The sequence below is a fragment of the Natronospira bacteriovora genome, from assembly GCF_030848495.1.
Taxonomy (GTDB): Bacteria; Pseudomonadota; Gammaproteobacteria; order Natronospirales; family Natronospiraceae; genus Natronospira; species Natronospira bacteriovora.
The window spans coordinates 115344-173014 of record NZ_JAVDDT010000004.1 but is presented as its reverse complement, the minus strand read 5'-3'; the positions used below and the strand labels follow the sequence as shown (position 1 = coordinate 173014).

Annotated in this window: 44 protein-coding genes and 1 tRNA gene (2 of these 45 cut by a window edge); 17 read left to right on the top strand and 28 right to left on the bottom strand. The window is 63.8% G+C overall.

All coding sequences use genetic code 11. The annotated features are described in order from the left end of the window. A protein-coding gene (locus tag RBH19_RS07995) for a UvrD-helicase domain-containing protein (protein WP_306728306.1) crosses the window boundary here: on the top strand, positions 1-584 show its 3' end. It extends 1450 nt beyond the left edge of the window; only the last 584 of its 2034 coding nucleotides appear in the window; its start codon lies off the left edge, out of view; the stop codon is at positions 582-584. Between the two features lie 202 nt (positions 585-786). On the opposite strand, the gene RBH19_RS07990 is transcribed toward RBH19_RS07995, so the two are convergent. Continuing rightward, positions 787-1320, bottom strand: a complete 534-nt coding sequence (locus tag RBH19_RS07990) for a c-type cytochrome (protein WP_306728305.1) — start codon at positions 1318-1320, stop codon at positions 787-789. Between the two features lie 229 nt (positions 1321-1549). Here RBH19_RS07990 and RBH19_RS07985 point away from each other — a divergent pair. Next, positions 1550-1626, top strand: a tRNA-Arg gene (locus RBH19_RS07985). A gap of 676 nt (positions 1627-2302) precedes the next feature. Next, positions 2303-2452, top strand: coding sequence for a hypothetical protein (locus tag RBH19_RS07980; RefSeq protein WP_306728304.1), 150 nt, complete (start codon positions 2303-2305; stop codon positions 2450-2452). A 2-nt stretch (positions 2453-2454) separates the two neighbouring features. On the opposite strand, the gene RBH19_RS07975 is transcribed toward RBH19_RS07980, so the two are convergent. Both RBH19_RS07975 and RBH19_RS07970 read right to left on the bottom strand, forming a co-directional pair. Beyond that, positions 2455-3072, bottom strand: a complete 618-nt coding sequence (locus RBH19_RS07975) for a thiol:disulfide interchange protein DsbA/DsbL (protein ID WP_306728303.1) — start codon at positions 3070-3072, stop codon at positions 2455-2457. 231 nt (positions 3073-3303) lie between these two features. After that, positions 3304-3921: a c-type cytochrome gene (locus RBH19_RS07970; protein WP_306728302.1), complete on the bottom strand. Its 618-nt coding sequence runs from the start codon at positions 3919-3921 to the stop codon at positions 3304-3306. A gap of 131 nt (positions 3922-4052) precedes the next feature. Between RBH19_RS07970 and yihA the strand changes: the two genes are divergently transcribed. Further along, positions 4053-4670 carry a ribosome biogenesis GTP-binding protein YihA/YsxC gene (gene yihA, locus RBH19_RS07965; protein ID WP_306728301.1) on the top strand — a complete coding sequence of 206 codons (618 nt, stop codon included), beginning with the start codon at positions 4053-4055 and terminating at the stop codon, positions 4668-4670. 3 nt (positions 4671-4673) lie between these two features. On the opposite strand, the gene RBH19_RS07960 is transcribed toward yihA, so the two are convergent. Next, the gene (locus tag RBH19_RS07960; RefSeq protein WP_306728300.1) at positions 4674-5366 is read right to left on the bottom strand and encodes a hypothetical protein; all 693 of its coding nucleotides are present in this window, start codon (positions 5364-5366) and stop codon (positions 4674-4676) included. A gap of 194 nt (positions 5367-5560) precedes the next feature. On the opposite strand from RBH19_RS07960, the gene lptM reads away from it, so the two are divergent. Both lptM and polA read left to right on the top strand, forming a co-directional pair. Then, a complete protein-coding gene (gene lptM / locus RBH19_RS07955) occupies positions 5561-5713 on the top strand; it encodes an LPS translocon maturation chaperone LptM (RefSeq protein WP_306728299.1) in 153 nt (50 codons plus the stop codon). Then, on the top strand, positions 5710-8415 hold the full coding sequence (gene polA, locus RBH19_RS07950) for a DNA polymerase I (protein ID WP_306728298.1): 2706 nt from the start codon (positions 5710-5712) through the stop codon (positions 8413-8415). The genes lptM and polA overlap by 4 nt, the downstream gene beginning before the upstream one ends. A gap of 1004 nt (positions 8416-9419) precedes the next feature. Here polA and ntrC read toward each other — a convergent pair. From ntrC to glnA, 3 genes are all read right to left on the bottom strand, one after another. Next, a complete protein-coding gene (gene ntrC, locus RBH19_RS07945) occupies positions 9420-10796 on the bottom strand; it encodes a nitrogen regulation protein NR(I) (RefSeq protein ID WP_306728297.1) in 1377 nt (458 codons plus the stop codon). Next, the gene (gene glnL, locus RBH19_RS07940; RefSeq protein ID WP_306728296.1) at positions 10793-11878 is read right to left on the bottom strand and encodes a nitrogen regulation protein NR(II); all 1086 of its coding nucleotides are present in this window, start codon (positions 11876-11878) and stop codon (positions 10793-10795) included. The genes ntrC and glnL overlap by 4 nt, the downstream gene beginning before the upstream one ends. Before the next feature lie 398 nt (positions 11879-12276). Then, positions 12277-13692 (bottom strand): glutamate--ammonia ligase, encoded by a 1416-nt coding sequence (gene glnA / locus RBH19_RS07935; protein WP_306728295.1) that lies wholly within the window; start codon positions 13690-13692, stop codon positions 12277-12279. A gap of 392 nt (positions 13693-14084) precedes the next feature. Between glnA and glyQ the strand changes: the two genes are divergently transcribed. The 4 genes from glyQ (at position 14085) to RBH19_RS07915 (ending at position 18581) form a co-directional block, all read left to right on the top strand. Next, positions 14085-15014, top strand: coding sequence for a glycine--tRNA ligase subunit alpha (gene glyQ, locus RBH19_RS07930; RefSeq protein ID WP_306728294.1), 930 nt, complete (start codon positions 14085-14087; stop codon positions 15012-15014). Then, positions 15007-17124: a glycine--tRNA ligase subunit beta gene (glyS, locus tag RBH19_RS07925; protein ID WP_306728293.1), complete on the top strand. Its 2118-nt coding sequence runs from the start codon at positions 15007-15009 to the stop codon at positions 17122-17124. Before glyQ ends, glyS begins: the two co-directional genes overlap by 8 nt. A gap of 105 nt (positions 17125-17229) precedes the next feature. Further along, positions 17230-17802, top strand: coding sequence for a D-glycero-beta-D-manno-heptose 1,7-bisphosphate 7-phosphatase (gene gmhB / locus RBH19_RS07920; RefSeq protein WP_306728292.1), 573 nt, complete (start codon positions 17230-17232; stop codon positions 17800-17802). Then, positions 17799-18581, top strand: coding sequence for a lysophospholipid acyltransferase family protein (locus RBH19_RS07915; RefSeq protein WP_306728291.1), 783 nt, complete (start codon positions 17799-17801; stop codon positions 18579-18581). Before gmhB ends, RBH19_RS07915 begins: the two co-directional genes overlap by 4 nt. Here the strand turns inward: RBH19_RS07915 and tsaA are convergent. Beyond that, complete coding sequence (tsaA, locus tag RBH19_RS07910; RefSeq protein ID WP_306728290.1) at positions 18578-19276, bottom strand: tRNA (N6-threonylcarbamoyladenosine(37)-N6)-methyltransferase TrmO; 699 nt, start codon at positions 19274-19276, stop codon at positions 18578-18580. The two genes, RBH19_RS07915 and tsaA, sit on opposite strands and share 4 nt — an antisense overlap. A 101-nt stretch (positions 19277-19377) precedes the next feature. Here tsaA and hemH point away from each other — a divergent pair, with 101 nt between their 5' ends. Together hemH and RBH19_RS07900 are read left to right on the top strand one after the other, a co-directional pair. Next, positions 19378-20487, top strand: a complete 1110-nt coding sequence (hemH, locus tag RBH19_RS07905) for a ferrochelatase (protein ID WP_306728289.1) — start codon at positions 19378-19380, stop codon at positions 20485-20487. Next, a complete protein-coding gene (locus RBH19_RS07900; RefSeq protein WP_306728288.1) occupies positions 20487-21170 on the top strand; it encodes a hypothetical protein in 684 nt (227 codons plus the stop codon). The genes hemH and RBH19_RS07900 overlap by 1 nt, the downstream gene beginning before the upstream one ends. Positions 21171-21197: 27 nt before the next feature. Here RBH19_RS07900 and RBH19_RS07895 read toward each other — a convergent pair whose 3' ends face one another. From RBH19_RS07895 to RBH19_RS07875, 5 genes are read right to left on the bottom strand one after another with little or no spacing between them, the layout of a single operon-like run. Continuing rightward, a complete protein-coding gene (locus tag RBH19_RS07895; protein WP_306728287.1) occupies positions 21198-23549 on the bottom strand; it encodes a putative bifunctional diguanylate cyclase/phosphodiesterase in 2352 nt (783 codons plus the stop codon). 29 nt (positions 23550-23578) lie between these two features. Further along, positions 23579-23950, bottom strand: coding sequence for an energy transducer TonB (locus RBH19_RS07890; RefSeq protein WP_306728286.1), 372 nt, complete (start codon positions 23948-23950; stop codon positions 23579-23581). Positions 23951-23986: 36 nt separating this feature from the next. Beyond that, a complete protein-coding gene (locus tag RBH19_RS07885) occupies positions 23987-25390 on the bottom strand; it encodes an NAD(P)(+) transhydrogenase (Re/Si-specific) subunit beta (protein ID WP_445353970.1) in 1404 nt (467 codons plus the stop codon). After that, positions 25387-25686 (bottom strand): NAD(P) transhydrogenase subunit alpha part 2, encoded by a 300-nt coding sequence (locus RBH19_RS07880; RefSeq protein ID WP_374728964.1) that lies wholly within the window; start codon positions 25684-25686, stop codon positions 25387-25389. The genes RBH19_RS07885 and RBH19_RS07880 overlap by 4 nt, the downstream gene beginning before the upstream one ends. Next, positions 25683-26807 carry a Re/Si-specific NAD(P)(+) transhydrogenase subunit alpha gene (locus tag RBH19_RS07875; protein ID WP_306728285.1) on the bottom strand — a complete coding sequence of 375 codons (1125 nt, stop codon included), beginning with the start codon at positions 26805-26807 and terminating at the stop codon, positions 25683-25685. Before RBH19_RS07875 ends, RBH19_RS07880 begins: the two co-directional genes overlap by 4 nt. Positions 26808-27030: 223 nt before the next feature. Here RBH19_RS07875 and RBH19_RS07870 point away from each other — a divergent pair, with 223 nt between their 5' ends. Both RBH19_RS07870 and RBH19_RS07865 read left to right on the top strand, forming a co-directional pair. Next, positions 27031-27639 (top strand): HNH endonuclease, encoded by a 609-nt coding sequence (locus RBH19_RS07870; protein ID WP_306728284.1) that lies wholly within the window; start codon positions 27031-27033, stop codon positions 27637-27639. A 30-nt stretch (positions 27640-27669) separates the two neighbouring features. Then, positions 27670-28560, top strand: coding sequence for a 5'-3' exonuclease (locus RBH19_RS07865; protein WP_306728283.1), 891 nt, complete (start codon positions 27670-27672; stop codon positions 28558-28560). A gap of 197 nt (positions 28561-28757) precedes the next feature. On the opposite strand, the gene RBH19_RS07860 is transcribed toward RBH19_RS07865, so the two are convergent. From RBH19_RS07860 to RBH19_RS07840, 5 genes are all read right to left on the bottom strand, one after another. After that, a complete protein-coding gene (locus tag RBH19_RS07860; protein WP_306728282.1) occupies positions 28758-30914 on the bottom strand; it encodes a M3 family metallopeptidase in 2157 nt (718 codons plus the stop codon). Positions 30915-31000: 86 nt separating this feature from the next. Further along, complete coding sequence (locus RBH19_RS07855; protein ID WP_306728281.1) at positions 31001-31981, bottom strand: hypothetical protein; 981 nt, start codon at positions 31979-31981, stop codon at positions 31001-31003. A 79-nt stretch (positions 31982-32060) separates the two neighbouring features. After that, positions 32061-32336 (bottom strand): hypothetical protein, encoded by a 276-nt coding sequence (locus RBH19_RS07850; protein WP_306728280.1) that lies wholly within the window; start codon positions 32334-32336, stop codon positions 32061-32063. Positions 32337-32490: 154 nt separating this feature from the next. Continuing rightward, positions 32491-35652: an efflux RND transporter permease subunit gene (locus tag RBH19_RS07845; RefSeq protein WP_306728279.1), complete on the bottom strand. Its 3162-nt coding sequence runs from the start codon at positions 35650-35652 to the stop codon at positions 32491-32493. A 49-nt stretch (positions 35653-35701) separates the two neighbouring features. Then, positions 35702-36754 carry an efflux RND transporter periplasmic adaptor subunit gene (locus tag RBH19_RS07840; protein ID WP_306728278.1) on the bottom strand — a complete coding sequence of 351 codons (1053 nt, stop codon included), beginning with the start codon at positions 36752-36754 and terminating at the stop codon, positions 35702-35704. Between the two features lie 194 nt (positions 36755-36948). Here RBH19_RS07840 and RBH19_RS07835 point away from each other — a divergent pair, with 194 nt between their 5' ends. Next, positions 36949-38520 carry an AbgT family transporter gene (locus tag RBH19_RS07835; protein ID WP_306728277.1) on the top strand — a complete coding sequence of 524 codons (1572 nt, stop codon included), beginning with the start codon at positions 36949-36951 and terminating at the stop codon, positions 38518-38520. A 252-nt stretch (positions 38521-38772) separates the two neighbouring features. On the opposite strand, the gene RBH19_RS07830 is transcribed toward RBH19_RS07835, so the two are convergent. Together RBH19_RS07830 and RBH19_RS07825 are read right to left on the bottom strand one after the other, a co-directional pair. Further along, entirely contained in the window at positions 38773-39027 is a 255-nt protein-coding gene (locus RBH19_RS07830) for a hypothetical protein (protein WP_306728276.1), read from the bottom strand. A gap of 169 nt (positions 39028-39196) precedes the next feature. Continuing rightward, the gene (locus RBH19_RS07825) at positions 39197-40369 is read right to left on the bottom strand and encodes a threonine synthase (RefSeq protein ID WP_306728275.1); all 1173 of its coding nucleotides are present in this window, start codon (positions 40367-40369) and stop codon (positions 39197-39199) included. 142 nt (positions 40370-40511) lie between these two features. On the opposite strand from RBH19_RS07825, the gene RBH19_RS07820 reads away from it, so the two are divergent. After that, complete coding sequence (locus tag RBH19_RS07820) at positions 40512-42191, top strand: amidohydrolase (RefSeq protein WP_306728274.1); 1680 nt, start codon at positions 40512-40514, stop codon at positions 42189-42191. A gap of 336 nt (positions 42192-42527) precedes the next feature. After that, positions 42528-43106, top strand: a complete 579-nt coding sequence (locus tag RBH19_RS07815) for an RNA ligase partner protein (protein WP_306728273.1) — start codon at positions 42528-42530, stop codon at positions 43104-43106. A gap of 183 nt (positions 43107-43289) precedes the next feature. Here the strand turns inward: RBH19_RS07815 and RBH19_RS07810 are convergent, their stop codons facing one another. The 8 genes from RBH19_RS07810 to RBH19_RS07775 all read right to left on the bottom strand — a co-directional run. Continuing rightward, positions 43290-44396: an RNA ligase gene (locus RBH19_RS07810; protein ID WP_306728272.1), complete on the bottom strand. Its 1107-nt coding sequence runs from the start codon at positions 44394-44396 to the stop codon at positions 43290-43292. Between the two features lie 329 nt (positions 44397-44725). Beyond that, positions 44726-46183 carry a glutamate synthase subunit beta gene (locus tag RBH19_RS07805; protein WP_306728271.1) on the bottom strand — a complete coding sequence of 486 codons (1458 nt, stop codon included), beginning with the start codon at positions 46181-46183 and terminating at the stop codon, positions 44726-44728. A 297-nt stretch (positions 46184-46480) separates the two neighbouring features. Further along, positions 46481-50935 carry a glutamate synthase large subunit gene (gene gltB / locus RBH19_RS07800; RefSeq protein ID WP_306728423.1) on the bottom strand — a complete coding sequence of 1485 codons (4455 nt, stop codon included), beginning with the start codon at positions 50933-50935 and terminating at the stop codon, positions 46481-46483. A 147-nt stretch (positions 50936-51082) separates the two neighbouring features. Then, the gene (locus tag RBH19_RS07795; RefSeq protein WP_306728270.1) at positions 51083-51337 is read right to left on the bottom strand and encodes a Smr/MutS family protein; all 255 of its coding nucleotides are present in this window, start codon (positions 51335-51337) and stop codon (positions 51083-51085) included. Positions 51338-51354: 17 nt separating this feature from the next. Beyond that, positions 51355-54528, bottom strand: coding sequence for a ligand-binding sensor domain-containing diguanylate cyclase (locus tag RBH19_RS07790; protein WP_306728269.1), 3174 nt, complete (start codon positions 54526-54528; stop codon positions 51355-51357). A gap of 260 nt (positions 54529-54788) precedes the next feature. Further along, on the bottom strand, positions 54789-55490 hold the full coding sequence (locus RBH19_RS07785; protein WP_306728268.1) for a DUF4919 domain-containing protein: 702 nt from the start codon (positions 55488-55490) through the stop codon (positions 54789-54791). Between the two features lie 9 nt (positions 55491-55499). Next, positions 55500-56303, bottom strand: coding sequence for a hypothetical protein (locus RBH19_RS07780; RefSeq protein WP_306728267.1), 804 nt, complete (start codon positions 56301-56303; stop codon positions 55500-55502). Positions 56304-56313: 10 nt separating this feature from the next. Continuing rightward, on the bottom strand, positions 56314-57671 hold the 3' portion of the coding sequence (locus RBH19_RS07775; RefSeq protein WP_306728266.1) for a DUF885 domain-containing protein. The gene runs 430 nt beyond the window's last position; only the last 1358 of its 1788 coding nucleotides appear in the window; the start codon falls outside the window, past its right edge; its stop codon occupies positions 56314-56316.

Here is a 57671-nt window from a genome sequence, read left to right as displayed (position 1 = left end):
TGGCCCGGCAGCTGGTGGAGGAAGTGGGCTATCTGGACTGGCTGGAAGAGACCGCCCGCGACCCCAAGGCCTTCGAGCGGCGGCGGGACAATATCGAGGAACTGTTCGGCTGGATGGGCAATATCGCCAAGCGCGCCGATGGCGACATCAGCCTGACGGGCATCCTCAATCACATGAGCCTGATGGACATGCTCGACCGCAGCGGCGACGATCCCGGCGACACCGTCGCGCTCATGACCCTGCACGCGGCCAAGGGCCTGGAGTTCAACCATGTCTACCTGGTGGGCATGGAAGAAGAACTGCTGCCCCACCGCAACAACCTGGAAGGGGAAGGCCTGGAGGAGGAGCGGCGGCTCTTCTACGTCGGCATCACCCGCGCCCAGATCACTCTCAGCCTGACCTACGCCAAGAAACGCCGCCGCTACGGCGAAGACCTGGACTGCACCCCGAGTCGCTTCCTGGAAGAACTGCCCGAAGACGACCTGCACTGGCTCGGCAAGACTGCCGAGGACCCCGAACAGCGCAAGGAAACCGGCAAGACCCACGTGGCCGGCCTGCGCAGCCTGCTGGCGCCCGAGACCTGAGCAATCATTACGCGGATGAATCCGCGCCTACAGCGGGCTCGGGAACTCGGCGTGCCAAACGATGGATTGTTATCGCGGATAAATCCGCTCCCACGTTGCCGATAGCGACCCCGTGTCACCGCCGACCCCCACCCCTGGCGATCAGCCAAAAAAAACCCCGGCACCGGGCCGGGGCTTCTGCACAACATCTCTTACGCTCAGATCAGTCGAGCTGTTCCAGCATGTAATCGAGGGCGGCGGCGACCTGCTCGTCGCTCAGGTTGGGGTTGCCGCCCCGCGCCGGCATGAAGCCGGCATCACCCTGGAAACCGTTGATGGAATGATCCAGCAGGGTCTCGTAACCCTTGTCCATGCGCGCGGCCCAGGCCGCATCATCACCGGTGCGCGGCGCGCCGGCAATACCCGGCCCGTGACAGGCGGTGCAGGCCTGATTGTAAACCTGCTGGCCATCCACTTCCCCGGCCTCGGCCACTTCTTCCTCGGCAGCGGCGGGGCGGGTCACTGCAGCCACGCGCACCTCACATTCCTCTTCCTGACCCTGCAGGCAGAGGCGGCCTTCCGGACGAATCCTCTCGGCCAGGCGCTCGGCGGCATCGGCGGTCTGGTGATGGCGATCGGCGATGGTGCGATTGGCCACGCTGTTGGAGATGGCAAAGATGACGATCGTGAACACGATCAGGAACGCCAGCACCAGCATGAAGGTGTCAAAAAATGTACGGTCTTCTTGCTCGGACACGGTCACAAACCCCTGCAGAGTCGACAGCCCACGCGGGCTGGTAATTGAGGCTTTCGGGGGGCCATTCGGCCGCCGCGGAAAAACGCAAGTATAAACCGAAGGCCCACCGGAAATACAGTCCACAGCCCCGCCGACCAGCCGCTGAGGGCGAGGGATTTCCGGGCCGGGCATGGACTCCACGCCCCCGGAAAGCTACACTACGCCGTTCCCCGGCCCCGAGCCGGACATAGCGCCCGTAGCTCAGCTGGATAGAGCGTTGGCCTCCGAAGCCAAAGGTCGCAGGTTCGAATCCTGCCGGGCGCGCCAGATTACTTATCGAAGCCCTCGCACCTGCGGGGGCTTTGTCGTTTCCGAGGTCGGGATTCGAACCTGCGACAATCGAAAAAGATAGGTTCGAATGGATCGTCGGGAACGATCCATCGCAGGGCCGATCAGGCCCTGTCCCCGGAGCGACAGCGGAGGGGATCGGGCCCACGGATGTGCCCGACAATCCTGCCGGGCGCGCCTCGAAGCCCCCCCCACCCGCGGGGGCTTCGTCGTTTCCGAAGTCGGATTTCCGAGTGAATCGTGAATCGTGAATCGTGAATCGTGAATCGGAGTGCGGCGTTAGAAAGCGGCCGGGTGTTCCTTGTGTTACGGCTCCGAAGGTGAGGTGTGAGGCGTGAGGGGTGAGGTGAAAGGCGGGGCGCCTACGGCGCCCAACGGCCGGCCGTCGGCCGGCCTAAACGCGCGCAGCGCGGAAGCCGAAGGCTTCGGGTTTTCACCTCACGCCTTACGCCTTACGCCTCACCTTCGGAGCCGGGAAACCGGCTGTGCCACAACCCACCCGCTAGTGGCTCCGACCAACCCTGATCGCGGCAGGAATGCCGCTCCCACAACCACACCACCCTCTAACGCCGCCTTCCGATTCACGATTCACTCCTCATACCCGCCATTGACTAGAATTTAAGCCAAGGCCCCAACCCGCCCACGGTAAAACCCAATGGACGCAAGCAGCATTCAGGGTGCCGGCAGTGACATCGAGCTCAAGCTGCCGCTGCAGGCCCGCACGGAAGTGATGCGTTCAGAAGATTCGGCCGGCGAGACCCCCTTGCCGGCCGAACACGGCCCGCTGCTCGACACCCGGGCCTGAGCTCAGTCCCGGTCCTGCTCGATCAGCCAGTTCCCCACCTCGACGATGCCCCGGGGGCCACCGGCACTGCTGGGGTCGGTCACGTACTGGCCATTGATCACCACCGAGGGCGTGGCACGGATGGCGAAGCGGCGGGCGAGGTTTTCTGCACGGCGCAGCTTGGCGTCCACCTGGAAGGAGTCGAAGGCGCGGTCGAATTCCTCCGCATCGGCCCCTTTTTCCACGAACAGTTCACGCAGGGCACGCTGGCTGTCGAGACGTTTTCCATCCACGTGAATGGCATCGAAGATGGCGTTGTGCACCTCATCCACCATGTCCAGGGCTTCGGCCACATAGTAGGCCTTGCCATGCACGCGCCAGCGGGGGTTGAGCACGGCGGGGACGCGCACGAAGGCGACATCGTCGGCCAGATCATTCTTCCAGCTCTCCACGGTGGGCAGGAAGGCATAGCAGGCGCCGCAGCCGTACCAGAAGAACTCCACCACCTCATGGGGCTGATCCGACAAACGCTGCCCGCGATCCACGGTGCGATATTCGTTGCCAGCCTGGAAGGACTGACTGATGGCAGTGCCGCTGAGGCAGAGAAGGGCCAGAAGAACGATCAGGCGTTGCTTGAACATGAATGACTCCACAGGCAAGGATCGGTTTGGTTGCGAATTGACGGTCCGGCAGACAAATGGAACGGTGCCGACACTGAATGGTTCCATATATTACGCTGCGCTGCCCCCCGGACGTCCAGTGTCAGGGTGCCAGGCGAACGCGAACAGGCATGGCCCGGACGGGGCCGACGCGCAAAAAAAAGCCCGTCTGCGCGAAGCAGACGGGCCCTTGAAGCCGAATCAGCGGCGGACTCAGTGCAGGCCCTGGATGTACTCGGCCACGGCACGAATTTCCTCGTCCGTCATGCGTGCGGCAATGTCACGCATCATGCTGGCGCGGTCGGTGGTGCGCTCACCGTCGCGATACTTCCTGAGCTGGGCAATGGTGTACTGGGCGTGCTGACCGCTGACCATCGGGTAGTTCGCCGTCGGGATACCTTCCCCGCGCGGACCGTGGCAGGCGATGCAGGCCGTGACGCCGCTGGACAGGTTGCCGCCGCGGTACAACTTCTTGCCGGCTTCCGCCAGCTCGGGGTCAGCGCTGCCGACACCCGGTGTCTGCATGGCATAGAAGACGGCGAGATCCTTCATGTCCTGCTCGTCCAGGGCCTGCACCTGGCCCATCATGACGGGATCGCTGCGGGTGCCGTCCTTGTAGGCCTTCAGCTGCTGGAAGGTGTAGCGGGCGTGCTGACCGGCCAGATTGGGCCACTCGGGGTTGGTGCTGTTGCCATCGGGGCCGTGGCAGGCGGCACAGGCCGTGCTCTTGCTTTCGCCGGCCTCGGCGTCACCGTCGAGAAGGGGATCAGCCGCCACGGGGGCAGCCAGCATGAAAGCGCAAGCACCGGCGAGAAGGTACAGTGTCCTCATCGTTCTAAAGGCTCCTGATTTCGCCCGGTCTTCGCCGGGCCAGCCAAACTGGGGATCGCAAAGTCGGGTATTGTACACAAAACTTTCCGCCCGGACTCCCCCGGGCGCCGGATCGAAAGCAGAATGCAACCATGAACCAGAGCCGTTCCAACCCGCTGAAATCGGCCGAGTTTCTCATCAGCGCCGCGCGGCCGGCACAGTTTCCGGCGGATGAGCTGCCGGAAGTGGCCTTTGCGGGCCGCTCCAATGCCGGCAAGTCCAGTGCCCTGAATCGCCTTACCGAGCAGAAGAATCTGGCGCGCATCAGCAAGACACCCGGCCGCACCCAGTTGATCAATTTCTTCCAGCTCACCGGCGGCCAACGGCTGGTGGATCTGCCCGGCTACGGCTACGCCAAGGTCCCGCCGGCGGTGAAGGAGAAATGGGCCAGGCTGATCGAGAGCTATCTGCAGAAGCGGGGCAATCTGGTGGGACTCATCCACATCATGGATGTGCGCCACCCCATGAAGCCCTTCGATGAGCAGATGCTGGAGTTCGCCAATGCCATCGACTGCCCGGTGCACATCCTGCTGACCAAGGCCGACAAGCTCAAGCGCGGTCAACAGGCGAAACAACGTCAGATCGTTCGCAATGCCATCGGCGAGAGCGCCAGCGTGCAGCTGTTCTCGGCCGAGAGCGGCCAGGGAACGGAAGAAGCGCGGGCGGTGGTGGCGGGCTGGCTGGGCCTTGGCGCGGCGAGCGCGGATTGAAGGCTACTGCCAGTCCCTGACCGCCCGCCTGGCGGTGTCGTTCAGGGGCCGGGCGGCCAGCCCGGTCTGCGTCACCACCACCTCGTATTCCGCACCGTGAACCATGGGCAGGTAGGTGGCACTGCCATAGAGGGCATCCACCCAGGGAATACGGTCGGGGTAGCGCCGGGCCAGCACCCAGGGATCCAGCGTCTGCTCTTCCGGATACAGCCCATAGACCGAGCGGGGCCCTTCCCGCTCCCGCTCGATGGAGCTGAAACGGCCGCTGACGCGCTCAATGCGGAACAGGCTGTCCATGCCCGCAACAATGGCCGGCCCACGCCAGCGCAGAATGCGCGCATCCAACTGCCACTCGTCACCCATCAGCTGGAGACTGGCCGCCTCGCCATCAGGCCAGGTGAGATGCGCGGTGTAGTGCTGCCTGTCCAATTGCTCGAAAGCGATGGTCACTGCCGCCTGCTCATGGGTGAGGCGATCGTAGGTCTGAAGCGCCAGACCCAGTGCGCCCAGCGTGGCGGCACCGCCACCCACCACCAGGGAACAGCAGACCTTGAAGCTGCCGCCCGCGAGCTTGCGGTGCCACAGGCCCTTGAGCCCGGACCAGAGCAGAAGGATCGCGGCCAGCCCAAGCAGCAGCCAGACGCCGAACAGAATCAGCACCGGGCCGGAGGGGGTGACGGGAATGAGGGTATCCATGATGCTAAAGATAGCAGGTGGGATGACTTCCCTCGTAGTCGTAATCGTAATCGTCGTCGTAATCGGCATTCGCCGTTCGGCCGCCCAAGGAAAATCCCGAGTACGATTACGACTACGAAGGGGCCGGGCGCGGCAAGCCTGCCCCCAAAACGCTATAATTCCGCCCCATTCGAAGCCATTCAGAGCCCGTCTCCATGCGCATCACCACCGCCCTCATTTTGACCCTTCTCCTGCTCCTGGCCGCCTGTGGGCAGCGGGGTGATCTCTATATTCCCGAGCGACAGGAAGGCCCGGCCGAAACGGACAGCGGGGAGCAGGAAAACAATGATGAGGAGCGCGAAGGATGAAGCAGCCGGATCTCGTTCTGGTGGACGGCTCGTCCTACCTCTATCGCGCCTTCCATGCCCTGCCGCCGCTGACCACCTCCGACGGGCGACCCACCGGGGCCGTCTACGGGGTGGGCAACATGCTGCGCCGTCTGCGCAAGGACTACGCGGACGCCCATGTGGCGGTGGTCTTTGACGCCCCGGGCAAGACCTTCCGGGATGAGTTGTTCGAGGACTACAAGGCCCATCGCCCGCCCATGCCGGATGACCTCAGGGCGCAGATCGATCCCCTGCTGACCATGGTCAAGGCCCTCGGCCTGCCGCTGATTCGCGAATCCGGCGTGGAGGCGGACGATGTCATCGGGACCCTGGCCCGCGAGGCGGCCGAGCGCGGGGAACAGGTGCTTATCTCCACCGGCGACAAGGACATGGCCCAGCTGGTCACCGAGCAGGTGACCCTGGTCAACACCATGACCGACAAGCACATGGACCCGGCCGGCGTGGAGGAGAAGTTCGGCATTCCACCGGAGCGCATCATCGATTACCTGGCCCTGGTGGGCGACAAGTCAGACAACATCCCCGGTGTGCCCAAGTGCGGGCCCAAGACGGCGGTGAAATGGCTGCAGGAATTCGGCGATCTGGATCAGATCATCGAGCGCGCCGATGAAATCAAGGGCAAGGTGGGCGAGAGCCTGCGCGAGCACATCGAGCAACTCAGACTGTCGCGCGAACTGGCCACCATTCGGGTCGATCTCACGTTGAATTTCGACGAATCCAGCCTGCGTATCGGCGAGCCGGATGTGGCGACCCTGCGGGAGCTGTACCGCAGCCATGAGTTCAACAGCTGGCTGCGTGAGCTGGATGAATCGGCCGCCGCATCCCCGGCGACCACTGTTGAGGACTCAGATGCGGACGCGCCGAACTACGAGATCATCCTGGAACAGAAACAGTTCGATGCCTGGCTGAGCCGGCTCAAGCAGGCCGATCTGATCGCCATCGACACCGAAACCACCAGCATCCACTACCGCCAGGCCGAACTGGTGGGTCTGAGCTTTGCCGTGGAAACCGGCCACGCCGCCTATCTGCCCCTGGCGCATGATTACGAGGACGCCCCCGGCCAGCTGGATCGCGACAGGGTGCTCGAACAGATCAGGCCACTGCTGGAAGACCCGGAAAAGGCCAAGGTGGGCCACCACATCAAGTACGACATGCATGTACTGGCCGCGGTGGGCATCCGCCTGCGGGGCGTGCAACACGACTCCATGCTGGCGTCCTACGTCCTCGACAGCACCGCCACCCGGCACGACATGGACTCGGTGTCGCAGAAGTACCTGGGCATCACCCCCATCAGCTATGAGTCGGTGGCCGGCAAGGGTGCGAAACAGAAGACCTTCAACCAGATCGAGCTGCAGACCGCCGGCCCCTATGCCGCCGAGGACGCGGACATTACCCTGCGCCTGCAGCAGGCGCTTTGGCCGCGACTGGAAGCGATCCCCAAGCTGGCGGCGGTCTACCGGGAGCTGGAAGTGCCCCTGATTCCGGTGCTGCAGGGCATGGAGGAGCGCGGCGTGATGGTGGACGCCGACAAGCTGCGCGAACAGAGCGCGGAGCTCAAGGACAGCATGGACGCCATCGAACGCAAGGCCCATGACGTGGCCGGACAGAGCTTCAACCTGGGTTCGCCCAAGCAGCTGCAGAAGATCCTGTTCGAGGACCTGGGTCTGCCGGTGGTGCGCAAGACACCCAAGGGCCAGCCGTCCACCGCCGAGGACGTGCTGGAGGAGCTGGCGGTCAGTCACGAGTTGCCGCATCTGATCCTGGAGCACCGTGGGCTGTCCAAGCTGCGCTCGACCTACACCGACAAGCTGCCGGAGATGATCGATCCCAGTTCCGGCCGGGTGCATACCTCCTATCATCAGGCGGTGGCGGCCACCGGGCGCCTGTCGTCCTCCGACCCGAACCTGCAGAACATCCCCATCCGGCGTCCGGAGGGCCGGCGCATCCGCAAGGCCTTCGTGGCTCCGTCGGGCTACCGCATCGTGGCGGCGGACTACAGCCAGATCGAGCTGCGCATCATGGCCCATCTGTCCGGCGACAAGGGCCTGCGCGAGGCCTTCGAGCGGGATCTGGACATTCATTCGGCCACCGCCACCGAAGTCTTTGGCGGAGAACCCGGTTCCGTGGATCCGGATCAACGCCGGGCGGCCAAGGCCATCAACTTCGGTCTCATCTACGGCATGTCGGCCTGGGGCCTGGCCCGTCAGCTGGGTATCGACCGCCAGAGTGCGCAGGAGTACGTGGACCGCTACTTCGAGCGCTACCCCGGAGTGAAGGACTACATGGACCGGACCCGGGAGCAGGCGCGGGAACAGGGCTATGTGGAAACCGTCTTCGGGCGCCGTCTCTATCTGCCGGAGATCAACTCGCGCAACGGTCAGCGCCGCCAGTACGCCGAGCGCACCGCCATCAATGCCCCCATGCAGGGGACGGCGGCCGACATCATCAAGCGCGCCATGCTGGATGTGGCCGACTGGCTGGCCCGGGACTGGCCGGATGTCTGGATGATCATGCAGGTGCACGACGAACTGGTCTTCGAGGTGCCCGAGAAACAGGTGAGCGACTTCCGCACACAGGTGGCCGAGCGCATGGCGGGCGCCGCCCGCCTGGACGTGCCCCTGAAGGTGGATGCCGAGGCCGGCATCGACTGGGAGGAGGCCCACTGAGCCTCGTCGGCCACCCTGGAATTTTTTTGAAAAAATTTATTGGTACGACTTGGAACTTTCTGTTTTTGGCCCCATCATACCCAGTGAGCGTCGCAAGGCGCTCACCCACTCCCCTCCCTGAGTGGGAAATGTCCGGTCACCCCAAGCCGGACATTGCCTGGCCCGGCGTTTTTCCCCCTTTTGACGCCGGGCCGCCTTTTGCCCCGGTCCCCCCAGACCGGGGCAATTTTTTAGGGGGTTCCGCTGGTCAGGCGGGACCGCTCGTTTCCGTCAAGCAGATCGACACTCGAAGCCCTCGACTTTTACTACCTTTGATGCCAGCTAAAATCGTCACGCTGCCCGGCGTCTGGCTGCCTGAGCGGCCTGCTCGCTTGCCCTTCCCTCGGGCCGTAGCGCTGCTACGCCCCTCAGTCCAGGGCTGCGCGAGCAGGCCGCTCAGACACCCAGCCACTCGGGCCCCCACCTGACCAGCGGAACATCGTTTTCGACAGGTTGATTCAGATGGGTGCGCTTCCGAGCGCTGACCGAAACCCGCGTGGGAGCGGATTTATCCGCGATGGCAATCTCCAAACTGGCACGCCGCTTTGTGATGACGAGTGAATCGTGAATCGGAAGGCGGCGGTAGAAAGTGGCTGGGCGCTCACCGCTTTGCGGCCTCGAAAGTGAGGTGCGAGGAGAGAGGAGTGAGGTGAAAGGCGGGGCGCCTGCGGCGCCCAACGGCCGGCCTTTGGCCGGCCTGATTCGCGCCTAGCGCGGAAGCCGAAGGCTTCGGGTTTTCACCTCACCCCTCACACCTCACCTTCGGAGCCGAAAAACTCGCGGTGCCACAACCCACCCGCTAACGGCTCCGACCACCCCGGATCGAGGCTGAAGCCTCTCCCACACCCCCGGCTCCGATCGACGCCGCCTTCCAATTCACGATTCACCATTCACGATTCACTCGTCATCACAAAACGACGTGCCAGGCGAGAAATCCGAGTCGCGGATAAAAGCCGCCCCACCCCTCACCGATCCCGCAATTTACGGGTGAGGGTGTTGCGGCCCCAGCCGAGGAGGCGGGCGGCGTCCTGGCGGTGGCCCTGGCTCTGGTCCAGGGCCCAGTCCATGAGGGTGCGCTCCAGCGCGGCCACGGCGTGGACAGCAATGTCGCCTTCCCCGCGCCCGGCCGCCGCATCGGCCCATTCCCGCAGCCGGGCGAGCCAGTCCCCGTCCTGACTGAAGGGGGCTTCCTCTTCGGGCAGGGCGCGGGCGTCCACCCGGCTTCCGGATGACATGACGGTGACGCGGCGGCACAGGTTCATCAGCTCACGCACATTGCCCGACCAGCGGCGCTGGCGCAGGGCTTTCAGGGCCCCGGCCGTGAATCGCCTGGGCGCGAGGCCCGTTTCCTCGGCGGCCCGGGCCAGCAGGTGTTCGGCCAGGCGGGGAATATCTTCCGTTCGCTCGCGCAGGGGCGGAATCTGGATTCGGATCACATTGAGACGATGGTAAAGGTCTTCGCGGAAGTGGCCTTCGGAGACCTGGCGGGCCAGATCCTGGTGGGTGGCGGCAAGGATGCGTACGTCGGCCTGCACCGGTTCATGGCCGCCAACCCGGTAGTACTCGCGCTCCGACAGCACGCGCAGGAGCCGGGTCTGGAGAGCCACCGGCATGTCGCCGATCTCGTCCAGAAACAGGGTGCCGCCGTGTGCCTGCTCGAAACGGCCGCTGCGCCGGGCCACGGCACCGGTGAAAGCGCCGCGCTCATGACCGAAGAGCTCCGACTCCAGCAGTTCCGGGGGAATGGCGGCGCTGTTCACGGCCACGAAGGGGCCGCCCGCGCGCGGACTGTTGTCGTGCAGGGCACGGGCCACCAGCTCCTTGCCCGTGCCGGACTCGCCGGTGATCAGCACGCTCATCTCGCTGCGCGACAGGCGCCCGATGGTGCGAAACACCGCCTGCATGGCCGGGGATTCACCCACCAGTCGTGGCCCGGCCGCACCGCTGCTCGCGTCCCCATCCCTGTCTGACACCGTCTGCGGCGCGGACAGGCCACGCTGGATCAGGGCAATGAACTCGTCGATATCAAAGGGCTTGGGCAGGTATTCGAATGCGCCCCGCTCATAAGCGCGCACGGCCATGTCGAGATCGGTCTGGGCCGTGATGATCAGCACCGGCAACCGCGGATGGCTCCCGGCCACCTCCTCCAGCAGCGTCAGCCCGTCGCCGTCCGGGAGGCGAACATCGGAGACCAGCATGGCGGGCTGCTCCTCGTGCAGGGCCTGGCGCACCCCGGCCAGATCGGCGAAGGCTCGCACCTCGTGGCCGGCCTCGGCCAGCGCCTGTTCCATGACCCAGCGCAGGGAGCGGTCATCCTCGATCAGCCAGATTGCCTGTGTCATGAGCCCGACTCCACGCTGCCGTCGATGGGGAGATGGATGGAGAACCGCGTCCGCCCCGGCCGGGAATCGCACTCGATCAGGCCCTGATGACGCGCCACCAGTTCATTGGCAATGGACAAGCCCAGACCCTCGCCACCGGGGCGGCCGGACACCAGGGGATAGAACAGGCTGTCCTGGAGGGCGGCAGGAATGCCCGGCCCATCGTCCTCGATTTCCACGCACAGGGCCGTGCGATGGCGGCGCCCGGCGAAGGTCACCTGTCGAACGGCGCGGGTGGCAAGACGGATGCGGCCCTGGCCAGCCAGTGCCTGAAGGGCATTGCGGGCGATGTTGAGAAACACCTGCACCAGCTGATCCGGGTCTGCCTGGCAGTCCGGGAGGCTGGGATCGTAATCGCGCTCGATGCGCACCGCCGCCGGGGCCTCGGCCAGCAACAGCTGGCGGACCCGCTCCAGGGGTTCATGAATGTTCACCGCCTGCCGACGCAGGGTATCCGGCCCCAGCAGGCGATCCACCAGGGCGCCAATGCGGTCGGCCTCGGCCAGGATGATGTCGGTGTGGGGCTTGAGGGCAGGATCCGGCAAACGCCGCGCCAGCAACTGGGCGGCACCGCGCATGCCACCGAGGGGATTGCGGATCTCGTGCGCCAGGCTGCGCACCAGCTGGCGGGCAGCATCGCGGCGGCCCTGTTGCAGGCTTTCATCAATGATGCGCCGCGGCCGGTCACGGGAAACCAGCTCCAGCATCAGGCTGCCCCCGCCCAGGGGCGTGAGCGTGGCATCCACCACCCGTTCTCCGCGGCCACCGGGCAGGGCCAGGCGATAGTCGCGCAAACTCAATCGCTCGCGCTCGCCCATTACCCGCTCGACGGCCGCCACCAGCTCGGCCGCGTCCCGGAACAGGGTTGCGGCCACAGGCGGTGCGCCGGCCAGGAGACTGATGCCAAGCAGATCTTCCGCGGCCGGGTTCAGCCAGGCCAGTCGCCCGCCTTCGTCGAACCACAGCACGGCCGTGGCCGCCGACTCCAACAGGGCACGGGCATCAGCGGAGGGAATGGCACCGGATTTGGTCATGTGCACCATTATAGTGCACTCCCGCCCCCCCCAAACGATCACCGCCCCGGCCCTCGTAGTCGTTGTCGTTATGCGTCTCATCCATGAGACTTACCCCTCCCGTTGGTCGGGGCCTCGCGCAGAGCGCGAGTTCAAATACGTTCCCTACGCATTTGTGTCGTAATCGGCTTTTCAACCAGCCAACTACGAGCACGAAGCCCGAAAAGGCCCACATCGGGGTCTTCGGGTTTTCGATCGGATTCAATCGCAGGCGGGTATCTGAAAGCGAAAAAGAAGGGAAAAACCAGGCCGTGCCGCTCGTAGTCGTAATCGTAATCGTAGTCGTAATCGGCACTCCTCCAACCGGATAAAGGCCGATTACGATTACGACTACGACAACGACTACGAGGGCCGTGCCTGGAGAGAGCTTAGAGGCTGTAATACATATCAAACTCCACCGGATGCGCGGTCATGCGCAGACGGGTGACATCTTCCATCTTCACGGCGATGTAGGCGTCGATCACGTCGTCGGTGAACACGCCGCCCTGCTTGAGGAAGTCGCGGTCGGCGTCGAGGGCCTTGAGAGCCTCTTCCAGGGAGTAGGCCACTTCCGGGATGCCCTTGGACTCTTCCGGGGGCAGGTCGTAGAGGTCCTTGTCCAGGGCTTCACCGGGGTGAATCTTGTTCAGGATGCCGTCGAGGCCGGCCATCATCAGGGCGGCGAAGGCGAAGTAGGGGTTGCCGGTGGAATCCGGGAAACGCACTTCCACCCGGCGCGCCTTGGGATTGGGCACGTAGGGAATGCGAATGGAGGCAGAGCGGTTGCGGGCGGAGTAAGCCAGCTTCACCGGGGCCTCGAAGCCTGGCACCAGGCGCTTGTAGCTGTTGGTGGAGGCGTTGGTGAAGGCGTTCAGGGCACGGGCGTGCTTGATGATGCCGCCAATGTAATACAGGGCGGTTTCGGACAGGCCGCCGTACTCGTCACCGGCAAACAGGTTCTTGCCGTCCTTCATCAGGGACATGTGCACGTGCATGCCGGAGCCATTGTCACCGACGATGGGCTTGGGCATGAAGGTGGCGGTCTTGCCATAGCCGTGGGCCACGTTCATGACGGTGTACTTGAACAGCTGGGTCTCGTCGGCCTTGCGCACCAGGCTGTTGAACTCGGTGCCGATCTCGCACTGGCCGGCGGTGGCCACCTCGTGGTGGTGCACTTCCACCTTGAGGTTCATTTCCTCCATGGCCAGGCACATGGCGGCACGGATGTCGGCCAGGGAATCCACTGGCGAGACCGGGAAGTAACCCCCCTTCACGCTGGGACGATGACCGAAGTTGCCGTCGGAATAGATTCGCTCGGAGTTCCAGTCGGCTTCCTTGGAATCGATCTCGTAGAAGGCACCGCTCATGTCGGCACCCCAGCGCACATCATCGAAAATGAAGAACTCGTTCTCGGGGCCGAAGAAGGCCACATCGGCCACGCCGGTGGACTGCAGATAGGCCTCGGCACGACGGGCCAGGGAGCGGGGGTCACGCTCGTAGCCCTGCAGGGTGGTGGGCTCGATCACGTCGCAGACCAGGTTCAGGGTCGGCTCCTGACGGAACACATCCACCACGGCGGTTTCCGGATCGGGGCGCAGAATCATGTCGGACTCGTTGATGCCCTTCCAGCCCTGGATGGAGGAGCCGTCGAACATCTTGCCTTCCTCGAAGACATCCTCGTCGATTTCCCGCGCCGGCAGGGTGACATGCATTTCCTTGCCCTTGGTGTCGGAGAAGCGGAAATCAACGAACTTGATGCCCTTCTCTTCGATCAGCTTGATCACATCGGCTGCGGTCTGCGCCATGACAAACACTCCTCGGTTGGTTCGGAATGAGATTCAGTATGGCAGGGAATAAGCAGATGTCATGCCAAGGTGGGGCGCCGCTGTTTTCGGGGGCTGCGGCGTGGCGTAAGCGCGCAGGATGCACCACATTGTTGCATTAGATGCACCAATATCGGGCAGAGGGGGCGCGGATTCATCCGCGCAATGGCCGGAATTCGATGTCCTGCCCGTCAATGAGGTGCAGCTCGGATTCCAACGATCCCACTAGAGAATCAAACGGCGAATGCTCACCATTGCGCGGTTGAATCCGGCCGGCCAACGGCCGGGGCAACAGTGTTGATTCTGCGCGCCGGCCCCCTTGCGCGCTATAATGTCGCGTTTTGCACCAATCCGAATCAATCAGGGCGATTCCGATGACTGATGTGGCGACGCCACCCGAAACCTTTCAGCAGCTGATCCTGCGTCTGCAGAGCTACTGGGCCGAGCAGGGCTGCGTGCTGCTGCAGCCCTATGACATGGAGATGGGGGCCGGCACCTTTCACCCGGCGACCTTCCTGCGCGCCCTGGGGCCAGAGCCCTGGGCGGCGGCCTATGTCCAGCCCTGCCGGCGCCCCACCGACGGGCGCTATGGCGAGAACCCCAACCGCCTGCAGCACTATTACCAGTTCCAGGTGGTGATCAAGCCCTCGCCGCTGGAGATCCAGGATCTCTACCTGGGCTCGCTCACCGCCCTGGGCGTGGATCCGCTGGAACACGACATCCGTTTCGTGGAAGACAACTGGGAATCGCCCACCCTGGGTGCCTGGGGTCTGGGTTGGGAAGTGTGGCTGAACGGCATGGAGATCAGCCAGTTCACCTACTTCCAGCAGGCCGGCGGCCTGGAATGCCGCCCGGTCACCGGCGAGCTGACCTACGGCCTGGAACGCCTGGCCATGTATCTGCAGGGGGTGGAATCGGTCTATGACCTGATCTGGACCGAAGGCCCCAACGGCAAGGTCACCTACGGTGACGTCTTCCTGCAGAACGAGGTGGAGCAGTCCACCTACAATTTCGAGCAGGCCGAGACCAGCGCCCTGTTTGGCGGCTTTGATCACGCCGAGGCCGAGTGCCAGCGCCTGCTGGAGAAGGACCTGCCGCTGCCGGCCTATGAAATGGTGCTGCGCGCCTCGCACCAGTTCAATCTGCTCGACGCCCGCCACGCCATCTCCGTGACCGAACGCCAGCGCTACATCCTGCGGGTGCGCAATCTGGCGCGGGCCGTGGCGGAAAGCTATTTCGCCCGGCGGGAGGCCCTGGGCTTCCCCCTCTGCCGCGAGGACAACAAGGGGACAGCCAATGGCTAAGCAGAATGCGGCCGATGCCAAGACCCATACCCTCCTGATCGAAGTGGGCAGTGAAGAGCTGCCACCCTCGGAGGCCGCCGACCTGGCCCGCAGTTTTGCCCGTGGCCTGGCCGACGCCCTGGCCGACAACGGCCTGCTGGCGGTCGATGCGGATCCGGGCGCGGTGGAATGGTTTGTCTCGCCCCGGCGCATGGCCGCCCGTCTGGCCGGCGTGCGCGAACGGCAGGCGGACCGGGACGAGGAGAAACTCGGCCCGGCCGTGGACAAGGCCTTCGACGCCGAGGGCAAGCCGACCAAGGCCGCCGAGGGCTTCGCCCGTTCCTGCGGCGTCACGGTGGAGGAGCTGGCGCACAAGGAAACCGACAAGGGCAGCCGCCTGGCCTACCAGCGGGTGATCCGGGGCGAACCGGCGGAACACATCGTGCCGGCCCTGGCCGACGAAGTGCTGCGCCGCCTGCCGGCCAAGCGCCGCATGCGCTGGGGTGACGGCGACGTGGAATTCGCCCGCCCGGTTCACTGGGTGGTCTGCCTGCTGGACGACAAATATCTGCCGGGCCAGATCCTGGGCCTGGAAACCGGTCGCCACAGCCGTGGCCATCGCTTTCACCGGCCCCAGGCGGTGGACATTCCCTCCGCCTCGGCCTACGAGGAAACCCTGGCCGGCTACAAGGTCTTCCTGGACGATGCCGACGGCCACCTGCGCAGCCATATCCGTCAGAGTGTCAGCGACCTGGCCGCGCAGCTGGACGGCCAGGCCGAACTCAACGAGGCGCTGATTGCCGAAGTGGCGGCCCTGGTGGAGTGGCCGGTACCCCTGTCGGGGCGCTACGAGGAACGCTTCCTGGCCCTGCCCGACGAAGTGATCGTCGCCACCCTGGAAGGTCACCAGCGCTACTTTGCCCTGCGCGACAGCGGTGGTCGGCTCAAGCCCGGTTTCATCACCGTGGCCAACATCGAGAGCAAGGATCCGGAAACCGTCCAGACCGGCAATGAGCGGGTGATCAGCCCGCGCCTGGACGATGCCATGTTCTTCTGGAATACCGACCGGCAGAAGACCCTCGCCAGCCGCCTGGATGAACTCGACCAGGTGCTGTTCCAGAAGAAGCTGGGCAGCCTGGGCGACAAGCGCCGGCGGGTGGAAACGCTGGCTGCCGAGGTGGCCCGAATCATTGATGCGGATGTGAAGGCCAGCCAGCGTGCCGCCACCCTGGCCCGCTGTGATCTGCTCACCGAGATGGTGGGCGAATTCCCCGAACTGCAGGGCATCATGGGTGGCCACTACGCCCGGGTGGATGGCGAGGACGAGAAGGTGGCCGTGGCCATCGGCGATCAGTACCGCCCGGCCCAGGCAGGGGATGAACTGCCACGCAGCCCGGAAGGCCTGGCCCTGGCCATAGCTGATCGCCTGGACACCCTGGTGGGAAGCTTCGCCGCCGGCCAGAAGCCGTCCGGCAACAAGGATCCCTTCGCCCTGCGCCGTGCCGCGCTTGGCCTGATGCGCATGATTGTCGAGAAGGCATTGCCGCTGGATCTGGATGAGCTGATCACTGCCGCCGGCCGGAACCTCCCGGAGGGGCTGAGCCTGGACGCGGACGGCCACGCCGAGATCTTCGAGTTCCTGATGGAGCGTCTGCGGGCCTGGTATCGGGAACAGGGCGTGCGCCCGGAAGTGTTCGAAGCGGTGGCGGCAATCCGTCCGGCACAGCCGGCGGACTTTCATCGTCGCCTCAAGGCCGTGCAGGCCTTCCTCGGGCTTGAGGCCAGTGAATCCCTGTCCGCCGCCAACAAGCGTATCGGCAATCTGCTGCGCAAGGCGGAAGAGGACGGTGAAACGGTCAGCACCGCAGACGCGGCCAAGCTCAGCGAGCCCGCCGAAAAAGCCCTGGCCGAAGCGCTCGACAAGGCCGGGCGGGCGGCAGCCAGCGAAAGTGACTACAGCCGGCGGCTGGAAATCCTGGCCGAGCTGCGTGAGCCCGTGGATCGCTTCTTCGACGAAGTGCTGGTCATGGCGGAGGACGCCGACCTCAAGCGCGCCCGTCTGGGCCTGCTGGCGGAGCTGCGAGCGGCCTTCACCACGGTGGCGGATATTTCCCGGCTTCAGACGGGCTGATAAAGACAGATGAAAGTGAACAGTTCCCAGTGAACAACCAGCCCTGCCAATCGGATGGCCGACTGTTCACTGGGAACTGGTAACTGGTAACTGGGAACTGCATCAATGCGACTGGTCATACTCGACCGTGACGGCACCATCAACGAGGAATCCGACGACTACATCAAGTCGCCGGAGGAATGGCATGCGTTGCCGGGTGCCCTGGAAGCCATTGCCCGGCTGAACCGGGGTGGCTGGCGCGTGGTGGTGGCCAGCAATCAGTCGGGGCTCGGCCGGGGGCTGTTCACGCCCAGCGACCTGCTTGGGATTCATCACAAGATCCAGGGGCTGCTGCAGACCCATGGCGGGGAGATCGACGCCTTTTTCTTCTGCCCCCACCACCCCGACGACGCCTGCGGCTGTCGCAAGCCGGCCCCCGGCATGCTCAAGGACATCAGCAAGCGCTTCCAGACCGCGCTCAGTCATGTGCCGATGATCGGTGACAGCGAGAAGGATGTGGAAGTGGCCCGCAACGCCGGCGCTCGCCCCATGCTGGTGCTGACCGGCCGGGGCCGGGAGACGCTGGAACGCTTGCGGGCCCGCAATGCCCTTGATGGCGTGGAAGTGTTCGATGACCTGGCGGCAGCTGCCAATACCCTGCTGGCTGAACATGGAGAAGAGGAAGCCGACGCCACATGATTTACCTGAGAAGCGCGCTGTTCAACACCTTCATGATGCTGAGCGTCCCACTCTGGGTGGCGGCGCTGTTTCTGGTACTGCCCTTCGGCTACCGGGCGCGGCTGGGGATCGCTTCCAGCTGGGCGCGCACCAATCTCTGGGTACTGAAACACGTCTGCCGCCTGGACTACAGCGTGGAATGGCGCGGGCAATTGCCCGAGCAGCCCTGCGTGATCTACATGAAGCACGAATCCACCTGGGAAACCCTGGCACAGATGGCTGTCTTCCGGGTGCAGCAATCCTGGGTTCTGAAGCGCGAGATCCTGCGCATCCCGGTGTTCGGCTGGGGCATGTTTTTCATGCGCCCCATCGCCATCGACCGGCGGGGGGGGCGCCGTGCCGTGGAGCAACTGGTCAGCCAGGGCCAGGAGAAATTCGCCGAAGGCAATTACGTGATGATCTTTCCCGAAGGTCACCGAATGAAGCCCGGCAAGACCCGGCGTTACGGCATGGGCGGCGCCCTGCTGGCGCGGGAGGCCGGCGTCCCCATCGTGCCCATGGTGCACAACGCCGGTGACTTCTGGGCACGGGTCCAGTTCGGCAAGCGCCCGGGCACCATCCAGGTGGTGGTGGGCGACGCCATCTGGCCCGGGGAGCGTAGCCCGCAGGCGCTCAATGCCGAAGTCCAGCTGTGGATGGAGCGGGAGCTGCGCCGAATCAGCCCGAACCGGGATTATGAATACGCCCGGGCGGAAGACGCCGTTGACGCCGCCCAGCGGCATGGCCGCTGGAAACGCTAGTCGGCCCGGGCCGGGCGGTCGGGGTTGTGAAAGCGCAGCTCGATCACCTTTACCTCGCCCTCATCCACGCACCAGCGCACGCTGCAGTCCGCCAGAGCATTCACGTACACCCGCGTCGGGTCGTCGTGGTAGGCCGGGCGCGGATCAAGGGCCAGAATCTGCTCGATGAGTCGCCGGGTCCGCCCCCCGTCCGGGCGCTGGGCCAGGGCCCTGGAGGCGGCCTCGGTGAAACGAATCGGGAGACGTTCCGGCGGCCGTGCCGCTATTCCGCCGCTGGCCTCCGGCACGGCATCCGCCCAGGGCAGATAGGGCTTGATATCGAGAACCGGCGTGCCGTCCACCATGTCCACGCCACTCACCTGAAGGCGCACCCCCTGCTCGCAGCTCAGCCCGTCCAGGCGCACCACGGACAGGCCGATGGGATTGGGCCGGAAGGGGGAGCGGCTGGCGAACACGCCCAGGCGGCTGTTGCCGCCGAGACGCGGGGGACGAACCGTGGGTCGCCAGCCCTCGGCCTGGTGGCAGAGAAAGAGCAGCCAGATGTGACTGCACTGTTCGAGCCCGCGCACCGCTTCGGCGCGGGCGAAGGGCGGACGCAGCACCACCTCGGCCCGGGCATCCGGCGCCTGGCCGGACTGGCGCGGAATCCCGAACTTTTCGGGGAAGACACTGTAGAGATCGGCGATGGGCTCCATGGCACCATTATGCCAGCCCCGGCCTGATACAATATGCGGCCCCGATTCAGCATGAACGGAACGCCATCACACCATCGGCTCATCGAGGCACGCAGGCAGCAATGAAACGATTCTCAGGCCGTCCGGATTTTCAACACGACGAGACCGCGCGTCTCGGGATCCTGCTGACCAATCTGGGGACGCCGGATGAGCCGACCGCGACGGCCCTGCGTCGCTATCTGGGCGAGTTTCTCTGGGATCCGCGGGTGGTGGAAATCCCGCGTCCCCTGTGGTGGCTGATTCTCAATGGCCTGGTGCTGCGCACACGGCCGGCGAAGTCTGCCGAGGCCTATGCCCGGGTGTGGACGGATCGGGGTTCACCACTGCTCTATCACAGCCGGGACATTCAGACCGCACTGGAAAAGAAGCTCCGCAGCCGTTTTCGCGGGCCGGTGGAGGTGGAGCTCGGCATGCGTTACGGCAATCCCTCCATCGAGGGGGCACTGGAGTCGCTGAAGGAACGGGGGGTGCGTCGCCTGCTGGTGTTGCCGCTCTACCCGCAGTACGCTTCCTCCACCACCGGCTCCACCTTCGCGAAGATCACTTCCATCCTCTCCCAATGGCGCTGGATGCCCGAGTTTCGCATGGTCAACAGCTACCATGACGATGCCGGCTATGTTCAGGCCGTGGCCAACAGCATCCGTGAACACTGGTATCGCAATGGCCGGGGCGAAAGGCTGCTTTTCAGCTTCCACGGCATTCCCCGGTTCACCTTCCTGGCCGGTGACCCCTACCACTGCTACTGCCACAAGACCGCGCGTCTGGTGGCCCATCGTCTCGGCCTGAAGGACGGGGAATGGTTCGTCACCTTCCAGTCCCGCTTCGGCAAGGCCGAATGGCTCAAACCCTATACCGATGAAACGCTCGAGGAATGGGGACGCAAAGGCGTGGGTGACATTGATGTGGTCTGTCCCGGTTTTCCGGCCGACTGCCTGGAGACCATCGACGAGATCGGCTTCGAGAACGCGGAACTGTTTCGGGAGGCAGGCGGTGGCCAACTGCGGTATGTGCCAGCACTCAACGACAGCGAAGACCACATCCACATGCTGCAGGAACTGGTGCTTCGGCACACGGCCGGATGGCCGGAGGTGAACAAGCGCAGCGTGGAGCAAGCCGGACAGGAAGCCGAAGAGACCCTCGCGCGCGCGCGCCGCCTGGGGGCGGAACGCTGATGCAGCTCGGGCGCCTGCTGGAGTTGAGCATCGACTGTGAAGCCGTGCTCGATTCCCTGCACTTCTGGCAGGGCCTGGGCATGGAGAGCATTCCGGTGGGCGACACCTGGCCACATCGCTATGGCGTGATGAGTGACGGCCGCCTCTGCCTTGGCCTGCATGACTACCGCTTTCCGTCTCCCTCGCTCACCTTCGTCACGCCGGAGTTGCCCGGACAGGTCGAGAGGCTGCGAAAGCGGAGTATCCGCCTGGACTTCTGCAAGCTTGGCCCCAATCAGTTCAATGAAGCCGGCTTCACCGATCCCAGCGGGCAGACGGTCTGTCTGCTGGAAGCGCGCACCTTTTCACCACCGCCCCTGGAGGGGGAAAGCTTCTCCCTGCTCGGTCATTTCCGCGCCCTGCGGCGTCGAAGCCGGGATCCGGAAGCGGATGCGGCCTTCTGGGAAGCGCTCGGCATGATCGCCTCGCCGGACGCGGATGGGGTGAGCGAGGTCTGCGCGGAGGGCTTCAATCTGCAGTTCAGCCGGCAGGGCCCGGCGGTTGCGCTGGTGTTCGAAACTCCGGATCTGGAGGCGCGGGCGGCCAAGCTGGAATATGACGGACACAACCTCACCCATCGTGGTGATGCGGTGGAGCTGGCGGCGCCGGACGGACTTGCCCTGGTACTCGAAGCGTCGGATTGATCCCCCCAAAAAGTGGGTGCAAACCCACTAGAACAGATTTTCCCAGCGCTCCGGCTTGTGAATGCCAAAGCCCTGCCCGAAGTCGAGCCCCATGCGCTTGAGGTGAGTGGCCACGTCATCGCTTTCCACGAACTCGGCGATGATGCGCTTGCCCATGGTCTGTCCCACATCCGTAATGGCCTTGACCATGGCCATGTCGGTTCGGTCAGAAAGAATGTTGCGTACGAAGATTCCATCCACCTTCAGGTACTCCACCGGCAGGCGACGCAGGTAGGCGAAGGAAGACAGACCGGCGCCGAAATCGTCCAGGGCAAACTGACAGCCCTTGCGGGACAGGGCCGCCATGAACTCGGTGGCATCGGCAATGCGGCGAATGGCCGCGGTTTCGGTGATCTCGAAACAGAGTGAGGAGGCGGGTACGCCATAGTAATCCAGCGTATCCAGCACCAGCTGCTGGAAATCCGGCCGGTCGAATGACTGTCCCGAGAGATTTACATGACAGGCGCCCAGTGACGCCCGGTGCTGCGGATGATCGGCCAGGGTTCGACAGACCTGTTCCAGTACCCAGCGATCCAGGCGGTAGGCGATATCGAATCGCTCGGCGGCCGGGATGAAAGCGCCGGGGGGGACACTTTCGCCATGTTCGTCCCGCATACGCAGGAGCACTTCGTAACGCACGGGCTCGTCTGTCTGTAGCGCCTGTATGTACTGAGCTTCCAGAAAAAAGCGGTTGTCATCGAGTGCCTGGCGAATCCGGTTTACCCACTCCATCTGCCCGCGGCGATGCCGCAGCTGCTCGTCCTGGGCATTGCTGACATGCACACGGTTTCGGCCTTTTTCCTTGGCGATGTAGCAGGCCAGATCCGCTGAGCGGAGAATGACATTGATGTCTGCCATGTCCCTCTCCACGGGCACGACGCCGATGCTGCAGGAGGCGCTGAAGGTCTGTCCCTCCCACTCGAAGACCAGCGCTTCCATGGCATGACAGAGTTTCTCGGCCACGTGGGTGGCTGCGTTCAAATCACAGTTTCGCAAGAGCAGCCCAAATTCATCACCGCCCAGACGCGCCAGCACATCCCCTTCTCGCAGGTTTTCCTTTAGCAGATCCGCTACCTGAATCAGCATGTGGTCACCGGCCGCGTGACCACAGGTATCGTTCACGACCTTGAACTGATCCATGTCGATGAAACAGACCGAATGCACCACATGACTTTCCCGCACGGTCCGAAGGGCCTTGGCCAGTTCCCGGTCAAAACCGCGGCGATTGATCAGGTCGGTGAGGGCATCATGGGCGGCCTGGTACTGCAACTCCACCGACAGTCGCCGGGACTCGGAAACATCCTCCAGGATCGCGATCATGGATTCCGGCAGGCCTCGCTTGCCGTTGATCGTCGACACCGTGAGCCGCCCCCAGACGATGCCTCCGTCCTTGTGCCGGAAGCGCTGTTCGACCGTGACGGCTTCTTCTTCCCCGCGAAGCAGGGCCCGACCTTGCTCAAGACCGATGTCCACATCTTCTTCCAGGGTCAGTGACTGATAGGATTTGCCCCTCAACTCCTGGCGGGAATAACCCAGAATGTCGGCCATGGCGGTATTGGCATTGATCAGATGGCCACGCTGGTCGACTTCCGCCATGCCTACGGCCGCGTGCTCGAAAATGGACTGGAAACGCCGGCGGGATTGGTCGATCAGGAGTATCAGGCGCCAACCGACCAGAGCCGCCATCAGGGCGAACAGGGTAATCACGAAGACGCTGCCCAGGGTGAGAGTCTGTCGCAGTGCCCGGCCGGCATCCGTGAAGGCCTGCAGGAAACGTGTCGTCAGCTCATAGTTCCGTGCATTGATCAGCTCCAGTTCAGCCAGGAGCATGGCGTACTCACGGGCAGGGGGAGGCCCCTCATGCCAGGCCTGTTCGATGCGGTCGGCAAGATCCACTAGCGCCAGGATGTATTCATCGGATTCACGCCAGACGTCAGCGGCATCACGCAAATAGGGGAAATTCGAGAAATTCCGGTAGAGCCAGATCATCCCGGGAATGTCGTCCGGATAATTCTCGCCCCTCAGCAGGCCATCCGCGGCGGCCTGGCGGTCGAGTTCTTCTGCATCCATCGCCCGCCTGGCCCGCATGTCACCGAGGGGGATATCCAGCAGCTCCCGTGCACCGGAGAGATCATCCGGGTTTCCATGGCTCAGGTAACGATAGAGGGAGAACACACTGCCAAGCTGCGCCCGAGACCATTGGCTCTGGCCCGCCATGTAGGCGGTGGCGGCCCCCTGCACCTGGACAAGAAAGATGACGAAGGCCGTGATGAGGCCGAAGATCAGAAACAGGGTAGCCAGCAGAGCACCGACTTCGAAGCGCCGCTCCAGGCCTCGCATGAAACTGGCATTCCCCCTAGCCATGGCTTTCAGTCATTGCTGTTGGCATCCAGCTCGAAATCAAAACGGTACTCGGTGTACATCGATCGGCGATCCGGATTGTTGTCGGTGGCCTCGTATCGAAAGGTGTGAATGGCCCGCATTACGCTGGGCACGAAGATCTCCCCCGGCTCGCTCTCCAGAACGCGGGCCTGTTGAACCACGCCCTGGCGGCCAATGCGCACCTGCACAAGCACATGCCCCTCAATGCCCGCCTCACGGGCCGCCGTCGGATACACCGGCTCCGCGACCTCCACCAGGCGCCAGTAATTCTCCAGTGGCGTCTCATCCGTATCCTGAATGGGTGGAGCAACGCAGGCGCACAGCAACAACACAAGGCATAACAGGGCACTCACACGCATGAGTCACACCTCATTCCAGCCAGTTTGTCGAAGCGATCAGGCGTCTCCCAACGTCTTCAGGCCCTGGATGAACTTGCCGGCCACTTCCTGGGCATCGCCGAAGACCATCTGGGTGTTGTCGGCGAAGAACAGGGGGTTCTCGACACCGGAGAAACCCGTGCCTCGACCACGTTTGACCACCAGCACGTTATCGGCATGATCCACGTTCAGAATGGGCATGCCGAAGATGGGGCTGTCCTTCTTGCTGCGTGCGTCGGGATTGACCACATCATTGGCACCTATCACCAGTGCCACGTCGGCCTCGTCGAACTCGGCGTTGATTTCTTCCAGGTCGAAGATCAGGTCATAGGGCACGCCGGCCTCGGCCAGCAGGACGTTCATGTGCCCCGGCATGCGACCGGCCACGGGATGAATGGCGAACTTCACATCCACACCCCGCTCCATGAGCCGCTCACAGAATTCCCAGAGCTTGTGCTGGGCCTGGGCCACGGCGAGGCCGTAACCGGGCACGATGATGACCTTGTCCGCGTAGGCCATGGTGATGGCCGCATCACTGGCCTCCGATTCCTTCATGGTGCCTTCCGGGCCATCACCACCCTCGCCTCCGGTATCACCGAAACCGCTGAACAGCACGTTGCTCAAGGGCCGGTTCATGGCCTTCGCCATGAGCTGGGTGAGCAGGGTACCGGCGGCGCCCACCACGGTGCCGGCAATGATCATGGCGGCGTTGTCGAGGACAAAGCCCTCGAAGGCCACGGCCAGACCGGTCAGGGCGTTGTAGAGGGAAATCACTACCGGCATGTCCGCACCGCCGATGGGCATGGTGATGGTAATCCCGGCCAGCAGGGCCAGGCCGAAGAAGGTGGTGATCAGCCAAACGGGATAGCCGTCCACCACCAGCAGGGTGGCACCGGTGGCGATGGCACCGAAGAAGACCAAGGCATTGAACAGCTGCTGACCGGGGAAGCGCATGGTCTTGGACACCAGGCCTTCGAGCTTGGCATAGGCCACCAGGCTGCCGCTGAAGGCAATGGAACCGATCAGGCCGCCCAGGATCGCCAGGGTCATGATTACGGTGCCGTAATCGCTGCCACCATACAGGGCCACGGCGCCAATGGTGGCCGCCGCGCCACCGCCCATGCCGTTGTAGAGGGCAACCATCTGCGGCATGCCCGTCATGGCCACCTTGCGCGCGCTGAGCCAGGCCAGCAGGCTGCCTACGAACAGGGCGGTGATGATCAACAGGAAGTTGCTCATGTCCGGCAGGAAGAAAGTGGCCACAACGGCCAGCAACATGCCGAGGCCGGCCTGACGGATGCCGCGCCGCGCCGTGACGGGCGATGACATGCGCTTGATGCCGAAGATGAACAGCAGAATGGCGGTGAAATAACTGGCCTGTATCAGGAGGTCGAGGGTGTCACGACTGATCAGTTCACTCACGCCTTGTCCCCCTTGCTGGACTTGAACATTTCAAGCATTCGCTCGGTGACCACATAGCCACCGACGGCATTGCCCGCCCCCAGCGCCACACCGATGAAACCGATGACCTGCCCCAGGGTGGTCTCCGCATGACCCAGGGCCACCATGGCCCCCACCACCACAATGCCGTGAACGAAGTTCGATCCGGACATCAGCGGCGTATGCAGAATGACCGGGACACGGGAAATGATCTCGATGCCGACGAAGGCCGTCAGCATGACGATGTACAGGGCAATGAAGCCGGTCAATTCAATCATGACTTGTCCTCCGCCGGGTGCCGGATGCTGCCTTCATGGGTGACCACGCTCCTGGCGTAAACCTCGTCCTCCATGTCCCAGTTCAGGGTGCCTTCCGAAACACAGGGTGAAACGAAATTCCACAGGTTTCGCGCGTACATCTCACTGGCATGCTCGGCGAGCATGCCGGGCACGTCCAGCGGACCGACGAGGGTGGCCCGCCCTTCACGATGAACCTCCCCCGGTCGGGTCAGGGCGCAGTTGCCGCCGGTTTCGGCCGCCAGGTCCACCAGTACGGCGCCCGGCTTCATGTTGGCCACCATGGGCTCGGTCACGATCTTCGGTGCCGGACGGCCGGGAATGGCGGCCGTGGTAATGACGATATCGGCCTGACTGATGTGCTTGGCCAGCACATCAGCCTGTTGCTGTTTTTCCTCCTCGGTCAGCTCGCGGGCATAACCGCCCTCGGCCTCGGCCTTCACCCCCGTGTCCACGAACCTGGCGCCCAGGGATTCCACCTGTTCGGCAACGGCGGATCGCACATCGAAGGCCTCCACCCGGGCCCCCAGGCGGCGGGCCGTGGCGATGGCCTGCAGCCCGGCCACACCGGCCCCCACGATCAGGGCCCTGGCCGGGCGGATAGTGCCGGCGGCGGTGGTCAGCATGGGGAAGAAGCGGGGCAGGTGTTCGGCCGCAATGAGCACGGCCTTGTAACCGGCCACGGCCGCCTGGGAAGACAGGGCGTCCATGGACTGGGCACGGGAAATTCTGGGAATCAGTTCCACTGCGAAGGCCGACACGCCCTGGCCGGCGAGGCTGTTGATGAAGTCATCCCGCTGCCATGGCGCCATGAAACCGAGCAGGCCGGCCCCTTTCTTCATCCGGCGGACATCGTCGTCGGCGGGGCGGCGGACGCAAAGAACCAGATCCGCCTGCGACCAGATGGCGGCGTGATCGTCGCTGACTTCGACCCCTTCAATGGCGCGATAGGCCTCGTCGGAAAAACCCGCGTGGTCGCCGGCACCCGACTGAATGCGCAGGCGCAGGCCGGCCTTGACGAGTTTTTCGGCCAGACCGGGCACCATGGCCACCCGCTTTTCGCCCTCCCGGGATTCGGCCGGTACCGTGATGAGTGTGCTCATGCTGTACCTGTCTCTTTGCTTGTTGGAATTTCGGACATGCGTTTTTGAGTGTAGCAGCAAGTCAGCGCTTGCACCGGCTTCATGAATTTTCCATGAAAAGAGGCGACGGGATTTGCCAACACGGGCGTAATCCATGTAAAAGATGGGTCAGAAGCATAGGCAAGGGTCGACATTCGACTAATCGCGAAGGCTTCGAGGAGGCCGGCGGCGGCCGGACAAGGCCATGAATGATCTGAATCAGCAGGTTCTGCGCACCGATGTGGGCGGTATGCCGCTGGAATGGATCGATTACCAGCAGGCAGCCAGGCTCTATCACCTGGATCAGGTGGTCTACGAATGCGGATCGCCGCTCTACGACCTGCACGGCGGCATTTCGGCACTGACCGGCCGACAGAGCATCCTCACCGTGCATTCCATCATCGCCACACCGGGCGATCGCAAACACCTGAGCAAATCCCGTTACCGCTATATCCCTCCGCTCAACAATCACACCCTGTTTCGGCGGGATGCGCGGCTCTGCCTGTATTGCGGCGAACGGTTCCCAAGCCAGTTACTGTCGCGGGATCATGTCACCCCCGTGGCCCAGGGCGGCCTGGATCACTGGAACAATGTGGTCACCGCCTGCAAGCGCTGCAATAACCACAAGGCGGATCGCACACCGGAACAGGCCGGGATGCAGTTGATCGCTGTGCCCTTCACACCCACTCACGCCGAGTATGTCTATCTCAAGGGACGCCGGGTTCTGGCCGACCAGATGGAGTTTCTGCTGGCCCATTTTCCCCGCAGCAGCCCCCTGCATGATCGCCTGAGAGCCCTGCTCGAACGACGCTGAGAGCGCCCCGCGCTGTGCCATAATCGACAGATGATCCATCTGTTCGACGCCTCCATTTTCGTCTTTCGTGGCTGGTTTGCCCTGCCCGACAGCCTGCGGACGGCCCGTGGTGAGCCGGCCAACGGTTTCCGGGGCTTTGCCACCGCCCTGGCGGACACCCTGGATGTGGTTGACGGGCATCCCCTGATCCTCTGCTTCGACGAATCCCTCACCACCTCCTTTCGCAATGAAATCGAGCCGACGTACAAGGCCAACCGGGAACTGCCGCCGCCAGAGCTTGAGGCCCAGTTTCAATGGTGCCGGGCGCTGGGCGAAACGCTGGGCCTGCCCTGCCTGTCGTCGGATCGCTTCGAGGCGGATGACCTGATGGCGAGCGTGGCCCGCCTGGCCCGCGTCGAAGGCCAGGCCGTGACCCTGATCAGCCGCGACAAGGACCTGGCCCAGCTTCTGCGGCCCGGCGACCTGTATTGGGAGGGGCCGGGCAAGACAGCCCGGTCGTATGAGGAGATGCGTTCAAAGCTGGGCTTTCCCCCCGAACGCATGGCGGATTATCTGGCGCTGGTGGGGGATCCAGTGGACAACATCAGCGGCGTCAGGGGCATTGGTGGCAAGAGCGCGGAGCGCCTGTTCGCCCATTACGAGGACCTGGAAGCGCTGTTTGCCGATCTGGACGGGATTCCGGAACTTGGCCTTCGCGGCAGTGCGCGGATTCAGCGTCTGCTGGCCGAAGGGCGGGAACAGGCCTTCCGGGCCCGCGAACTGACCCGCCTTCAAGATCAGGCACCCTTGCCCTTCGACACCATCCCCGGGACGCCGACCAGCGTCGACATGGCGGGTCTCCTGCAGCTGGATGCCGACATTGGCCTGGGCGCCCGAAATCTCGCCAAGCTAAAACGCCTGCATGGTGGGTCCTTGGCCTGAGGGTTCTGTTGTGTTGGCTTCGATAGGGCGGCGTGCCAGGTGGGGGATTGGTATCGCGGCTAAAGCCGCTCCCACAGGGGGGGGGCTTCGACGAACGCGGCCGTCCGATTCACGATTTACGTTTCACTCGTCCAATCTGCCGGCGTAAAAAAGCCCCTCCAGAGGAGGGGCTTCTTTCACAACATGCGGCCTGAGGCTTATTCGTCGTCGATCAAACCACGACGGATCAGCAGGGCTTCGATTTCCGGCTGACGGCCGGCGAAGTCCATGTACAGATCCATGGCATCGGCGGTGCCACCCCGGGACAACAGGGTGTCACGGAAGTGCTGGCCGTTCTCGCGGGTCAGGCCATCATTCTCCTTGAACCACAGCACACTGTCCGCATCCAGCACTTCACTCCAGATATAGGAGTAATAGCCGGCGGAATAGCCGCCCATGATGTGGGAGAAATAGGGCGTGCGGTAACGCGGGGGTACCGGGTCGAAGTCCATGCCCGATTCCGCCAGCACCTGGGCCTCGAAGTCCATGATGTCTTCCGCGGCGGGAATCTCATCGATGGGCAACTGGTGCAGACGCTGGTCGATGGTGGAAGCGGCCAGGTACTCGGTCGTGCGGAAGCCCTGGTTGAACTGCTGGGCATCCAGCACCTTCTCCAGCAGCTCGTCCGGGATGCGCTCGCCGGTCTCGTAATGCAGGGCGTAGTTGGCGAGCACTTCCGGCCAGCTGGCCCACATTTCATAGACCTGGGAAGGGTATTCCACGAAGTCACGGGGAACACTGGTGCCGGAGAAACGCGGATAGTGCACATCCGAGAACAGGCCATGAATGGCGTGGCCGAATTCGTGGAACAGGGTGGTGGTTTCATCCCAGGTCAGCAGGGTGGGCTCACCTTCCGGCGGCTGGCTGACGTTGAGATGAATGCCCACCACCGGCTGACCGCCCAGCAGATCCGACTGGATCTGATAGGAGTTCATCCAGGCACCGCCCCGCTTGGAACCGCGGGAGTACATGTCGCTGTACATCAGGCCCAGGGGGGTGCCATCTTCCTCGAAGACCTCATAGACACGCACCGAGTCATGATAGACCGGGATGTCATGGCGTTCTTCGAAAGTGATGCCAAAGAGTTTCTCGGCGGAATAGAAGACGCCGTTCTCCATCACGCTGTCGAACTCGAAATAGGGGCGCACTTCCGAATTGTCGAAGGCATAACGCTCCTGACGCACCTTCTCGGCGTAGAAGGCCCAGTCCCAGGAGGCCAGCTCCAAGGGCTCGTCTTCCGTGGCATTGATGATGGCCTGAATGTCCGCGGCTTCTTCCCGGGCATTGCGCATGGCAATGGGGTTGAGGTCGGCCAGCAGTTCATTGACCACATCCACGGAACCCGCCGTCTGCTCTTCCAGGATGAACTCGGCGTGATTGGCGTAACCCAGCATGTTGGCGCGTTCCGCCCGCAGGGTCAGGGTCTCGGAAACGATCCCGCGGGTGTCGTACTCGTTGCCCCGCGCGCCGCGATCCAGGGAGGCAGTGTGAACCCGCTCACGTACCTCACGGTTGGTGAGTGAGGACAGGGGCGGCTGACCACTGGTGTTGAGCAGGGTGATGACGTACTTGCCGTCCAGGCCACGATCCTTCGCCTCGTTGGCCGCCCGCTCGATCTGGGCGTCGGACAGACCATCCAGTTCTTCACGGCTGTCCACCACCACGGCGGAGTCATTCACTTCCGCCAGCACGTTCTGGCTGAACTGGGTGCCCAGCTCGGCCAGGCGACTGTTGATCTCGCGCAGGCGGGCCTGCTGCTCTTCGCTCAGGCGGGCACCGGAACGAACGAAATCACGATGGTAACGCTCCAGCAGGCGATGGGATTCCGGATCCAGATCCAGCTCATCACGCTGCTGATACAGCGCATCCACCCGGCTGAACAGCTCGGGGTTCAGATTGATGGCGTCACTGTGGGCGGACAGTTTCGGTGCCATCTCGCGCTGGGTAGCCTGGATGTCTTCATTGGTGTGGCTGCCGGCCAGGGCAAAGAAGACGCGGCTGACGCTGGAAAGCGTCTGACCGGAACGCTCCATGGCAACGATGGTGTTCTCGAAGCTGGGCGGTTCCGGGTTGTTGGCAATGGCCTCGATCTCGGCCATGTGCTCTTCCATCCCCTTTTCCAGTGCCGGGCCGAAATGCTCGGCCTCGATGCGGTCAAAGGGAGGCGCGTTGTAGGGCAGGCCGCTTTCGCTCAGCAGCGGATTGTCGCTGACCTGGCGCTCGGCGCGCTCGGTTTCAGTCGGTTCGGGGCTGTCGCCACAGGCTGCCAGCATCAGCGGCAGGGCAGCGACGCCAATCAGATATCGCAACTTCACGGTGATTCTCCTGCAGGGGAAAAGCCCGATAGTAGCATCACCGGGGCGCGAAAAAAGGGGGGCGCCGGCCGCAGGCCGACAGCCCCTCAGCGGAACAGGCCGTCGAAATCCCCGGCATCAAGGGCCCGCTCCAGTTCCGCCATCCGGTCCCGGGCCTGCTCCAGCTCGCCCGGCGTCAGCAGCACCGAGAGGGCGTCCTCGGCACCATCGAAGCTGGGCGGACAGCCTTGCTGCAGACACAGGGCCTGGACCCAGTCGGAATTGGCGGAGCAGTCCTGGCCATATTCACAGGCCAGCATGAGCCAGGCGGTCTCGTCCGCACGACTGTCGCCGTGGATGGCGCTCAGCTGGCTGGCGTAGGCAAGGGTGTCCGGATTTCGGTCACGCAGAACCTGCACCAGCTGGTCGGGATCGAAATCGGCACTCCGTCCCGCCTGGTACATGCGGTAGTCGCTGATGCCCTGGCGCATGACGGCCGGCCCGTAGCCATCCTCGGCGGCCGCCCGCATCCAGTCGTCGGCGGCGCCGTAAAGACTCATGTCCTCGTCGAAAAAGCCCCGGCAGCGGGCCACCTGGCGCTGCATGAGGTCGTTGACCTGGGGGTTCATGTCGTCTGGGATGGCGGTGGAGAGGGTGTATTCGTCGGGATACTCGCCATCGAACTGGCGTACCGCCAGCTGGCATTCGGCAAGGATCCGGCCAATGTAGTAGCGGGCGGCGGCATCGCCCCCGTCCGCCGCCTCAATGACCTCATCAACGAAGGCGAGGTAATCGTCACTGGCATGGAAGGCGGCACCGACCGTGTCATAGCCACCGGCGGGGCGCTCATTCTCGTCCTGGGCCTGCAGGCGGGTTCCGGCCTCGGTCCGCAGGCCGTCGCCTTCATCAAGAACCCGCCGGGGCGATTCGCGTCGGGCCTCCCGGCCGTCCGCCACCACCGGTCCCGCCTCGCCCCGAGGCAGGGAGTCAGGGCGCTCATCCATGGCCGGCCCGGGCCCCGGACGCAGAACCATGACAAAAATCAGCGTGGCGGCCGCCAGCGCGAAGAAAATCCAGGTGGCGCGCATGTCTCTCTCCAGTGCGAAAAACACAGACCCGTCAGTTTAATCAACGGCGGCCATATTGCCACTGCCGCTTTTCACGGCATCAGCCCTGCGCCGTGGCCTGACGCCGGCGACGATACGTCAGGGCAAGCCATTTCAGCCCGGGCAGCGTCGCCATCCAATAGAGGTGATAGCCAAGCCCGGAAAAGATCTCCACCGTCAGAAGCGGCTCGACAAAATCCGCCACCACACTGAGCACGAGGAAGGTTTCCGCGTAAAGCAGAAGCAGCCGGTTAACGGTCAAATCACCACGCCGGGCCAAGGGATAGGTGATGGTCAGCAAGAGTACGCAAAACAAGGGCAGCAGCAGTGAAGACATGATTCCCCCCCCTTTCTTTTCCCCGAGTTAACGCACCTCTGAGATCAGAGGCCCCTGATTTAATCAGGTTATGAGCACGCTTTGAAATGCGCTCACGACACGCCATTGCAGACAAGCGGTGGATGATCGTGTGCGCTGAAACGGTCGGTCGAGTTCAACGCTCGCCCACCAATAGCTGTTTGCTGCGTTCACTGAAACGGCTGACGATGTGGTACAGGCAGGGCACCACGAACAGGGTCAGCAACATGGCCATGAGGAGGCCGCCAATGACGGCCAGGGCCAGCGGCTGCATGATCTCGGCACCCTCGCCGAGGCCGATGGCCAGGGGCGTCATGCCCAATACGGTGGTGGAGGTGGTCATGAGGATGGGCCGCAGGCGCACCGCGCCCGCCTCCACGATGGCCGCCTCGATGGGCAGGGCCTGATCCCGACGGCCGATCTCGATGTATTCCACCAGCAGGATGGCATTGTTGACCACAACGCCGATGAGCAGGATCACCCCGATCATGACCGGTGCGGACAATGGATTGCCGGTGAGCCAGAGGATGCCGACCACGCCAATCAGGGCAAGGGGTGCCGCCGCGAGGATGACCAGGGGATTGGAAAGGCGTTCGTACTGCACCGCAAGCACCACGAAGACCAGGAAGATGGCCAGCACGATCACGGTCATCAGCTCCCGGTTGGTGTCCTGGATGGTTTCCCACTGGCCCCGGGTGAGGATGCTGACGTGATCCGGGAGTTCCAGGTCACCCAGGCGCGCCTCCACCTCGGCCATGACGCTGCCAATATCACGGATCTCGGTATTGATGTCGCCATTGACCCGCACCACGCGGTTCTGGTTTTCCCGTTCGATATGGGCGGGGCCCTCGGTCAGTTCGAAGCTGGCCACGTCCCGCAGCAGAACCGGGAGACCATTGTCACGGTAGAGAATCATGCCGCCCAGGGATTCCGGGTCACGGGTGGACTCCCGGGGCAGGCGTACGCGCACGTCGTATTCGGTCTGGCCGGTGACGAAGCGGGTGGGTACCGCACCATCCACGGCCTGTCGCACGGCCCGCCCCACCTCCGAGACGTTCAGGCCCAGGTCGGCGGCGCGTTCCCGGTCCACTCGGATGCGAAGCAGCGGGCTCTGGTCCTCCCGGCCCACCTCGACCCCTTCCAGCCCTTCAATGCCATCCAGCCGCGCCACCAGATCCCGCGCCAGGGTGCGCAGTTCCCGCAGATCCTCACCCACCAAGCCAATGGACAGATCCGTGCCCGCAAAGGAAAAGCGCAGACCCGGAATGGCGGGCGGGCGGACGTGAATGCGTGCCCCCGGCAGGTCCAGGGCATCCACCCTCTGCTGCATTTCCCGTACCCAACGACCGGCACTCATGTCCCGCTCCACGGCCGGGGTCAGCTGGATGGACAGGTTCGCCGTGCCGGGGCGCTCGGAAATCACGCCACCGCTGAGATGGCCGCCCACTCGGGTAAAGACCGACTCGACATGAGGCATTTCCCGCACGGCCTCTTCCACCCGACGCGTGGCTTCATCGTTCTCTTGGGGCGGGGTACCCGGCGGCAGCACCATGCGAATACCCACGTTGCCGTCATCCACCTGGGGCAGGAAGGTATTGCCCAGCTGACCGGCCAGATGGCTGGCGCCGAACAGGGCCAGCGCCGCCGCTCCCAGGACGGCCCAGCGCACGCGAAGGACGGCGGGCAAAAGGTCGCGGTAACCATTCCGCAGCCATTCAATCAAGAGGTTGAAGCCGGTCACCAGGCGACTGCGGTGAAAGCCGGACTCATGGCGGATCTTGCCCAGCAGGGCCGCCAGCATGGGAATCAATGTCAGGGCCGCCGCCAGCGTGGCCAGGATGGCGAAGGAAATGGTCAGTATCAGTTCCCGGAAGATCATGGCGGCCATGCCGGTGATCAGCAGGAAGGGCAGCACCGCGGCCAGATTGGTGAGGGTGCCCGCGGTGATGGCGGAGACCACTTCCCGGGAACCATCGTGGGCGGCATCGTCCGGCGACTTGCCCAGTTTCTCCCGGTGCCGATAGATGTTCTCCAGCATGACGATGCCATTGTCCAGCAACAGCCCCACCCCCAGAGCCAGGCCACCCAGGCTCATGATGTTCAGAGTCATGCCGCTGGCCCCCATCATGGCAAAGGTCGCCATCAGGGCCAGTGGAATGGACAGGCCGATGACAAAACTCTTGCGCAGGCTGCCCAAAAAGAGCATCACCATGAACATGGCCAGCACGCCCCCGAGCAGGGCGGCGGTGCCCACGGCAGTGATGCTGCCGCGAATGAAATAGGTCGGATCCCGCGTGGTCTCGAAGCGGATGTCCTCCGGAATGAAACCCGTGCGTTGCAGTCGGTCCATGGTGGCGACGACCTGATCCACCACTTCGACGGTGTTGGCGGCCGGCATCTTGAAGACCGAAACCTGAGCCGCCTCGATGCCATTGAGACGAACGAACAGGCGCTGTTCGCGGTAGCCGTCATTGACGTCGGCCACCTCGGACAAGCGGATGCGCCGGTCACTGCCCGGGAGCTGGATGAGGACGTTGCGGATGTCATCGGCCGAGGTGAACAGGCCGTCGGTCTTGGCCATGACATCGAAGGTCTCGGAGGTGACCCAGCCACCGGCCAGATCCACGTTCTCGCCCTCGAGGGCGGTCACCAGATGCTGCATGGTCAGACCGTAGGAACGCAGGCGCTCCTGGTCCGCGACCACTTCCATCTCCCGCACCTGACCGCCGGCGGCTTCCACCCCGGAGACACCGTGTATCGCCAGCAACTGGGGGGCCAGCTGATGCTCCACCCAGTCACGGACTTCCGTTTCACTGCGCACGGTGGAGCTGAATCCGGCCTCCCAGACCGGATCCTGGGCCGGATCGAAACGATAGAGGCGTGGCGGATCGATGTCCTGGGGCAGCTGGGTGCGGGCCAACTCCAGGTAGCGGGAAGCGTCCTGAATGGCCAGATCCAGATTGGTGCCGTGCTCGAATTCCAGGTTGACGTTGGTGCGACCTTCCGAGGCACGGCTGTGAATGCGTGTCAGGTTCTCGGTGGAGGCCAGATTGCGTTCCAGCACCCGCGTCACCTGCTGCTCCATCACTTCCGGCGCCACCCCGGGATAGTTGACCGTGACACGGATCAGGGGATTGTCGATGGTGGGCAGCAGATCGATGGGCAGGCGATCAAGAAAGAAGGAGCCCAGCACGAAGACCAGCGCGGCGATGGCGAGGGTTCCCACCGGCCGGCGAATGGCCGCATTGGCCAGACTCCGCCGTTCGCCACTTTTGCGCTCCAGTGTTTCGTAACTCATTCCTTCACCTGCCTGTCACCGTTGCGGCGATACGTGTTCCCGTGACGGCTCAACCCCGCCAGCCGACGATCCGCACGGCCTGGCCATCCCGCATGTCAATGGGATTCGTGGCCAGGACGATATCGCCTTCCTGCAGTCCTTCCTCCACTTCGGTCCAGTTCCCCCGGCTGACCCCGGTTCGCACTTCCCGACGCTGCAGGCGATCATCCCGCACCACATAGACATAACGCTGGTCGCCGTCCTCGCCCACGGCCGAGGCCGGCACGGCAAGCACGTCCGGTCGCTCGTCTATGGCCATGCGCACCCGCCCGAGGAAACCGGGGCGAACGCCACGCCTGGCCGCGTCCGCCGGCAGGGCCACTTCCACGGTGACCAGGCGGCTGCCGGTCTCGGCGGTGGGAAAGATCCGTCGAATCTCCCCGTCCAGCGTCTTGCCGGGCATGGCATCCAGGCGAACGGGCACGGACTGGCCGATCTGCAGATGCACCACATCGAGCTCCGAGACACCCAGGTTCATCACCAATTCACTCAGATCCACCAGCTCGAACAGCGCATCCTGGCCGCTCACCGCCTCACCGACCTCCACGTGACGGGCCGCGACCACCGCATCCCGCGGGGCCCGGATGCTGCCGAAGTCACGGCGGGTTTCCCAGAGCAGTACTTCACTGCGTGCCCGCCGCAGCTGGGTTCGGGCACGCTGGTATTCCACCTCGGTCACATCACCCCGCTCCAGCAGCTGGGCGGTGCGCTCATACTCCAGCTCGGCCTCTTCAACCCCCGCACGCGCCCGTTCCAGTTCGGCCAGTTCCTCGGAGACATCCAGCTGGGCCAGCAATTGGCCGGCCGACACGGCATCTCCCTCCTCCACGGCCACTGCCTCCACCCGCCCGCTCACGCGGGTGGCCAGGCGAATGCGGGTGCGAGGCGCCACCGTGGCGGAGAGGGACACCTGGCGCGACAGGTCACGGGGATGGATCTCCACGGCGGCAATGGGCGTCTGGCGCTCGGCCCCTTCGCCCTGGCCGGCATTGCCACTGTTTTCACTGCTGCAGGCTGAAAGGAGTGCGACGACGAGAATCAGGGCACTGACGGTGCGGATCATTGGCCTTCCCGTGTTCTGAGGTGACTGTCCATGGCCCCGGACGAGGGGCTTTCGAATCGCTTCTGCCGGGCCGGGCACATTCGAAATGAGACCGTCCGGTTCCGGCCGGGTTCCGCCGGAAATTTCCCATCCCGGCGCGGGCTGCTATGCTTGCCCGCTTTGGTATTCGCAAAACTTCCTGACGAAGGTGTCCCATGAGTGAGCCACAACAGGTTACCGGTTCCGCCAATGGCGGGCTAATGGACCGGATTCTCAACAAGGTCGAGCGGGTGGGCAACAAGCTTCCCGACCCGGCCATGCTTTTCGCTTCCCTGCTGATCATCGTCTGGTTCCTGTCGCTGATCTTCTCCTTCTTCGAGTTCACCACGAAGATTCCGGGTACGGACGATGCGGTGCGGGTAAACAACCTGCTCTCCGGCCCGGAATTCGCCCACTTCCTGTCCAACATGGTCACCACCTTCACCGGCTTCGCCCCGCTGGGCGTGGTGCTGGTGGCCATGCTGGGCGTGGGCGTGGCCGAGCGCAGCGGCTACATCAACACCGCCATCAAGCTGCTGCTCAACACCACCCCGAAGATGCTGCTGACCCCCATGCTGATCCTGGTGGCCATTGTCAGCCATACCGCCGTGGACGCCGGCTATGTGGTGGTGATTCCCCTGGGTGGCGTGATCTTCTATGCCGCCGGGCGCCATCCCCTGGCGGGGATCGCGGCGGCCTTTGCCGGGGTGTCGGGCGGCTTTTCCGCCAACTTCGTGCCCTCGGCGATTGATCCGCTGCTGATGGGCTTTACCGAGTCGGCCGCCCAGATCATCGATCCGGAACTGCAGCTGAATCCGCTCAACAACTGGGCCTTCACCTCCGCCTCCTGTCTGGTCATCGTGGCAGTGGGCTGGTTCCTGACCGACAAGGTGATCGAGCCGCGCCTGGCCAACACCCGGATCGACGGCGACCAGGATGAAATGCCGGTGATCGAGGAGATCAATAGCCGTGACCGCACGGCCTTCTGGATCTCCACTGGCGTCATGTTCCTGGGTGCCGTGCTGCTGACCCTGTCGGTGATTCCGGCGGACTCGCCCATGCGCAACCCGCAGGGGGACATCGCGGCCTTCGATGCCCCGCTGATGCAGTCCATCGTGCCCCTGATCTTCCTCTTCTTCCTGATCCCGGGCGTGGTCTATGGCTATGTGGCCGGCACCTTCAAGAACAGCCGGCAAGTGATCCAGGCCATGAGCAAGACCATGGAAGGCATGGCCTACTACATCGTCATGGCCTTCTTCTGCGCCCTGTTCATCGCCGAGTTCGGCCGTTCCGGCCTGGGTGTGCTGCTGGCAGTGGAAGGCGGCAACTTCCTGCAGATGCTGGCCCTGCCCGGCCCGGTGACCCTGGCGGGCATCGTGGTGCTGGTGGCCTTCCTGAACATCTTCATGGGTTCGGCCTCGGCCAAGTGGGCCCTGCTGGCACCGATCTTCGTGCCCATGCTGATGCAGATCGGCTTCTCGCCGGATCTGACCCAGGCCGCCTATCGTGTGGGTGATTCGGTCTCCAACATCATCACCCCGCTGCTGCCCTACTTCCCGCTGGTGGTGGTCTATTGCCAGCGCTACGTGAAGGGAACGGGTATCGGTACCCTGGTGTCACTGATGCTGCCCTACTCCATCGTCTTCCTGGTGATATGGACGGCCTTCCTGATCGGCTACTGGCTGATCGGCCTGGCGACGGGGCTGCCGTTGGGGGTTCAGTCGAGTTATACGTATCCCCCGATGTAACCATCGGATAGCACATTGGCACAAAAGAAGCCCCGGTGGCCGCAAGGCCCCGGGGCTTTCTAATGCCAAACGCTCAAATCCGGCAACAACCATCGTTGTCGTAGTCGTTGTCGTTGTCGTTGTCGTAATCGGGTTTTTAATGACCCTGAAAAGGGCCGATTACGACAACGACAACGACAACGAAAATGGCTGGCACGACTGAGCCTTGGTCTCTCACTGCGTTACCAAGGGGGTACTTTCCAGCGCGCGTGGTCACTCCTCCAAACGATCGCGATTCTGCCGGTAACGCCACAGGAGGTGGCCGCAGAGCACCGGGAGGGCGGCGGCCCAGTACAGGTGAATTCGGTAATCGCCATGGTCGACCACCGGCACCAGCAAAGCGGCGATCTCCAGCCCGATATGGAAGGCCAGGAAATGGAGGGCATAGCGAAGGGGCAGCTCTTCGGTCCGGTAAAGCTGGTGGCGTCCATTCCGCCATGAATAGTAGGAAGCGACTGCGGCAGCCATGAGTAGAACTGCACTATTTTCCATGGATTCCCCCAACCAGGACTGAGACAAGAATGTGGTAACAATCGTCGTAGTCGTAATCGGGTTTTTAAAGACCTTGCAAAAGGCCGATTACGATTACGAGAAAAACCCGGCGCTCTTAGCTCCTTGCTCCTTGCTCCTTGCGCCTTCAATCCGGATGCGTGGAGTTGGGCCAGAGGTGGAGATACTTCAGCGCCGATCCCGTATTGAACAGAACCACCCGATCCTCGGGGCCGATCCAGCCTTCCCTGGCGAGTTTCACCTGGGCGGCGAGGCAGGCGGCGCCTTCGGGGCATGGGAAGATGCCGGTTTTCGACGCCATGATGCGGGCGTATTCCAGCATCTGGCCGTCGCTGACGGTGACGGCGCGGCCACGGCTGCGGCGCAGGGCTCCCAGCACCAGGCGATCACCGAAGCTTTTGGGCACCCGCAGGCCGTCGGCGACGGTGGCGCCGTTTTCCCAGGGTTCGGCCTGGGTGTTGCCGGCTTCGAAGGCACGCACCAGGGGGGCGCAGGTCTCGGCCTGAACCATGACCAGACGCGGGCGCTCGGGGCCGATCAGTCCGAGCGCTTCGAGCTCCTCGAAGGCCTTCCACAGGGCGACGATGCCGGTGCCGCCCCCGGTGGGGTAGATGAGCACCTCCGGCAGGCGCCAGCCCATCTGCTCGGCGATCTCGAAACCCATGGTCTTCTTGCCTTCCACCCGGCCGGGTTCACGGAAGGTGGCGAGATTGAAGCTGCCGTCGCGCTCGGCCATGGCCTGGGCACGGCGTCCGCACTCATCGATGAGGCCATCCACCAGCTCGACCCGCGCGGCGTAGGCGCGGGCTTCGATCCGGAAGCTGTCCGGCACATCGGCCGGCATGAAGACGGTCAGCGGAAGGCCGGCCGCCGCCGCATAGGCCGCCGCCGCACAGGCGGCGTTGCCGGCGCTGGGCACCACCAGGCTGCGGGCGCCCAGGGCCCGAGCGCGGCCAATGGCCACGGCCATGCCGCGAGCCTTGAAACTCGCCGTGGGATTGGCCGCTTCGTCCTTGATCCAGGTGGCACCGGTGCCCAGCCAGGCACCGATGGTGGTGGGCAGCAGAGGGGTATCCCCGGTGCCCAGCTCAATCCGGCCTGCCTCGGGGACCGGCAGCAGGCCCGACCAGCGCCAGATGCCACGCCCGGGCGCCGGGATGCGATCGGCCCGGGCACCCTGCAGGTCGTAACGGGCAAGCAGAGGCCCGCCGCAGGCCGGGCAGGTGGCGATGAGTTCATCCATGCCGGCCGTCGCCGCACAGTGGCCACATTCATAATGACTGAGCTGGCTGTCACTCATGGGAGCTCCCCGATTCAAGGTGGCGGCAAGCTTACCCCAGAAGCCCGCCTTGCTCATCCCGCCTGTCGGCTTCTGAAGCGGATGACGCGGGGGACCGGATTCGGCACACTGGGGTGATCCGTATTGCCCGAGGAGGTTCCTGATGCACCGTGCTCTGCTGACTGTTTCCCTGCTGCTGGCCGTCCTGCTGGTGGCCTGTGGTCGCCCCGAGCCGGCAGCGGACAAGCTGCTGCACAATGCCAATATCCATACCCTGGACGAGAACAAGCCCCATGCCACCGCGGTCGCGATCCGCGGTGATCGCATCCTGGCGGTGGGCAGCCGTGAAGCCCTGAGCCACTTCATCGGCGAGGACACCGTCGAAATCGACCTGGAGGGGGCCACGGTGTTTCCCGGCATGGCGGATTCCCATGTCCACCTGGCCGGCATCGGCGAGCGTGAACTGGGTCTGGACCTGGCCGGCATTGACTCCCTCGATGCCTTTCTGGATGCGGTCGAAGGCCGCGTGGCGGAAAGCGATGTGGGCGACTGGGTGGTGGGTCGCGGGTGGCTCGAAACACACTGGACGCCGCCCGCCTTTCCCACCCGCGAGGACCTGGACGCCATCGCCCCGAACAACCCGGTCTGGCTGACGCGGGCGGACGGCCATGGCAGCGTGGCCAACTCCCTTGCCCTGGAAATTGCCGGAGTGGACCACGATACCCCGGTTCCCGATGGCGGCGACATCCTCCGTGATGACAAGGGCGAACCCAGCGGCATGCTGCTCGGCCGGGCCCAGTGGCTGGTGGCCCAGCACGTACCGGAACCGGATGCCAGCCTGGCCGAACGCCTGGTACTTGGCGCCCAGCGCAGCCTGGAGATGGGCTGGACCCAGGTACACATCGCCAGCGGTGATTACGAGGAACTGCATACCCTGCGTGATCTCTTCGCCGAGGGTCAGATTCGCCTGCGGGTCTACCAGGCCCTGCGGGGCCCAGGGGCGGGTGCCGAACGGCTGGTGAATGAAGGGGGCTTCAGTGGCCTGTATGAAGGCCGCTACAGTGTGCGCGGCATCAAGCTCGCCGCCGATGGTGCCCTGGGCTCCGGCGGCGCTGCCCTGCTCAAGGACTACGAGGACCGCGAAGGCCGCGGCTATCTGCAGTTCCAGCGCGAGGACGTGATCGAGCTGCTGGAAATGGCCCTGCGCAATGGTGTCCAGGTCTGGACCCATGCCATCGGCGACCGGGGCAATCGTTTTGCCCTCGATCTCTATGAAGAAGTCTTCGACAGGGTCCCGGCCGAAGAACGGGGCGTGGCGGAGCCGCGCTGGCGCATCGAGCATGCCCAGGTGCTGCACCCGGACGATCTCCCCCGCTTCGTCGAGCTGGGCGTGATTCCCTCCATGCAGCCCTCCCACGCCATTGGCGATCTGCATTACGCCCATCGTCGGGTCGGCCCTGAACGCCTGCGCACGGCCTATGCCTGGCGTGACCTGATCGACAGCGGTGTGCCTCTTGCCGGTGGCTCGGACGCGCCCGTGGAGATGGGTGACCCCCGCATCGAGTTCTACGCGGCCGTCAGCCGCCGGGACCTGGACGGCTACCAGGGCGATCACTGGTACCCGGAACAGGCCGTCAGCCGGGAAGAGGCCCTGAAGATGTTCACCCTCTGGCCGGCAATGGCCGCCTTCGAGGAAGACGTTCGCGGCAGCATCGAACCCGGCAAGTACGCCGACCTCACCGTCTTCGCCCGGGATCTCATGAGCATCGACGAGAAAGACATCCTCGACACCGACGTGGTCATGACCATCGTCGGCGGCGAAGTTCTCTTCGACGGCCGCTGAATGAGGTAAAAGCACCGCGAAATGGACGCAAAATGCACGCGAAATGAAAAGCAATTTAAGCCACAGATGAACACGGATGGACACAGATTGCTTGGGTTGGTGCCTAATTGGCGTTGAGGTGCTTGTCGTTGCGCTTGAAGGCCATTCTGGCCCGCAATAAACAGTGCAATACCTCAGGCGTTGCACTCAGCCGAACTTCATCTGTGTGCATCTGTGTTCATCTGTGGCTATTTCAATTTCGCGTTCATTTTGCGTCCATTTCGCGGCGCATTTGAATTGACCTACCCGGTGTCAGCACCCATGATTGGGGCAGGTCATTGTTGACGAGGTGCGAGCATGCGCCGTTTTGTGCTGGATACCAGCATCTTTACCAACCCCACCACCATGGCTCAGTTCCACGCGGATCCCATGGAATGTATCCGGGTTTTCCTGGAACTGGCGCGCAATACGCCGACGGAGTTCTACATGCCCCTGTCGGTGTATGAGGAGTTCATGCGGGTGCGGGATCTGCCGCCGGAGCTGGCCGCGGACTTCGAAACGGAAGTCTGGGTCCGCTCTCCCCGCCGCTTCGAGCTCACCATTCCCTCGGATGTGCTCTATGAGTTCATCAATGAAGTGCGTGAACGCATCGACCGGGGTCTGCGCATCGCCGAGGAACACACCAAGCGTGCCGGTGCGCTCTCGACCATGAAGCCCGAGATCATCACCGAATTGCGGGAAAACTTCCGCAGCGCCATGCGCAAGGGCCTGCTGGATTCACGGGAAGACGTGGACGTGGTGCTGCTGGCCATGGAACTGGACGCGGAACTGGCCAGCGCCGATCAGGGCATGCGCAAGTTCGCCAACCGGGTCGGCGTGAAGCTCGTTACCCCCGAATACCTGCGCCGCATCATGGAGAACCTGGGGGCGGGCTGATCGATGGCATGAAAAAGACGGGAACCACCGAAGGCGCCGAATTTACGGAAAAACAGGGTTTTTTCCTAAAGCACGACCTTGAATCACAGCACAGATCATTAAACCTCGCAGACGCTATGCTACTTTCTTCTTTCTCTTTTTCGGTGTGTTCGGCGTTTTCGGTGGTTCCCTTGTTTTAACGCCTCAATCGAATTGCCGCCCACCCTGTAAGGCCTGATTCAGGAAACCCGTCATGCGCTGGTGCACGCGTTCGAATTCCAGCACCCAGTAATCCCCTTCCTGGCGGGGCATCTTGTCGTAGACCTTGACCCGCTGTCCGCCGGTATCCTCGATGTGCTGGATGAAACGATAGGCGTTTTCGCGCTGATTGAAGCGGCAGCGGAAGGGGGAGCCCACCCGGTTGTGGTCCTTTGAGATCTCGATGGCGCGGAACAGGCCCTGCATCAGGGCGTGGCCCAGTTCACTCAGGCGTTCGTGATCCTGCTGCTGCCCATGCTCGGCCATGAACAGGCCCATCCGCATCAGGCGGTTCGTGAAATATTCGGGTGGCAGATCGAGAAGGCCTTCGCCCGTCACGCTGAAATCATAGGTGTTGGAGCGCCCGGTGACATACTTGGCCCGCTGGCTCTGGTCTTCCGGTTTCAGGACGAGGCCCTCCTTGCCCTCCTCGTCCAGCTTCAGGATCAGCTCGCCCAGTTTATTGATGTCGTCGGGGCCGAAGCGGCCGAAGATCTCGGCATGGGGCAGATTGAATTCCCGCAGGTAGCGCATGCGCGCTTCCTGGCTGAGAAAGCCCTCGCGGTTCTGCTCCATCATGTCGAAGATGAACAGGTCCACGTCTTCCTGGACCTGGGGTGAGTGGCCTTCCAGATAGGGATTGTCCGGTCCGACCAGTTCGGCGCAGAGAATCAGATTCGGATGGGCCTCGAAGATGGCCGGATCCAACAGATCCTGCATGCGATCCGTGGCGAAGGGGCAGACAAAGCCGCCACGGGACAATGCATGCACCTCACCCTCGTGGGCGAAGATGCGGATATTGAATCCATCCATCTTCTCCTCCGCCCAGAAAGGCCCGTCAAACTGCTTGCCCAGGCCGGGGTCCAGGGCCTGGATGCGCGCAATGGAGGGATAGCCCGGGACGACCACCCCATCGGGCAATACGACGCTGCCTTTCGGCACCCCCCGGATCTCGTCGGTCAGCCGGGCATAGGCCATGCCCCCAAAAGCCAGGCGTTCCGCCTTGCCTCGCTCCAGGGCCGTGTCCAGATGGTTTTGGTCGAGTAGAGTCATGGCTTCTCGGGTATTTTTGATTAGCCACAGATGAACACAGATGGACACGGATGGTCTAGCGGAAAGCAGGAAGAAAGACCCGAAGGGTCTCGGTGATTGGCCACGAATCAGAGGCCTTGCTGGCAGCGAGCGAGGCGCCTATTCGAGTCCGATCACGGCTGCAAGCCGCACCCACAGTGTTAGCAAGCACCTTTTGCGCCTGCCCTATTTCGTGTTCATTTCGTGCCCATTTCGTGGTCCCTTCCCTCAGGCCTCAATCTGGCAAGGCCGAACATCCGTGTCCATCTGTGTTCATCTGTGGCTATTCAAAACAAGTCTTTCGGGTTCTCTCACACCGCCGGCCGGTAATTGACCTGCTGGCCTGGCAGTTCAATGGCACCTAAGCCGAGGTAATCGATGATGCCCATGGCGGCCTGCCTGCCTTCATAGACCGCGGTGACCACCAGATCCGCGCCACGCACCATGTCACCGCCGGCGAAAATATTCGGGTTGGAGGTCTGCATGGCATAGGGGCCATGGGGACCGGCCAACACGCGGCCGTCTTCGTGCAGGGTGATGCGGTGATCGCGGAACCAGTCGGCCGGGTCGGGCCGAAAACCGAAGGCAACCACCACGGCATCGGCCTCGATGATTTCTTCGCTGCCTTCCACGGCTTCAATGCGCGTACGGCCGTCCTCGGCGGTGGCCAGTCGGGTGCGCATGAATTTCACGCCCGTGGCCCGGCCATCTTCTTCCACAATGGCCACCGGCTGGCGGTTGAAGAGAAACTTCACGCCCTCTTCGCGGGCGTTCTTGTATTCCTTGCGCGAACCCCGCAGCTGCCCTTCACCGCGACGGTGCACACAGGTGACGGAGGTTGCTCCGTGACGGATGGCGGTGCGGTTGCAGTCCATGGCGGTATCACCGGCACCCAGAACGACCACGCGCTTGTCCTTGAGGTCAATGAACCCTGAGCCTTCCTGAGACCAGCCCTCCACATTACGGATGTTGCCGATGAGGTAGTCGAGGGCCGGATGGACATTGGGTAGCTCTTCGCCCGGAAAGCCGCCCGTCACCGCCTGGTAGGTACCCATTCCCATGAACACGGCGTCGTGATCCTCGACCAACTTGTCGAGACTGACATCGCGGCCAATCTCGGTGTTGAGCACGAACTGCACGCCCATTTCCTCCATGATGGCGCGGCGGGTACGAACCACCTCCTTTTCCAGCTTGAAGGGCGGGATGCCGAAGGTGAGCAGGCCGCCGATCTCGCTGTATCGATCGAAGACCACCGGCTGGACACCATGACGAATCAGCACGTCGGCGCAGGCCAGGCCGGCCGGTCCCGCGCCGATGACGGCGACCCGCTTGCCGCTCGGTTCGGCATCCACGGTGGGTCGCCAGCCCTGGCGAAAGGCTTCGTCAGTGATGTACTTCTCGATGGAACCGATGGTGACCGCCCCATAGCCGTCATTCAGGGTGCAGGCACCTTCGCAGAGTCGGTCCTGGGGGCAGATGCGGCCGCACATTTCGGGCAATGAATTGGTCTTGTGCGACAGCTCGGCGGCCTCGAACAAGCGCCCGTCTTCGATCAGACGCAGCCAGTGGGGAATATAGTTGTGCACCGGGCATTCCCACTCGCAATAGGGATTGCCGCAGTCGATGCAACGGGCCGCCTGTTCAGCGGCCTGGTCCCGATCATACTGGCCGGTGATTTCCCGGAATTCCTGAATGCGCAGCGACGCCGGCTTGGTCCGCGGCATCTGCCTCGGCACATTCAGAAAATGCAATGGATCCTTTCTCGCCACGGTGCCTTCCTCGCTTCGTTAACTGCGCCGCGAAATGCACGCGAAATGGACGCAAAATAATCTAGCCACAGATGGACACAGATGAACACAGATTCGCTTGGGCGCGACGCAACACTGGGTGGTAGTCGGTTTTCTCACAACCACCCTGTCGGGCATGACGAATCGAGGCTAAAGCCTCTCCCACAACGGTTGCCAACCAATCAAAAAATCCGTGTTTATCCGTGTTCATCTGTGGCTGATTCGCTTTTCATTTCGCGTGCATCTTGCGTTCATTTCGCGGCGCTTTTCAAAATTTCATCAAGCCGCGCTGCTCAATGTGTCGAGCAGGGATTCGATGTCCTCCGCCTTGGGTTTGACCAGCCAGAACTTGCCAATCCAGGCGCGGAAGTCGTCCAGGATTTCCTGGCCCCATTCGCTGCCGGTGTATTCCACGTGACGCTCGATCATCTCGCGCAGGTAGTGCACGTGCTGTTCCAGGTATTCCAGTGAGATGCGGTGGATGTCGATGAGTTCGTGGTTGTAACGGTCCACGAAGTAACGGTGTTCATCCAGCACATAGGCAAAGCCACCGGTCATGCCGGCACCGAAGTTGAGTCCGGTCTCGCCGAGCACCACCACCACGCCACCGGTCATGTACTCGCAGCCGTGATCGCCGCAGCCCTCGATCACGGCCGTGGCACCGGAGTTGCGCACGGCAAAGCGCTCCCCGGCCTGGCCGGCGGCGAACAGCTCGCCCCCGGTGGCGCCGTAGAGGCAGGTGTTGCCGATGATGGCCGAGTGCCGGGCCTTGATGATGCTGCCTTCGGGCGGGCGGATGGTCAGGCGGCCACCCGTCATGCCCTTGCCCACGTAGTCATTGGCCTCACCGGAGAGGTTCATGTGCAGTCCGCCGGTGTTCCACACACCGAAGCTCTGCCCTGCGGTGCCCTCCAGATGGATATTGAGGGGATGCTCCGCCATGCCCTGGTTACCGTGTCGCCGTGCAATCTCGCCGGACAGGCGGGCGCCGATGGAACGGTGATAATTCTCGATGCGGTAATGGAATTCACCGCCGGCACTGGCCTCGATGGAGGGCAGGGTATCGGCCAGCATCTGCTCGGCCATTTCGCCCCGACCCCAGGGTGGATTGCGCTCCTGCTCACTGCGACGCGGGCGGGTGGCGGGCAGATCACCGTCGGACAGGATGGCGGACAGATCCAGGCCCTTCTGGCGGTCGCTGTCGGGGGTGACGGTCTCCAGGTATTCCGGGTGGCCGATGAGTTCGTCCAGGCTGCGCACACCCATGCGCGCCATCCAGCGACGCACTTCCTCGGCAATGAAACAGAAGTAGTTCACCACCCGATCCGGCGTTCCGCGGAAGGCATCGCGCAGGCGCTGGTCCTGGGTGGCGACCCCGGTGGTGCAGTTGTTGAGATGGCAGACCCGCAGGTAGGTGCAGCCCATGGCAATCATGGGGGCGGTACCGAAGCCATAGCTTTCGGCTCCGAGGCAGGCGGCCTTGATCACGTCGAGGCCGGTCTTGAAGCCACCATCGGCCTGCAGGCGAATGCGGCCGCGAAGGTCATTGCCGCGCAGGGTCTGCTGGACTTCCGATATGCCCATTTCCCAGGGTCCGCCGCAGTATTTGACCGAAGTCAGGGGGCTGGCGCCGGTCCCCCCGTCATAGCCGGCAATGGTGATCAGATCGGCATAGGCCTTGGCCACGCCGGCGGCGATGGTGCCCACCCCGGGGGAGGCCACCAGCTTGACCGATACCAGCGCCTCCGGATTGACCTGCTTGAGATCGAAGATGAGCTGGGCCAGATCCTCGATGGAATAGATGTCGTGGTGGGGCGGCGGTGAAATCAGGGCCACCCCCGGCCGGGCATAGCGCAGTCGGGCAATCAACTGATTGACCTTGTGCCCCGGCAGCTGGCCGCCCTCCCCGGGTTTGGCGCCCTGGGCCATCTTGATCTGCAGGACCTCGGCATTGACCAGGTATTCGGCGGTGACACCGAAACGGCCCGAGGCCACCTGCTTGATCTTGGAAATGCGTTCATCGCGAAAACGCGCGGCGTCCTCGCCACCTTCGCCCGAATTGGAACGCCCGCCTATACGATTCATGGCAATGGCCAGGGCTTCATGGGCCTCCGGCGACAGGGCCCCTAGGGACATGGCGGCGGTGTCAAAGCGCGGCAGGATCTTCTCGATGGGCTCGACTTCCTCCAGCGGCACCGGCTCCGGGGCGAAGCGGGGCTGCATGAGATCCCGCAGCACCATGGCCGGGCGTTCATTGACCAGCTGCTGGAAGGCTTCCCAGTCCGACCATTCGCCGCTTTTCACGGCCCGCTGCAGGGCGTGGACCACGCCGGGGTTCCAGGCGTGGTATTCGCCGTCGTGAATCCATTTCAGCAGGCCGCCCTGCTCGCGCAGGGCACGACGATCCCAGGCGCGGGTGGCGAGATGACGCTGGTCGGCATCCAGATCGGCAAAGCCGGCACCACCGATGCGGCTGGTGGTGCCCGTGAAGCAGGTGTCCACCACTTCGTCGGCCAGACCGACGATCTCGAACAGGGCGGCGCCACGATAGCTGGCGATGGTGGAAATCCCCATCTTGGAGAGGATCTTGAACAGGCCCTTGCGGATGCCGCGCCGGAAGGCCCGCCCGGGTTCCCGGCGCCGGGCCGGATCCAGCTCGCCGGAACGCACCATGTCGGCGATGACTTCATAGGCCAGCCAGGGGTGCACCGCCGTGGCGCCGTAGCCGATCAGACAGGCGAAATGGTGGGGATCTCGGGCCGTGGCCGTTTCCACCACCAGGTTGACCGAGGCGCGCAGGCCGGTTTCCACCAGCCGTCGGTTGATCGCGCCCGTGGCCAGCAGGGCATGCACCGGCAGGCTTTCGGGGCCGATGCGACGGTCACTGAGAATGAGGATCTTCGCGCCCTCGCGGGCCGCGTTTTCGGCTTCGTCCGCCAGGCGGGCCACGGCCGCCTTCTGGCCGAGGCCACGCTCGCCGTTGAGCTCCATCTCGTGAATCGGCCAGCGGCTCGCATCCAGGGCGCGGATGAGCTCGAACTTGCGGGTCGACAGGACGGGAGACCCCATGAGGACGCGCTCGCCCAGATGCGGGCCCGGTTCAAAGGGGTTGAGCTCAGGCCCCAGGCGGGTTTCCAGCGACATCACCAGGCGTTCACGCAGGGGGTCGATGGGCGGATTGGTCACCTGGGCAAACTGCTGGCGGAAGCCGTCGTAAAGGGAGCGCACCCGGCGCGAGAGCATGGGCAGCGGGGTGTCGTCACCCATGGACCCCACCGCCTCGGCCTCATTCAGCGCCAGTGGGCGCAGGATGTGATCCCTTTCCTCGAAGCTCAGGCCGAAAAGCTTTTCGGCGCGGGCCAGATCGTCGCCCTCCAGGGGCTCGGCACTGAGCTTTTCGTCCACCAGCAGGGAACCGATCCAGGTAGTGCCGTCCTTGAGCCACTGGCGGGCCGGCCAGCGTCCGGCGATTTCCGCGTCCAGTTCGTCGGGATAGATGAGCCGGCCCTCGGCCGTGTCCACGGCAATCATCTGGCCGGGGCCGAGTCGCCCCTTCTCGGTAATTTCCCCGGGGGCGGCATCCAGCACGCCCGCCTCGGAGGCGAGCATGATGATGTCCCGGTCGGTGCGGCAATAGCGGGCCGGACGCAGGCCGTTGCGGTCCAGGGCACAGGCGGCGTAGCGGCCATCGGACAGCACCACCCCCGCGGGGCCGTCCCAGGCCTCCAGGTGCATGCCCACCATTTCGAAGAAGGCACGCACATCCGCCGGCCGGGTTTCATCGTTCTGCCAGGCCGGGGGAATCAGCACCCGCATGGCCAGGGGCAGGTCCATGCCGCCGGCGATCAGAACCTCCAGCAGGTTGTCCAGGCTTTCCGAATCGGAGCCATCCATCTTCACGAAGGGGGCCATGTCCTCCCAGCCGCGGATGGCCTCGCCATCCTCGCCCTTGGGCAGCCAGATCCCTTCCCGGGCCCTGGCCCAGGCGCGGTTGCCGGCCACGGTGTTGATCTCGCCGTTGTGGGCCAGGAAACGGAAGGGCTGGGCAAGCCGCCACTGAGGCAGGGTGTTGGTGGAAAAACGCTGATGGAAGACCACCGACGCCGTGGCCAGATCCGGATGGGCCAGGTCCGGGTAGAGGATCGGCAGGTACTCCGGCATGACCAGGCCCTTGTAGCTCAGGGTGTCCGGAGAAAGGCTGGGGATATAGAAGAAGTCGTCCCCGGCGAGGGCGCGCTCGGCGCGACGGCGGGCGAAAATCAGCGCCAGGCGGAAACGGCGTTCACTCATCGCGGAAGGGCGCTGGACAAAGCACTGCTCGATCCGCGGTTGGGTCTTTGCCGCTTCCTTGCCCAGGGCGTCGGGATCAGTGGGTACCTGGCGCCAGCCCGCCACGCTCAGACCGTGGTGTTCAAGTGCCGACGTCAGGGCCTGGCGGCCGGCCTCCGGCGTGTGCGGATCCAGGAACACGCAGCCCACGGCAAAGCCTTCACCCAGACTCAGGTCGGCCTCTTCGGCAATGGCCCGGAGAAAGGCTTCCGGCCGTCGCAGCAACAGCCCGCAGCCGTCACCCGTCTTGCGGTCGGCGGCCACCGCACCACGGTGGGTCAGGCGCTCCAGGGCACGGATGGCCACCCGCACCAGATCAGCGGAGGCACGGCCCTGCATGTCGGCCACCAGTCCGAAACCGCAACTGTCCCGTTCGAAACTTTCCCGATAGAGAGTGTTGTTCATGCCTGCCGGCTGATGCCTCACGCTCTGCTCCCTGGTGAAGGGATCGCCCTGTATCCCTGTCCAAACGGATGTTTGAAGGTTTCAGTGTCCGTGGATTTGGGGAAACAGACAACCCCCTTCAGGGGTCATGGGATCGATTGGCTGGTTCTAGTAACGGAAGTGGACGAACATGCGGCCGAAGTTCCTGCTGTCCTTGTCGATGCGGTGATAGCGCCGCTTGATCTCCGGCCGTTCGAGGAACTTGAGGACCCGTTTCTTGAGCTGGCCCGAGCCCTTGCCGGGTATGATTTCGACCGTCTTGATCTTCTTTTCCTCCGCCTCGTCCATGAGGCGGTTCAGGGCCGCCTCGATTCTTTCACCCTGGTTGAAGATGTCATGCAGATCCAGTTTCAGCTTCGCCATTCCGGCTCCCCGGGTTTTCAGCCCTTGCTGTCTCTGCTTTCCTGCCGGCTTTCCGCTTCGGCCCGGGCCCGATCCGCGATCCAGCTGCCACGCAGCAGTACACGGCCGTCGCTGATGGCGGGTTCGAGATCAGTGCGCACGGTGCGCAGGAATTCGATGGGATCCTTCTCGCGACCGGGTCGCAGCGTGGCCCAGCCGTTACGGCCGTTGCGCTTGACCTGATAGAGAGCGTGATCGGCCAGATCCACCAGGGCCTCCCAGCTGAGGGAACTGCCTTCGCTCTCCGGCCGCAGGGGGTATTCGGCAAACCCCACCGAGGCGGTGACCCGTATGCCGTCGCGCTCATCCACGCGGTAAGGCTCGCGTTGCAGCTTGTCCTGCAGGCGGGAGACGATGGTTTCAGTGCAGTCCCGGCGCATTTCGCGGAAGACCACCAGAAACTCTTCGCCACCCCAGCGAACCACGTAATCCCCGGTTCGCACGATGCTCTCGAGGCGATCGCCGAACTGACGCAATACCAGATCCCCCGATCGGTGGCCCAGCTCATCATTGATGCGCTTGAAGTGATCCACATCCACCAGGGCAAAGACCAGAACCAGGTCATCTTCGGGCAGACGATCACGAATACGCTCGAAATGGGCCAGATCCCGGGCCATCTGGCCATAGAGATAACGGCGATTTCGAAGACCGGTCAGGGCGTCGGTCTGGCTGGCATCTCGCAGGGCGCGGTTGGCCTCGACCAGGCGATTGTTGCTGACACGCAGCTGTTCGGTGCGTTCCTGGACCTCCTGCTCGAGCAGAACCTGGCGGCGGCGCAACTGGCTCACCCGCCAGCGGTAGCCGAGCAGGAAGAGGAGGATCGCCAGCGCCACCGGCACGGCCTGAAACCAGAGGGTCTCATGGAAACGAGGCGGGACGGTGAAAGGCATTCCGGCCCCGTTTTCCGTCCACACGCCGGCATTGTTCGCTGCCTGCACCTCGAAGCGGTAGTCCCCGGGGGGAAGGTTCGTGTAGGCCGCCGAGCGCTGAAACACATTCTCAAGATCGCGCCATTGCTGGTCGTAACCGGCGAGCCGGAACCGCAGACGCACGCTTCTGGGATCCTGGAAGCTCAAAGCGGTGAACTCGAACTCCAGATCCCGGGAGCCCAGGGGGAGGTTCAGGGACTGATCCGGCAACAGCTCATGCCATGCATGATCGAAGCGTACCCGCTCCACCAGCGTGACCGGTGGGTAGGGGTTGCGTTCGATGCCGTCCGGCCGGATGCGCACTGCCCCGCCGCGCGTGGGCAACCAGAGACCATCCGCTCGCATCAGACCCTTGGCGTGCCCGGCGCCATTGCAGCAGAAAGCCTGTTGGCTGCCGATGTGACGCCCGCTTTCGCTGAGTATCATTTCCGCGTTGACGTTGCGACGCTCACCGGCCGCGACAGCGAGAATCTCCTGCAGGGGAAGCCGGTAAAGGCCGTGAAAACCGGCCACCCAGAGATGGGCCTCGCCATCGTCGGTGACGAAATAGCTGGCATTGGTGGGCAGGCCCTGTTCGGTGGTGAGGTGATGCCATTGACCGCGTCGGCCGACATAGAGGCCGGCATCGATGGTGCTGACGACAACGGTCTCGGCATCGAGGCGGTGAATGGCCGCGTAATCGGCACCCGGGTCGAGGCCCACCCGGTCGTCAAGGCGAACCAGGTTCCGGGGGTGACCGGCAAACAGGCCACTGTTGGTGGCCACCAGCAGATTGCCATTGGCCTCCAGGCGCAGCTGCCTGACGTGTCGGCTGCCAATACGATCCGAAATGCGCCGAAGGCGGCCTGTGTCATCCAGCAGATGCAAGCCCTGGGTGGTGGTAAAGAAATAGCGCCCGTGGGGACCGGCCGGGATGACGCCATTGATCTGGTAGGCGTCCAGGGCACGCAACGCCTCCGGCACCCGCAGCTCACCGCTTTCCGGATCAAGAATTGTCAGGCCCTGGCGGGTGCCGATCCACAGCCCTTCGGGGCCGACATGGAGTGTATAGGCATGGGGATGGGGCAATTCGGCCCCCGGCACCACCAGCCGATAGCGCCCGTCGTGCAGCCGGCTCAGGCCGTCATTGGTGCCCACCCAGACATCGCCGTCACCGGCATCGGCCACACTCCAGACCAGGGGTTCGTGCAGGCCCTGGGGTTCATTGAATCGCTCCGTCCAGCCACTCCAGTAGCGGGCCAGGCCGTCACGGAAGCTGCCCAGCCAGAGGCTGCCTTCATGGTCCTGGGCCATGCTCTGGATCTGGCGATGGGCATTGGGGTGGCCGGGATCGATCTCCTCGAACAGGCGACCCCCGCGATAGCGCAGCAGGGCACGGTCGGCTGCCACCCAAAGGGTGTCATTGGCATCCCGGAACAGTGCGGTCACCGGCTGGCTGGGCAGCCAGTCGGGGTCATTCACCGGCTGCAGGGCATCGCCATCATGCCGGAAGGCCCCCGCACTGGTGGCGATCCACAAGGCATCCGCATGTCGGGCAAAATCAAGAATGCGCGCTGAGCGCCGGTCTTCGGGCAAGGCCGTGGCCGTGGAAAAGTTCTGACCGTCGTATTGCCAGTAACGGCCGATGGCGCCGAGCATCATGACGCCATTGTCAGGATAGATGGCCGTGATGCTGTCCGGCTCGGGCAGGCGAAGTGGCTCCAGGCGACGATCACGAACCCGGAACAGGCCTTCCTCGGCGCCGACAAGGATTTCTCCCTGAGGCGTCTCGGCAATGGCAAGGACATTGAGTTCCATGGCCAGACCATCCGGCCCCGGCGGGCCGGGTACCGGGTGAAATTCACGCTTGTGGTAGAGGGCCACACCCTTGTAGGTACCGACCCAGAGGCGATCACGGGAATCGGTATGGAGGGACTGGATATAGCTGCCGGGAAGCGCCGACGCCCGGTCGGGAGTGAAGGTGGTGAAGCGCACGCCGTCAAAACGGGCCAGGCCTTGTTGCGTACCCACCCAGATATAACCTTCCGGGCCCTGGGCGATGGTGCTGACGGTAATCTGGGGCAGACCGGCCTCGAGGGACCAGACATCACGGACGAAATCCTGGAATCGCTTTTCCGCCATGCCTTCGGCCATGGACGGAATTGACGCCTGTTCGGCGGCCTGAACGGCAAAGGAGACGGGCAGGGCGAACAGGGACAGCAAAATCCCGAAAGCACGTGTCATGCCGGTGATGCTCCGCAACGCATCGAGCCCGGCCCTGCCCGATTCATCCTCCCTGTGGGGTGGCCGGGCATCCATGCCTGATCTGGCCACCGGTGCAGAAAGTCTCCTGACGATGCATCGACGGTGGCACATACCCGAATCGCTCGGGCCTACCCCAAGCATAGCCGTTCCGGCAGCAATGCAGAAACAGCGAATTTGCTTTTTCGGGCCTTTATGGTGGTTTGTGACATTTAGCCCTTGAGGCGCGTGACCGCAACCGTTCAGAAACCGTCGAAACCGCGGGTCCACTGGGGCGTGATGTCGAACCAGATCTCGAACTCCCGATCCCGGCGGGGATCATGGGCCACCACGCGGTCGAAGGGGCCCAGCTCGTCCACCGCCAGTTCATTCTCGATCATGTCGAGACCGTACAGGGATATGAAGGTGTTGAGCTCCTGGGAACTGATGACCCGGTAGGCGGTGGCGCGGCTTTCACCGTCGCCGCTGGCCCGGATGACCTGAAACAGGGCGCGCAAGGTCTGGTCATGACGGTCGCGACGACGCTGATCTCCGCGATTGGCGTAGACCTGGCGGGCCACGTAATGGGCATCCAGGGAGACGTAATTCTCCTCCAGGATACGGGCGGCCAGATTCAGGGCTTCGCCATCACGCCGATTCTCCAGGGCACGGAACATGCCGGCAGAGAACTGCTGTTCGGCACCGGCGTAGGGCTGATAGAAGTGAGTGCGAATGTACAGCTCGCGCAGCTCGGCAAAATCCACCGCCCCCGGATCTCGCTGGGCGGTTTCCACCAGCTCGATGTAGCGGGCCTCCGCAGCCGGGTCAGGCTGCCAGATCTCCGCGACGGCGGGCTCGCTCGCTTCTGTGTCCTCGGGTGCGGCGGTCGGGGTGGCACAGGCACCCAGGGCCGTCACAAGAAAGGCCAGAATCAGCAAACGGATCGCATGGTTTGGAGTTTTCATTGGGCAATTCTACCGTCTGTCCCGGCCGCGTACATCCTCAAGCATGGCGCCGAGTGGCCAGGAGAGAGTGAAGACCACACTGCGCCAGCCAAGTCGGCCGCTGGTGCCCTCGAAGGACTGCGGCTCGCTGCCGGCGGCATCCGAAACCCAGCCCTCACCACGTGGTGTTGCCCAGCCATCCAGGGCGTCCTGGCGCAGTGACAGGCCCAGGCGCAGGCGATCTCCCGCCTGCCAGATCAGGCCCGTCTCCAACCGCAGCAGGTAGCCGGCCTGATCCCCAGGCGGGGCCTGCCAGTCGCCGTCGTCGGTGTGACGACGGAATTCCCGCACGCTGGTTCGGGCCACGCCGGCGCCGCCCGCCAGATAGGGACGTACACGCCCGTTGACCAGCGGCCACTCTCGACGCAGCTGGGCGAGGGCATAACGGCTGTCGATCCCCGCACGCAGGGCATCCGGGCCGTTCGTGCCGTTGGCCGGGAGTTCCGCCCGATAATGCGCGGTGCCGTACTCACCCAGGCGAAAGCCCGCCCACCACAGGGCCGGCGCATCGGCCTCGTCCCGGATCGGGGTGTCGAATCCCAGCGCCCAGCTGTCACTGCTGCCAACAACCGCATTCCCCGCACGACGGCAGGAAAGAAAACGGGTGGGTCCACTGTCTGGATCATCGCAGTGGGCATCCATCGGCGTGCCCGGGCGTGCCTCGCTGCTGCCCACTTCCAGTGTCCAGTGGGGCAGTGCCCAGACCGGGCCGCACAGGACGACGCCCAGCACCAGGGCCAGTGCCTGGCGCGTGGAGCGGGGACGGGTCGGCATCGTTGGACGCTCAGCTTCGCTGTTCATCGACCCAGCGCTGTACTTCGTCTTCCAGGATGTCCAGCGGCACGGCGCCGTTGCTCAGGATCATGTTGTGGAAACGGCGAACGTCAAAGCGATCACCCAGCGCCTCTTCCGCCGCTCGTCGCAGGCGCTGGATTTCCAGCTGCCCGATCTTGTAGGCCAGTGCCTGGCTGGGAATCGCCATGTAGCGCTCGGCTTCCGACACCGCCCGGGCCTCGCCCACGGCGGAGTTGGCGAACATGTAGTCGAGCACCTCTTCCCGGGTCCAGCCGTGGTAATGCAGGCCGGTATCCACCACCAGGCGGATTGCCCGCCACAGTTCGGCATTGAGCATGCCGAAATACTGATAGGGATCCTCGTAGAGACCCATTTCAGGCCCAATGGCCTCCGCATACAGGGCCCAGCCCTCGATGAAGGCGGTGTTGCCGCCGAACTGGCGGAAGCGCGGCAGGTGATCCTGTTCCTGCTGCAGGGCGATCTGGAAATGATGCCCCGGCACGGCTTCATGCAGGAACAGGGATTCCACCGCCCACAGGGGGCGAGCAGACAGGTCATAGGTGTTCACATAGAAGATGCCGGGCCGGGAACGATCGGCGGCCGGGCGCATGTAGGACGCGCCGGCGGCACTGCGTTCCCGGAAGGGCTCCACGGGGCGGATTTCGTAATCGGCCTCGGGGGTAAGGTCAAAGAGTTCCTTGGCCGCTTCGTCAACGAATTCACGCAGATCCTCATAGGCCTGGATGAGGTACTCGGGTTCACTCACATAGAACTGGGGATCGGTGGCCGTGAATTCGAAGAAATCGTGGAGGCTACCGTCGAAATCCACGTCGGCCATCACCTGGTGGATTTCACCATGGATGCGTTCCACTTCCGCGAGGCCAATCTCGTGAATTTCCGCCGGGCTGAGATCGGTGGTGGTGGTCTGTGCCACCAGATGCGCGTACCAGGCGTCACCGTCCGGCAGGCCGTGCATGCCATCCACCGGCAGGGTCTGGGGCAGGTATTCATCTAGAATGAAGGCGTGCAGGCGACGATAGCTGGGGATCAGCGTATCACTGATGGCCTGGCGATAGTCGCTCTTCAATGAGGCCCGGGCCGAGTCACTCATGTCGCCGGGCAGTTCCTTCATGGGTGCCCAGAACAGGCTGTCCTCAGGCTCATCGACCATGTGCGCGCGGAGCTGATCGGCGGTGCGCTCCATCAGGATGCCGGGCTGAACCACGCCGGCGGCCATGCCCTCGCGCATGTTTGCGATGGCCTGGTCGACCCAGCGCTCGAAATCCTGCATGCGGCCGATGAAGTTGCGGTAGTCGCCTTCATTGTTGAAAGGCTGGGCACCCTGAC

Coding starts and splice junctions, on each gene's coding strand:
- RBH19_RS07980 (WP_306728304.1), top strand. CDS start 2,303: ATGGACGCAAGCAGCATTCAGGGTGCCGGCAGTGACATCGAGCTCAAG.
- RBH19_RS07975 (WP_306728303.1), bottom strand. CDS start 3,072: ATGTTCAAGCAACGCCTGATCGTTCTTCTGGCCCTTCTCTGCCTCAGC.
- RBH19_RS07970 (WP_306728302.1), bottom strand. CDS start 3,921: ATGAGGACACTGTACCTTCTCGCCGGTGCTTGCGCTTTCATGCTGGCT.
- yihA (WP_306728301.1), top strand. CDS start 4,053: ATGAACCAGAGCCGTTCCAACCCGCTGAAATCGGCCGAGTTTCTCATC.
- RBH19_RS07960 (WP_306728300.1), bottom strand. CDS start 5,366: ATGGATACCCTCATTCCCGTCACCCCCTCCGGCCCGGTGCTGATTCTG.
- lptM (WP_306728299.1), top strand. CDS start 5,561: ATGCGCATCACCACCGCCCTCATTTTGACCCTTCTCCTGCTCCTGGCC.
- polA (WP_306728298.1), top strand. CDS start 5,710: ATGAAGCAGCCGGATCTCGTTCTGGTGGACGGCTCGTCCTACCTCTAT.
- ntrC (WP_306728297.1), bottom strand. CDS start 10,796: ATGACACAGGCAATCTGGCTGATCGAGGATGACCGCTCCCTGCGCTGG.
- glnL (WP_306728296.1), bottom strand. CDS start 11,878: ATGGTGCACATGACCAAATCCGGTGCCATTCCCTCCGCTGATGCCCGT.
- glnA (WP_306728295.1), bottom strand. CDS start 13,692: ATGGCGCAGACCGCAGCCGATGTGATCAAGCTGATCGAAGAGAAGGGC.
- glyQ (WP_306728294.1), top strand. CDS start 14,085: ATGACTGATGTGGCGACGCCACCCGAAACCTTTCAGCAGCTGATCCTG.
- glyS (WP_306728293.1), top strand. CDS start 15,007: ATGGCTAAGCAGAATGCGGCCGATGCCAAGACCCATACCCTCCTGATC.
- gmhB (WP_306728292.1), top strand. CDS start 17,230: ATGCGACTGGTCATACTCGACCGTGACGGCACCATCAACGAGGAATCC.
- RBH19_RS07915 (WP_306728291.1), top strand. CDS start 17,799: ATGATTTACCTGAGAAGCGCGCTGTTCAACACCTTCATGATGCTGAGC.
- tsaA (WP_306728290.1), bottom strand. CDS start 19,276: ATGGAGCCCATCGCCGATCTCTACAGTGTCTTCCCCGAAAAGTTCGGG.
- hemH (WP_306728289.1), top strand. CDS start 19,378: ATGAAACGATTCTCAGGCCGTCCGGATTTTCAACACGACGAGACCGCG.
- RBH19_RS07900 (WP_306728288.1), top strand. CDS start 20,487: ATGCAGCTCGGGCGCCTGCTGGAGTTGAGCATCGACTGTGAAGCCGTG.
- RBH19_RS07895 (WP_306728287.1), bottom strand. CDS start 23,549: ATGCGAGGCCTGGAGCGGCGCTTCGAAGTCGGTGCTCTGCTGGCTACC.
- RBH19_RS07890 (WP_306728286.1), bottom strand. CDS start 23,950: ATGCGTGTGAGTGCCCTGTTATGCCTTGTGTTGTTGCTGTGCGCCTGC.
- RBH19_RS07880 (WP_374728964.1), bottom strand. CDS start 25,686: ATGATTGAATTGACCGGCTTCATTGCCCTGTACATCGTCATGCTGACG.
- RBH19_RS07875 (WP_306728285.1), bottom strand. CDS start 26,807: ATGAGCACACTCATCACGGTACCGGCCGAATCCCGGGAGGGCGAAAAG.
- RBH19_RS07870 (WP_306728284.1), top strand. CDS start 27,031: ATGAATGATCTGAATCAGCAGGTTCTGCGCACCGATGTGGGCGGTATG.
- RBH19_RS07865 (WP_306728283.1), top strand. CDS start 27,670: ATGATCCATCTGTTCGACGCCTCCATTTTCGTCTTTCGTGGCTGGTTT.
- RBH19_RS07855 (WP_306728281.1), bottom strand. CDS start 31,981: ATGCGCGCCACCTGGATTTTCTTCGCGCTGGCGGCCGCCACGCTGATT.
- RBH19_RS07850 (WP_306728280.1), bottom strand. CDS start 32,336: ATGTCTTCACTGCTGCTGCCCTTGTTTTGCGTACTCTTGCTGACCATC.
- RBH19_RS07845 (WP_306728279.1), bottom strand. CDS start 35,652: ATGAGTTACGAAACACTGGAGCGCAAAAGTGGCGAACGGCGGAGTCTG.
- RBH19_RS07840 (WP_306728278.1), bottom strand. CDS start 36,754: ATGATCCGCACCGTCAGTGCCCTGATTCTCGTCGTCGCACTCCTTTCA.
- RBH19_RS07835 (WP_306728277.1), top strand. CDS start 36,949: ATGAGTGAGCCACAACAGGTTACCGGTTCCGCCAATGGCGGGCTAATG.
- RBH19_RS07830 (WP_306728276.1), bottom strand. CDS start 39,027: ATGGCTGCCGCAGTCGCTTCCTACTATTCATGGCGGAATGGACGCCAC.
- RBH19_RS07825 (WP_306728275.1), bottom strand. CDS start 40,369: ATGAGTGACAGCCAGCTCAGTCATTATGAATGTGGCCACTGTGCGGCG.
- RBH19_RS07820 (WP_306728274.1), top strand. CDS start 40,512: ATGCACCGTGCTCTGCTGACTGTTTCCCTGCTGCTGGCCGTCCTGCTG.
- RBH19_RS07815 (WP_306728273.1), top strand. CDS start 42,528: ATGCGCCGTTTTGTGCTGGATACCAGCATCTTTACCAACCCCACCACC.
- RBH19_RS07810 (WP_306728272.1), bottom strand. CDS start 44,396: ATGACTCTACTCGACCAAAACCATCTGGACACGGCCCTGGAGCGAGGC.
- gltB (WP_306728423.1), bottom strand. CDS start 50,935: ATGAACAACACTCTCTATCGGGAAAGTTTCGAACGGGACAGTTGCGGT.
- RBH19_RS07795 (WP_306728270.1), bottom strand. CDS start 51,337: ATGGCGAAGCTGAAACTGGATCTGCATGACATCTTCAACCAGGGTGAA.
- RBH19_RS07790 (WP_306728269.1), bottom strand. CDS start 54,528: ATGACACGTGCTTTCGGGATTTTGCTGTCCCTGTTCGCCCTGCCCGTC.
- RBH19_RS07785 (WP_306728268.1), bottom strand. CDS start 55,490: ATGAAAACTCCAAACCATGCGATCCGTTTGCTGATTCTGGCCTTTCTT.
- RBH19_RS07780 (WP_306728267.1), bottom strand. CDS start 56,303: ATGCCGACCCGTCCCCGCTCCACGCGCCAGGCACTGGCCCTGGTGCTG.